We start from the raw sequence: 57671 nt of genomic DNA on the forward strand, positions 1-57671 counted from the left end.
TCCTTGCCTTTAAAATATAGGTATTGATGGTAGAAATCAACTACTTCTTTTCCTTTGGGATAAACTAAGAGAATCCTCCTTCCTCTGTAAAGAAAAAATGTTGACAAAATGACTGTTTCCTTATAAAATAACTTTTGTTGCCTTGAGGTGATTATATGAAATTTACATTGCAAAGATTAAAGGCTGCTTCGGATGCGGAGCCGCTGCAATTTGATGAACAGAATGTGGATATTTCAGAGTTAGAGCAAATGAATAACGATATTCGCAACATCCTTCCTGTACATGTGAAAGGCTATGCCGTCGGTAGAGGTGACGAAATAACGATAACGTTTACTGTCACTGGTACGATGACACTGCCTTGTGCCCGTACGCTGGTAGATGTTGAGTATCCATTTTCCTTTGAAGCGGCAGAAGTGTTCTCCTTATCTCCTTACCATCAGGAAGGGGAGGAAGAGATTCACGAAATTCCTGGAGAAATCCTTGACTTAACGCCTTATATCAAGGAAAATGTAATATTGGAAGTTCCTTTGCAAGTTTTCTCAGAAGATGAAAATGCTCTGGATCAAGCGCCTGCAGAAGGGCAAGGCTGGCAGCTAGTCACCGAAGAAAAACAGGATGAAAAAATAGACCCACGCCTTGCAAAGCTTCAACAATACTTTAAAGAAGAAAACTAGTAAGAGATCCATCACATAGAACTCTGGATCGTGTATGAAGGAGGTGTAAGACATGGCAGTACCAAAAAGAAGAACGTCTAAAAAGGTGAAGAATCAACGTCGTACGCATAAAAAGCTACACGTACCAGGCATGGTTGAGTGCCAGAACTGCGGTGAATACACTAAACCACACCATGTTTGCAAATCTTGCGGACAGTACAATGGAAAACAAGTGGTTGAACAATAAAGCCGAGAGAGAAGACGTCCTAATAAGGGCGTCTTCTTTTATATTACTCTGTTAGTTGGATACACCAGTGAAGCGCCTATTGGAGCAATGTTATCTAATCTTCTGATGGTGAAGAGTGAGGGATTGGGTTATTCAAGACCATATTTGTAAATATATTTTGATGCTTCCTTTCCAATTGTCCCCAAGTACCATGTTATACTATAGATAAAAGAAGTTACGATAATAAAGGAGAATGTGCAGTATGTTTGAGACGATAGAATATCATATTGCGGATGAGGGGTACGCCCTTATTTCATTAAACCGCGTAGAGGCTCGGAATGCCATATCTTTTCAGATGACAGAGGAATTGAAGGAAGCCTTACAACAGGCAAGAGAAGCAGACATTAAATGTTTGGTGCTGACAGGGAATGGTACAGAAGCGTTTTGCAGCGGGGGAGACTTAAACGACTTCCATTGGGATATGTCCGACAATGAAGCATTTAAAGCCTTATATAGCATGAAGGAAGTATTATATGATTTAGCTCGCTTCCCGGTACCCACTTTAGCAGTTCTTAATGGGAGTGCACTTGGCGGCGGATGTGAATTAGCTACAGCGTGTGATTTTCGTTATGGTAGCCCGGATGGCTCTTATGGGTTCATTCAGGGGCAATTAGGCATAACAGCGGGTTTTGGTGGCGGAAGCCTGCTCTATCGTCGTCTTCCGTCTCTTATCGCATATCAGATGCTAGTGGAGTCAGAAGCCTATTCTGCTACCAAATGTGTAAGTATTGGCTGGATGCAGGATGTTTTTGACCCTTCTGATATAAAGGAAGAAATGAAGCGCTTATTAGAGCCGTTTATTTCTAAATCAGTAGAACAACTTAAGGAATTTAAGCAGCAGTATATTCGATTTGAATTTCCCATCTCGTTATCTGCGGACATGGATGAAGAGGTTCGCCGTTGTTCTACTATTTGGGGGAACGCCTTGCACAAAGAAGTAGTGGATTCTTTTTTGTCAGAAAAAAATAGTTGACCTAGTCTATCTCTCCTAGCATGTGCATACATTTTTATTAAATGTGATAGGAGGGATAGAATGAACGCTACCAGACAAGATGCTTGGACCGATGATGAAGATGTCTTGCTAGCCGAAACGGTATTACGTTATATCCGAATGGGGAAGACGCAGTTAGAAGCGTTTGAGGAAGTGGCAAAACGCCTATCAAGAACCTCAGCTGCCTGTGGGTTCAGATGGAATGCTACAGTACGTAAACAATACCAGAAGGGGATCCAAATGGCGAAGCAGGAAAGGAAAGCGCAGGGGAAACAGAGCATTCCTGATTCAGGAATTGTACCTGATCCAACGGGTCGTGAAGGGGAGAGCTTCTCTATTGATGACGCTATTTCGTTCTTGGAAAATATGAAACAAACATACACCGTCAACCCTCCTAAGACGCAAGAGGAAAAACTGCAGCAGCTGCAGCACGAAAATGATACATTAAAAGAACAATTGAGGCGCTATACGCAAGCTTGGGAAGAAATTGGTAAAGTATGGGAGTGGGTTTATGCCACTCAAAAAAAAGAAGGCTGATCCATTAGATCAGCCTTCTTTTTTATTTTATATGTGTTGGTGGCGCTTACAAACTTTGTTACAGTGTCTGTGTATTACCAAACGCGCTAGTTTCCTTTTCAGTAACACCCTCAGGAGTCCAGATAAGCGGGTTAGAGCCAAGGTCTCTTTCCATATCATATTTAGCCTTATGAAAGCCCATCTTTTCCCAAAAGCCTTGAGAGTTAATAAGTGGACTAGTCTTAATTGGCAGCTCGTATTGCTTGGCGAAGTCTACCAATTTCTTTCCGAATCCTTTGTCCCGATAACCGGGTAACACCTCTAGCTTCCATAATTCTAAATAATCCTGTGGAGGATCAAAATATTGGTCGTATTTAGCATCCACCCGGTATAAACTCATCCGAGCGACTAAAGCGCTTCCATAATAAATTCCGAAAAATGGTGAAACGCTGTCATTTTCAATGATGTTCCCTTGTAAATCCTCTAGCATGGAAAGCTCCTGATTTCCATAGTTTTTAAACTGTTTGAATTCTTCCAGTGTTTTGAAGTTGATTACTAATCTTTCAACAGATACTGGTTCCAACATCATAGTCTTATCCCCCTTGAAACATTCTATTTCTATTCTTATTATAATATAAAAATTTTCAGAATGAAATGAATATTGCATTGTATTTTGGTTATCATAATTTTTTTCTTCTCCCAAAAAAAGTTTTTGATAAAATAAGCAGATAGAAGGATTTTTGCCATGAGAGGTGAAATTATGAAGATAGGAATTATTGGTGGAGGGGCAATAGGGTTATTTTGTGCTGCTTCTCTTTTAAAACAAGGTCATGAAGTTACTCTTTATGTGAGAAGAAAGAGCCAGCTAGATGAATTGAGGAAGGGGCTGCGTTTAAATGAAAGCTCCCCAGGAAATGAACCAAACGTATTGATGATTTCGAGCTTAAAAGAGGAGGAGCTCTTGATAATATGTACGAAACAAACGAGTATGAATGCACTAATTCCTATTCTGAAGCACCTGCCAGGAAAGCCTTCTCTTTTGTTTTTGCAAAATGGGATGGGACATGTGAAATATTTTGAACAATTGTCGTGTCCTATTATGGTCGGAGTTATGGAACATGGAGTCCTAAAGCATGGAGATAGAAGTGTAGTTCAAACTGGAAAAGGCGTGATGAAGCTTGCTGCAGTTACGGTAACAGACGATCAGCTGGAGCATATACAGCAGTGCCTGAATGATGATGCATTTCCTGTACATACTATGCCGGATTGGTATCGTATGCTAGCAGAAAAGCTTGTAATCAATGCGTGTATTAACCCACTTACTGCAATATTTGGTGTACGGAATGGGGCGCTTATGACAAACCCTTATTTACAGTCATTAGCTAAATCTATATGTGAAGAAACCACTAGAGTACTCGATCTCCCGTTTGAACAGATGTGGAGTAGAGTACAGGAAATAGCAGAAAAGACTGGAGCAAACCAGTCTTCCATGAGGAAGGATATAGAAGAGGGTCGAAAAACAGAGATAGACTCTATTTCAGGATTTGTAATGGAAACAAAGACAGAGAAAGAGACGATTCCCTTCACAACGTTTGTGTATAACGGAGTGTTAGCTATGGAATATCAAGAGGAGGATGCCCGTGGGTAATGTGCTGGCTTATATCGCAGCTGTTTTTATTACGCTGCCAATACCGATGACTGCTGTTTTATATCTCTTGGTACGAAAGACGACACGCAATAAGAAGCATTCCTTGCATTTTACGGTTAATGTCATGACGCTTATATATATTTTAGCTGTACATGTAACATTATTGGTCATCTTCAATCAATCGTTCTTATGGTATATTTTCATATTACTTATTCTTTTATTAAGTATGTTTGTTATTTTGCAATGGAAATATCAAGAGGAGGTTCATTTTCGCAAGGTGTGGAAAGGGTTCTGGAGATTCAATTTTTTATTATTTGGATTTAGTTACATTGGACTTACTATTTATGGTCTTATGGACCGAATACTCTCCTTATAAGCCTTAATGGATGAAATATTACATTCTTTTCGATACAATACACAAATGGATACATAGACAGATTAACGAATAAAGGAGAAGGTCGCCCATGCGGATCCAGCCTATAGATCTTACGAAGCAAAGTGAACTAATAACAAATTACCGAAATCAAACACGAGATGTATTAAATAAATTTGATTATAATCCCTTCCAAACTGGTGCTTATCGTGACCGGCTTCATGATATCTCTGAGAGGCCGTATCAGCGTGAAGCCCTTGTGCAGCATTTATTAACAGTGAACAAAAGTTGGGGTGCACATGACACTACATTAAAAAACATCGAACGTTTGAGGGAGCCGGAGAGTGCCGTCGTTGTCTCAGGCCAACAAGCCGGCCTTTTAACAGGCCCTTTATATACGATTCATAAGATCGTATCCACCCTCGTTCTTGCCAGGGAGCAAGAGGCTGAATTAGGAGTTTCCATCATCCCTGTTTTTTGGATGGCAGGAGAGGATCATGATTATGATGAAATTAATCATGTTTATATGCCTTATTCTCCAAGGATGAAAAAATTCAGGGTGCTGCAGAAGCAAATAAATAAAGTATCGGTGTCTCAAATGGAAATGGACCACGGAGCTGTCCGGACGTGGCTTGATCGTCTGTTCACTCAAATGGGAGAAACCGATCAAACAGTGGCTATTCATGACATGCTGACGAAGGAGCTGGAACAATCAACTACGTTTGTAGATTTCTTTGCTCGAATCCTTTCGACGTTCTTTGATGAGGAGGGGCTTGTATTGTTAGATGCACATCACCCCGAATTGCGGTCACTGGAGTCGGATTACTTTAAGCAAATGATTCATCAGCAGCCCATCATAAGTGAAGGTGTTGCCAAAGAACTGCAGCGTACATTTCAACAAGGTTATTCCGTTAATTTAGATGTAGATCTAAACGATGGGCATTTATTTTACACATATCACGATACTCGTGTCCTGCTTGTTCGCCAGGAGGATGGTTTATTTGTGGGGAAAAATGGGGAGTGTAGCTTAACGAAGGAAGAGTTACTCCAAATTGCAGAAGAATCACCACACCTTTTGAGTAACAATGTGGTGACTCGTCCCATAATGCAGGACTTACTTTTACCGACACTAGCCTTTATTGGGGGTCCCGGAGAAATAGGGTATTGGTCTGTTCTGCGCCCTGCTTTTGAAGCGATGGGGATTACTATGCCTCCAGTAGTGCCGAGATTATCTATTTCTCTCGTTGACCGGAAAAGTCAGAAGTGGCTGGAGCGCCATCTTATCGATCCTTCATCAGCAGTTAATAATGGAGTGACGGAAGAGAAAACGAAATGGATTTCCATGCAAAGCTATCCACCAATTGAACAATTATCAGACGAAGTGAAGCGTTCTATTGAGAGAGCCCATCGCCCTCTCAAGGCAAAGGCAGAAGAAATACGTGATGATCTAGGTCAAGTAGCGGAGAAGAACTTATTCCATTTATTCCGGGATGTAGAATTCCTGCAGGAAAAGATTGAAAAAGCGTTGGAGGAAAAAAACAGCCGGGAGTTAGACATATTTGATGATATTGATCTTATGCTCCGTCCTGAAGGTGGTCTGCAAGAGCGTATTTGGAATGTCTTACCATGGCTGAATTACTATGGGGTGGATTTACCAGCACAACTAACTCGTGTGCAGTATGATTGGAATTCATCCCACCACATTATTTACATTTAACAAAAAAGTTTCCCAATGAAGTTATAAAACTAAATAGTTGAAAAAGTTTAAAAATCCTGCTTAAGAAAGCAGGATTTTTTGTGTGGTGGAAGAATATTTAAGTTTAGGTGGAGGAAAGTGGAGGAATGTGGTACCCTAGAGTCAGAAAGTGGGGAGTCTATATGTTCATGGGGGAATACCAACATAATATAGACACAAAGGGACGTATTATAGTCCCTGCGAAGTTCCGTGAAGGGCTCGGGGAGACATTTGTTATTACCCGAGGTCTGGACAAGTGTATCTTCGCTTACCCTCTATCTGAATGGAAGCTGCTGGAGGAAAAGCTAAAGCAGCTGCCGTTAACGAAAAAGGATGCCCGTGCCTTCACCCGATTCTTCTTCTCTGGAGCAGTAGAATGTGAAGTGGATAAACAGGGTAGAATAAACCTCCCATCACCACTTAGAACGTATGCTGAATTAGATAAAGAATGTGTCGTCATCGGCGTCTCTAATCGCGTAGAATTCTGGGCTAAGGGACTTTGGGATACATACTTCGAGGAGTCCGAGGGTTCTTTCGCTGAGATTGCAGAGAACATGATGGATTTTGATATTTAGGGGAAGCTAATTGATTAGCTACACACAATCATAGCTAGACAGATAAAACAGGAATTATAGAAGTGACAGCAATGACTTAACAACACAAAAGGGTGAAATCATGTTTGAACATATTACAGTATTAAAGCAGGAAACCGTCACTGCACTAAATATAGACCCGAATGGTATTTATGTAGATTGTACTCTTGGTGGTGGAGGTCACTCTGAGGAAATCGTTAAACAACTTAATGAGAATGGAAGACTGATTGCCTTTGACCAGGATTTAACCGCACTGAACCACGCGAAAGAACGCTTAGCTTCGTATGCTGACAACATTACGTTTGTTCATACTAACTTTCGTGGCATGAAAGAAGAACTGCTTCGTTTGGGGATTCAGGAAGTAGATGGGATTGTATTCGACCTTGGCGTATCTTCTCCTCAATTGGACGAAGATGAAAGAGGGTTTAGTTATCATCAGGACGCGAGGCTTGATATGAGAATGGATCAATCACAGCCGCTAAGCGCTTATGAGGTTGTAAACGAATGGGATTTTAATGCTTTAGTACGAACTTTCTTTAAATACGGAGAAGAGAAATTCTCCAAGCAAATTGCTAGAACGATTGAAAAACAAAGAGAGAAAGCACCCATTGAAACAACAGGGCAGCTGGTAGATATTATAAAAGAAGCCATTCCTGCACCCGCAAGAAGGAAAGGCGGACACCCAGCTAAACGTATTTTTCAAGCTATTCGTATCGCGGTAAATGATGAATTAGGTGCATTTGAGGATGCATTACATCAAGCGGCAGAGGTAATTGCAATGGATGGACGGATTGCAGTGATTACCTTCCATTCCCTAGAGGATCGCTTGTGTAAACAAGCATTCAAAAAATGGAGCAGCAACCCACCTATACCAAAAGAGATCCCAATTATTCCAGATGAACAAAAACCACCATTCGAGCTTATCAACCGTAAACCCATTACACCAGCTGAAAACGAATTAGACGATAACCGTAGAGCTCGCTCTGCGAAATTAAGAGTTGTCCAAAAAATACGCCCGTGGAAAGATATGTTCCGAACGGATGAAAGGGGAAAATAGAGGATGAGTGCTGAAAATGCGAGAAAGTTGCACGAGCAACAACCGCAACATACGAAACAACAGGAAAAAGTAAAGGTCCAGGTACAAAAACAAAAATGGATCTCTACTGGGGAAAAATTTATGTATTCTATGGTATCTGCTGTTGCTGTTGCTGCGAGTATTTATGTCGTTTCTTTTGCCTCTACGACAGATGGCATGAACAGAGATGTGCAGCATCTTGAAAGCAAGATTGACAAGCAGCAAGTTCAAATCGAAAACTTAAAATTCGAAAAGAAAGAACTAAGCAAACCAGAGCGTATTCTGCAGATAGCGAAGGATAATGGCTTAGAAATTAGAAAGTCGAAGGTTAAATCTGCTGGCTCTGTCAGTGGCAGCTAACTGATAAGGAGTATTAAGGCGTATGAAGAAAAATCGTACGACCCACCGTATAGCTAAGTTGTATATGATGCTATTTACCATCCTGTTTGTCGTTTTGTTTGGCCGATTTTTTTACATTCAAGCAACAGGGCAAATAGAAGGGGTCAATCTAGAAAAATGGGCTGAAAAGAAGCGAACTAGCTCTTATCCGATTGACGCGGAAAGAGGGAAAATTGTGGACCGAAATGGAATGACATTAGCATATGATCGACCAACGTATAATATGTATGCCATTATCGATCCAGCCTATTCAAAGGATTCAGAAGAAACGCTGCATGTAAAAAATAAAGAAAAGACCGCAGAGCAGCTTGCGACCATTATTGATATGGATAAGCAAGCTATACTTAATAGACTGAATAAAGAAAAGAATGAAGAAGGCAATCCAATATTCCAAGTTGAGTTTGGAGATGCAGGTCAGCAGTTATCTCAGGATAAGAAGGAAGAAATAGAAGCACTCGAGCTTGCTGGTATTAAATTTGATCAAAAAGCGAAGCGTTATTACCCTAATGGGACGTTCGCCTCCCACGTGCTAGGGTTTGCGCAAAATAAAGAAAACTCAAATTCTATTACGGGTATAATGGGAATTGAGAAACAAATGGATAAGTATCTGCAAGAGAAGAATGGCAGCATTGCTTATCAACGAGACAAGTATGGTGAGAAGCTATTAGGTCCAGAATCGGTTATTAACGAGCCGAAAGATGGAGCGAATGTGCAATTAACGATAGACCAGAAGATTCAAACGTTACTAGAGGATGCCATGGCTCAGGTGGAGGAAGAGTATAACCCGGAACAGATGATGGCTGCAGTAATGGATCCAAAGACAGGTGAAGTATTAGCGCTTGGTAACCGTCCGAGCTTTAACCCGAATGAGCGTTCTAGCATTGAGAACTGGTATAACAATGTCGTCTCTAATCCGATTGAACCAGGCTCTACCATGAAAATATTTACCACTGCCGCAGCAATGGATGCTGGAGTGTACGATGGAGATAAATCATTCAAGTCTGGTAGTTACCAAGTAACAGAAGATTATAAAGCTATTAACGACCACAACAACGGTGAAGGCTGGGGGTCTATCTCGTTTGATGAAGGTATTATTCGGTCCTCCAACGTAGCTGCTATGAAACTATTGTGGGAAGAGTTAGGTCCTGATCGTTTCCTTGAATATTATCAGGATTTCCACTTGGATCAGGAAACCGGCATTGATTTACCTGGGGAAAATAGTGGGAAAATGGTATATGACAAACCAGTGGAGAAAGTAACCACCTCCTTTGGGCAAGGATCTACAGTTACAGCCATCCAAATGTTAAAGGCTGCTACTGCTGTAGCGAATGATGGCAAAATGATGCAGCCCTATGTCATTTCTCAAATTATGAACCAGGCTGATGGGAAGGTCCTTGAAGAGAAGGAACCAAACGTAGTAGGAGAACCGATTGACGCTTCTACAGCTAAACAAGTAAGAGAACTGCTCGGTAAAGTCATTACCGATGAGAATGGAACTGGGCATGATTATGAGCTGGAAGGTTACTCTGTAGCAGGGAAGACCGGTACTGCTCAAATTCCGAACCCTAACGGTGGGGGATACATGACCGGTAAGGATAATTATATCTTTTCTTTCCTTGGCATGGCTCCTAAAGAAGACCCAGAGCTTGTAATGTATGTGAGTGTTAAACAGCCGAACTTAAAGCCTACTGAGAAGGGTTCTGAGCCTGTTGCGAAAGTTTTTAATACTGTGATGGAGAACGGACTGCGATATATGAACATTCAACCTGACCAGGAAAAAGAACAGATTGAAGTGAATGCTGAGCAAATGGACAATCATGTAGGTGCTTCTGTTTCAAAAGCTAAGAAGGCATTAAAGGATAAAGGTGCAGAGCCTATTGTGCTTGGAGAAGGGGATAGTGTTCAGAATATGATTCCACAGGCAGGGACAGAGATTTTGCAAAACGAGAAAGTGTTCCTCCTTACAAGTGACACCGTTACAATGCCAGATATGCGAGGGTGGTCATTGCGGGATGCATTAAAGTTTAGCTCTGTGCTCGACTTGAATATGGAGCAGGTAGGCAATGGCTATGTGTATAAACAAAGCATTTCACCGGGTTCGAAGGTGAAAAAAGGCGGCTATGTGGTAGTGGAGTTAAAAACACCAAACGAAACACCAGCCGAGGCCACTGAGCAGGCAGAGCAAAATGAACGATCGATGCAGCAATCAGACACATCCGATAATAAGAATGAACAGGATACAGAATAAAGAGGCAGTGTTCTAATCGAATCTAACGAAACATAGGATGGATACAAGCATAGCATGGACAAAAAGGAGATGTACCATGAAACGAGTATCCAATGTAACGTTAAGAAAGCGATTAGTCACTGTTTTTCTTTTGGCTATTCTCGTTTTTGCCGTGATAGACATTCGATTAGGGTATGTGCAATTTGTCATTGGGGATCAGCTGATGGATAAGGCAAAGGATTCATGGAGCAGAGATATTCCGTTCGAGCCAGAGCGTGGAGACATATTGGATCGAAACGGAGAGGTGCTTGCCGAGAATGTTTCGGCCCCTACCGTTATGGTTGTACCAAGACAAATTGAGAATCCAGAAGAGACTGCAAAAAAGCTGTCTGATGTATTAAATATGGACTACGAGAAGGCTCTTCAGCATGTAACGAAGCAAATATCTATTGAACGAATACATCCCGAAGGTAGAAAAATTACCGAGGACATTGCGACTGAAGTGCGAAATCTTCAGTTAGAAGGAGTATATATTGCCGAGGACTCTAAACGGCATTATCCAAAAGGGGAATATTTATCCCATGTACTTGGGTTTAGTGGTATTGACAATCAAGGCTTAATGGGTCTCGAACTTTATTATGACGAACAGCTTAGTGGAGAGAAGGGACATTTATCATTCTTTTCTGATGCTAAAGGGAGACGTATGCCGAAGATAGCGGATGTGTACACACCCCCACAAGACGGATATGATTTGAAATTAACAGTAGATGATAAGGTTCAAACGATTATTGAGAGGGAATTAGATAATGCTGAAGCCAAATACAATCCTGATGGCGCGATAGCTATTGCTATGGACCCTGATACAGGAGAAATTGTAGCCATGTCAAGCCGCCCTACGTTTCATCCTGAAAACTACCAAACTGTTCCACAGGAAGTGTATAATCGAAATTTACCAGTTTGGAGTACTTATGAGCCAGGATCTACCTTCAAGATCATTACGCTGGCCAGTGCTCTAGAGGAAGATTTGGTTGATTTGGAGGATGATCACTTTCATGATAGCGGCTCTATCAAAGTTGATGGAGCAACATTACGGTGCTGGAAACGTGGCGGCCATGGCAGCCAATCCTATTTAGAGGTCGTACAGAATTCTTGTAACCCTGGGTTTGTAAATCTTGGCGAAAAGCTAGGAAAGGAAAAGCTATTTTCCTATATTAAAGACTTTGGGTTTGGACAAAAAACGGGAATAGATTTACAGGGAGAAGGGACGGGAATTCTGTTCAAGGAGGAGAATGTAGGACCTGTTGAATTGGCTACTACGGCCTTTGGACAGGGGGTTTCGGTTACTCCCATTCAACAGGTAGCAGCCGTTGCGGCGGCAGTAAATGGAGGCTACTTGTATGAGCCATACATCGCAAAAGAGTGGGTCGATCCTGCCACAGGTGAAGTGGTGGACCAAAATGAGCCTCAGCTAAAGGAAAGAGTCATTTCGGAGGAGACGAGTAAAGAGGTTCGTCATGCCCTGGAAAGTGTTGTTGCTCAAGGAACCGGAAGAGGCGCGTATGTGGAAGGCTACCGTGTTGGAGGAAAAACAGGTACTGCTCAAAAGGTAGGACCAGATGGACGTTACATGACCGATAACCATATTGTTTCCTTTATTGGATTTGCACCTGCAGATGACCCGGAATTGGTAGTGTATCTAGCCATCGATAACCCTAAGAATACAGTTCAGTTCGGCGGAGTTGTGGCTGCTCCCATTGTCGGAAACATTATGGAGGACAGTTTAAGAGCTCTTGATGTGAAGCCTCGTAAAGATGGAATAGAAAAGAAGGTACAGTGGCCGGACAATCCAATGGTGGAAGTACCTGATTTAATTGGATTGGAAAAGAAAGATCTGGAAGAATACATGGTTAACCTTTCTATTGAAACGAGTGGCTCTGGGGCTTATATTGTCGATCAGTCTCCTAAAGCGGGAGCGAAGGTAGAGCAAGGGGCGAAGATAAGGTTGTATCTAACAGAGCAAGAACCAAAAAATAAACAAAATGAAACAAAAGAATAATCGCAGTGAAAGCTTTACTTTGCTATAATAAACTGCGTATGACATTTAATCTTTAGATAAAGAAGGAGTCAAAGAAATGAAGCTCACTACTCTAATGGAGACTCTTCATATTTACCAATTAACAAACTCAATGGAAGATATAACAATAAATAAGCTGGAAATGGACTCCCGAAATATTGAACGTGGAGACTTGTTTATCTGTATCCCTGGATACACAGTGGATGGACACGATTTCGCGCATATGGCAGAAGAAAAAGGGGCAGCTGCTATCATAGCAGAGCGCCCTCTTCCTGTTTCTATCCCGGTAATCGTTGTAAACGACAGTCAACGCGCAATGGCTAAGCTAGCCAATCATTTCTATCATTATCCGACCCAGCACATGCACCTTGTCGGTGTTACCGGAACGAATGGAAAAACGACTACATCCTACTTGTTAGAGACCATTTTTCAGCAGGATAAGAAGAAGACGGGTTTAATCGGAACCATTCAAATGAAAATTAACAATGAAGCATTCGAAGTCAACAATACAACGCCTGATTCTCTTTTTCTTCAGAAGCACTTCGCTCAGATGGTCGATAGCCAGGTGGAAAATGCCGTAATGGAAGTGTCCTCCCACGCTTTGGATCTTGGAAGGGTACATGGCTGTGATTATGATGTAGCAGTATTTACTAATATTTCTCAGGATCATTTAGATTTCCATAAGGATATGGATGATTATGTGCGGGCCAAATCTCTCCTGTTTTCACAATTGGGGAATACGTACAAACAAACTCCGAAATATGCTGTGGTGAATAGAGATGATGCATATTACCAAACATTTATTAAAAGCACAGCACAAGAAGTAATTACATATGGAATTGAACATGAGTGTGATATCCGTGCAGAGCAGCTTCAGTTAGGAGCAAAAGGAACAACGTTCACTCTATCCACACCGGTTGGCAGCGTTGAGATTAACAGTCCGCTGATCGGTAAATTTAGTGTGTATAATATTCTTGCTGCTGCTAGTGCTGCCATTGTATCTAATGTATCCTTGGATACTATCAAGAAAGCAATGGAGCAGACAAGTGGAGTAAGTGGACGGTTTGAGCCTGTTCTAGCGGGTCAGGATTTCGGCGTCATTGTTGATTATGCTCATACACCTGACTCGTTAGAGAATGTACTTCAGACGATAAAGCAGTTCGCCAATAACAAGATTCATGTTGTAGTAGGCTGTGGCGGTGATCGTGATACTACCAAGCGCCCACTCATGGCAAAGGTTGCTGTCCAATATGCTGATAACGTCATTCTAACATCGGATAATCCGAGATCGGAGGACCCCGTATCTATCCTTCAAGATATGGAGGCAGGTATAGAAGGGCAAGCCTATCAGGTTGTCGTTAATCGTCGCGATGCCATTGAACTGGCAATCACACAAGCGAGTGAGGACGATGTTGTGTTAATTGCAGGGAAAGGTCATGAAACCTATCAAGAAGTACATGGAGAACGAAGTCATTTTGATGATCGAGAAGTGGCGCGAGAATGTATTGCTTCAAAAATGTAAAAGGGGAATTAGAGAATGAAATTCACAACTAAATGGATGACCGAGCATTTTCAATCGTACCAAGGTGCGGCAGGTGACCATATTGACATTGAACATGTCTATACAGATACAAGGAAGGAAACGAGCAAAGCTCTGTTTGTCCCAATTGAGGGGGATTCTTTTGATGGGCATCAATTTTTACAGAGTGCCATTGAAAACGGAGCTGTTGCAGCCTTTTGGAATAAGGAAAAACCTCTTCCTTCCTTTGTCCCAACAGATTTCCCGATATTCTTTGTAAACGATACTCTAATAGCGTTACAGCAATTGGCACATCTGTATAGAAGCTTAATTAACCCGCATGTAATTGGGATTACGGGGTCAAATGGAAAGACGACAACTAAGGATTTCGTTGCATCTGTTCTTTCAAAATCCTATGAAACTCACAAAACGAAAGGGAATTTTAACAACCATATTGGACTCCCTCTTACTATTTTAGACATGTCTCCAGCAACCCAGGTGCTTGTATTGGAAATGGGGATGAACCATTTTGGCGAAATAGAGCAATTGTCTTTTATAGCTGAACCGGATGTAGCTGTTATTACCAACATCGGAGAGTCCCATATTGAATACCTTGGCTCTAGAGAAGGGATAGCACAAGCTAAATCAGAAATAACGGCCGGTTTGAAGCAGAATGGTAAGGTTCTTGTGGACGGAGATGAGCCTTTACTAGCCCCTCTACATACAAGAGAGGGAGTTGTTTCGTGTGGCTTTGACAGTAAAAATCAATATGTTTTATCTAATATAGACATGAATGATCGCGGTTCTCAATTTACAATCAATGAAGCTCATGCGTTTGAGATAAACTTGCCTGGTAAGCATAATGTTAAAAATGCTAGCTTTGCTATTGTCATTGCTCAGCAGCTTGGCATGAGCCAGGAACAAATACAAGAAGGCTTACGAGCTATGGATTTAACAGGCATGCGATTAGAAAGAATAGAAGGGAAGAACGGAGTAACACTCATTAATGACGCATACAATGCATCTCCTACTTCCATGATGGCTTCCATTGAAGTTATGAAAGATCTTCCTCACTTTTCGAGAAAGATTTTAGTTTTAGGGGATATATTGGAATTAGGAGAACTTTCCGACTCCCTTCATCGTTCTATAGCTGCCGTCATTGCTGAACCGATTGATACTGTAATTACAATTGGAAATCGAGCTTCGGTCATTGTCGAAGAACTAGAGAAAGAAGACAGTTCGTTAGCACTGTACCCTTTCACTGAAAAAGAAGAGGCTATACCGGTATTGGAGCAATATCTAAATGAAGATACCGTTATTTTATTCAAAGCGTCGAGGAAACTCGCCTTAGAGACCATCGTTCAATCATTAACATAATTCATACCATCGTACGGACGGTTGGAGTGCTATAAAGGAGGATCACAATGAACGAAACATCACTATTAATAACCATGGCAATTGCCTTTTTAATTACCGTCCTCATCTCACCAGTATTTATACCATTTTTAAGAAGGTTAAAGTTTGGTCAATCCATTCGAGATGAAGGCCCGAAGTCCCATATGAAAAAATCAGGAACCCCGACAATGGGCGGACTAATGATTTTGGTGTCCGTTAGTATTACAACTCTCATTATGACGACAAAATTCAATCCTAATCCTATTAGCTTCGAGGTATTCCTCATGCTGTTTGTATTAATTGGATATGGGTTGATCGGCTTTTTAGATGATTTTATTAAAGTAGTTAAAAAGCGTAATCTTGGTTTAACTTCTAAACAGAAAATGCTCGGTCAAATTATTATCGCTGGCGTGTTTTACTTTATTATTGCTAGAAATAATTTCCCAACGTATGTCGATATTCCCTTTACTGACTTCCAGATAGACTTAGGATGGGGCTATGCCATCTTAATTTTAGTTATGCTAGTGGGAGCTTCTAATGCCGTTAACTTAACAGATGGGCTGGATGGGCTGCTCGCAGGAACTGCTGCCATTGCTTTTGGAGCATTTGCTATCCTAGCATGGCATGGTCAGCCTCAATTTGAAATTGGTATTTTTGCATTAGCTATAGTTGGTGCCTTGCTCGGCTTTCTAGTTTTTAATGCTCACCCAGCCAAAGTATTTATGGGAGATACCGGTTCTCTCGCTTTAGGGGGCGCTATTGCTGCTATTGCTATTTTAACCAAGCTTGAAATTATTCTAGTTATTATTGGTGGCGTATTTGTTATTGAAACATTATCTGTTATCATTCAAGTTATTTCCTTTAAAACGAGAGGCAAACGAGTATTCAAAATGAGCCCGTTACATCACCATTATGAGTTAATCGGTTGGTCCGAATGGCGAGTGGTGACAACATTTTGGTTAGTAGGATTACTTTTTGCAGCATTAGGTATCTTTGTTGAGGTGTGGATCAATTGAAAACATTAACTCATTTTCCGTATAAACATGTATTAGTTCTTGGACTGGCCAAATCAGGAGAAGCGGCAGCAAGACTGCTTCATCAAAGCGGGGTACAGGTAAGAATCAATGACCAGAAGCCCTTTACAGAAAACCCGAAAGCACAATCTCTACAAGAATTAGGGATGGAGGTAATTACTGGCGGCCATCCCCCTTCGGTTCTGGATGACATTGAATACGTTGTGAAAAATCCAGGTATTCCGTATTCTAATCCTATTGTTGACGAGGCGTTAAAGCGTCGGATTCCTGTTGTGACAGAGGTAGAATTAGCCTACATGCTCCATGAAGGAAATTTGGTGGGTATTACGGGATCTAATGGGAAAACGACAACCACCACGCTTGTTTATGAGATGTTAAAAGCAAGCCAATCACCAGCTGCTCTTGCTGGGAATATTGGTAATGTATCGTGTGAAGTAGCACAGGATACAACAAATGAGGAAACCATGGTCTTAGAGCTATCCTCTTTTCAATTACTTGGTACCGAAACGTTTCGACCGCATGTGGGTATCTTTCTTAATTTGTATGAGGCGCATCTAGATTATCATGGAACCATGGACGACTATGGACAGGCGAAGGCCAAGCTATTTGCAAATCAATCAGAGCAAGATTACCTAATATATAATCAAGATCAGGAGGATGTTGTAAACCTTATTCAGCATGCTTCCTCTGTACTAGTACCTTTCTCTAAGCAGGAAAGATTGATAGAAGAAGGAATATGGATTGATGACTCTCACCTATATTACAAGGATAGATCCATTATTCCCTTACAGAACATCAAATTAGCAGGCCAACACAATCTTGAGAATATAATGGCTTCTGTAGGTGCAGCTCTTCTTAGTGGCGGCACTATCTCCGGTATCCGACAAGTATTACAGACATTCACCGGCGTGAAGCATAGGATGCAGTTTGTAAAGGAAGTAAATAAAAGAAGATTTTATAATGATTCTAAAGCAACGAACATTCTAGCAACAAAAAATGCTTTAGAGGCATTCTCGAGTCCTACTATTCTCCTTGCAGGCGGTTTGGATAGAGGAAATGATTTAGAAGATCTTACCCCTTACTTGAAGCACGTTAAGGCAATGGTTCTTTTTGGAGAGACAGCCACTAAGTTTGAGCAATTGGCGAAAGATAATGGAATAGACACTCACATTATGGTCGATAATGTTAAACAAGCAGCTGAAGAAGCATACCATCTATCTGCCCCTGGCGATGTGATATTACTATCCCCTGCATGTGCGAGCTGGGATCAATATCGCACATTTGAAGAGAGAGGGGACATGTTTATGGATGCGGTGCATACATTAAAGTAGGGGGCTTGTTTCCTAATATCGACCAATAAATGCCCCCACGTTCCTATGGTTGGATCAAGGGGGTTTTTTCATGTTTCATACAAATGCCAATACTACAAACAAAGCACCAGATTTGCTGCTAATGATTATTATTTTTTCTTTGCTGCTCGTCGGAGTTGTCATGGTGTACAGTGCATCAGCCATTTGGGCAGATTATAAATTTGATGATTCCTTCTTCTTTGCAAAGAGACAACTGCTCTTTGCTACAGTCGGTATTGTTGCCATGTTTGGGATTATGAATGTTCCTTATCTTGCTTGGCGGAACATATCAAAAATCTTATTAATTGTGTGCTTCCTGCTGCTGCTTGCAGTACTGATTCCAGGAGTAGGGATGGTAAGAGGGGGCGCACAAAGCTGGATAGGGGTTGGCGCATTTAGTATTCAGCCATCTGAATTTATGAAGCTTGGCTTAATAATCTTTCTTGCAAAATATTTAGCAGACAATCAAAAGAAAATCACCTCATTTCGAAAAGGCTTTATACCATCCCTTTCTCTTGTTGTAGCAGCGTTTGGCCTGATTATGCTGCAGCCAGATTTAGGTACAGGAGTAGTGTTAGTCGGGACATGCATGTTAATGATATTTGTATCAGGTGCACGGATTGGGCATTTTATGGTTTTAGGATGTATCGGTTTGGCGGGATTTGTTGCGTTGATAGCTTCTGCGCCATACCGAATGCAGCGGATCACCGCCTTCTTAAACCCATGGGAGGATCCGTTAGGGGCTGGTTTTCAAATTATCCAATCGTTGTATGCTATCGGTCCCGGTGGATTGATGGGACTTGGACTGGGTCAAAGCTTGCAAAAGTTTTTTTATTTACCTGAGCCGCAAACGGATTTTATTTTCGCTATTCTTGCAGAGGAATTAGGTTTTATCGGCGGGACCTTTGTCCTTCTGTTGTTTTTCCTATTGCTCTGGAGAGGGATTCGCGTAGCACTAGGAGCTCCAGATATGTTTGGGAGTCTTCTCGCTCTTGGTATTGTGGGAATGATTAGTATCCAAGTGATGATAAATATTAGTGTTGTTACAGGACTGATGCCCGTAACAGGAATAACGTTACCATTTTTGAGTTATGGAGGTTCCTCCCTAACCTTAACGCTTTGTTCTGTGGGAATTTTATTAAATGTTAGCAGATATGCTCGATTATAGGACAAAAACCCTTCGTCTTTTGCGAAGGGTTTTTATGTAATTACTATACTACACTACATAGCTTTGTGAATTCAGTCAGGATTATAGTTGGATAAATCCTTTATTTTTTATAGAAAGACAGTCACAAGCATAGGTTTTTAATGATAAAATAAGTATTAATCCTGTGTTTATAGTAATTATATATGGGGAAAGTTTATTTGATAGGACTCATGTAGGAGTAGAGCAGGTGTGTTGTAAAGGAGGAACTATAAGTGGAAGAAGTAAAAACGCAGCTTGAGCATTTACAAGTAGGAAAAGTAGCACTAAATGAACCATTACAAAAACATACAACTATTAAAATCGGTGGTCCTGCTGATTTATTTATAGAACCGTCTTCTGTAGAAGGGTTACAAAAGACGTTGGAAATTATAAAGGAACAAAACCATTCATTCCGAGTAATAGGAAGAGGTTCTAATCTGCTTATACCTGATGAGGGGATGAGAGGCGTAGTCATTAAGTTAGGGTCTAATTTTGACGATTTAACTGAAGATGGCAACACCATTCGGGTAGCAGCTGGATATCCAATGATTAAATTAGCCACTGTAATGAGCCGTAAAGGAATGGCTGGGCTGGCATTTGCCGGTGGGATTCCTGGCAGTGTTGGTGGTGCAGTATATATGAATGCAGGCGCGCATGGATCAGATATTTCAAAAGTACTTACGAGAGCTAGAATTCTGTTTGAGGATGGCTCCTTAGAATGGCTTACTACAGAAGAAATGAAGTTCTCTTACCGTACCTCCATACTCCAGCAGGAACGACCGGGTATTTGTATTGAAGCAGAATTTGAATTAGTTTCTGGTGCAAAGGAAGATATCGTGAATGAAATGCAAGGGTATAAAGATTACCGGCGGGAAACACAGCCATGGACATACCCATGTGCAGGGAGTATCTTCCGAAACCCCCTTCCCAACCATGCTGGTCACTTGATTGAACAGTCTAATCTAAAAGGCTATCAAATTGGTGGGGCGCAAGTATCTGAACTGCACGGAAACTTTATTGTGAATGCAGGAGATGCAACTTATGAGGACGTAATGTCGCTTATTCGTTACATTCAAAATACGATTAAACAAAAGTATGACATTGATATGGAAACAGAAGTGGAAATTGTCACGAACTAGTCTTGGAAAACCACGAATTTTCCAATGATATATGATATAATTCAGATATGCATAAGAACGGCATCCGAGCATGCCGTTTCCTTATGTAATTATCAATGTGGGCAGGGGAACAATTCATGAAAGAAAAGAAAATTGTTTCGATAGAGGATCGTATTCCTAAGTTGAAAGAGGCTCGCAAGAAAAAGGCAAATCGCAGATTAATCCTATACTTATCCTTTTTCTTTATCCTGATTCTTCTCATCCTTTACCTACAGTCTTCTTTAAGTAATGTCCACAACATCACTGTAAACGGAAATGAACACGTAAACGATCAAGATGTTATACAAATGAGCGGCGTGTCCAGCAAAGACAACTTCTGGAAAGTAAACGGCGGTGAAGTCGCTAGTAAGATAGAGCAACATGAGGAGATTAAGTCTGTACAGGTGGACAAGCAGCTGCCAGCCTCTATTACTTTTGAGATAGAGGAATATGACAGAGTAGGCTACGTTCAAAATGACGGAAGCTATTATCCCATTCTTTCCACCGGGGACCCTCTAAGCTCTCTGGAATTGAAATCACCAGCTGGAGACGCACCATTACTTATTGGATGGGATAAGCCATCCTACTTAGAAGAAATGACACAGGAGCTGCAGCAGCTCCCTCAAAGTGTGACTCAATTAATTTCTGAAATCCATTGGACGCCTACGGACAAAAACCCATACAAAGTTCATCTTTACATGAATGATGGCTATGAAGTTGAAGGATCCATCCGGAGCTTTTCAGATAAGATGAAATCTTACCCATCTATCGTGTCGCAGCTTGATTCCTCTAAAAAAGGAATTATTCATATTGATGTAGGTGCATATTTTGAAGAGTATTCTTCAGATGAGGAAGAAGAAGGGGAGAAAGACGATGAGAAGGTCGGGTAGCAAAGTCATCTTCTCCTTTGTGCTCCTTATCTCTGGTTTTTTAGTTGCATACAGCTATCAACAAACGAAAAACAATGCAGAAGTAGTTCAATTATCCGATCAAGAATTGGAGAAAGATTTTTATTATCGACAACAATTGATTAATATTGAAAAAGAGAATAAAGAGCTCAGGGAAGAAGTAGAGCAAAAAAAAGCTGACATCCAGTCTATGGAAGGAAGCTTAGCCACACAGGAACAAAAAGTGGCAGATTACGTAGAAGAAAAGAAGCATCTTCAGAAATTAACCGGAGACCTTCCGGTTAAAGGGGATGGAGTTCAAGTCACGTTAAAAGACTCGGACTATGTACCCTCAGAAGAAAATGTTAACCAATATATTGTGCACGAAAGTCACATTCATAAAGTGATTAACGAACTACTATCATCAGGGGCTAATGCTATCGCTATAAATGGTCAGAGATTGTATCGTGACAGCTACATTGCTTGTACGGGCCCAGTTGTTACCGTTGATGGAGTTCAGCATCCTGCTCCATTCGTTATTACGGCTATTGGGGATCCGGATGTATTAATGCCTAGTTTAGAACTAACCCATGGCGTTGTGGATCAATTGGTCAATGATAATGTAGAAGTAGCATTGGAAAAAAAACAGACTATTTCCTTGAATGCTAGAATTTCAGAGGAAGGATGATGCGGATGAATCGAAATAAACTCATCCTTTCTCTAATCTTTGGTCTAGTAGGTTTCATGGTAGCAATACAGTTTCAAACAACCCAGGAGCCTAAGGAACGTGACACAAGAGACTTGTGGGAAGTAAGAACGCAAATTCAAGCAGAGCAAAAGGCTCAGCAAGAATTATTTAGTCAGTTATCTGAATTAGATGAAATGCTGGAGCAGTACGAAGGGAAAACGGATTCCGAAAAGATAGCAGCTTTAAAGCAATCCATTCAAGAATTGGAGAAAAGGGCTGGCTTAACAGATGTAGAAGGGAAGGGAGTCTTGATTACAATCAAGCCTATTTTCCAAAATGTAGATTCGGGTCAGGTGTATCCGACAATTTCGCCAGAGTTAATACAACGGCTGCTAAACGAATTAAACACGTATGGAGCTACGGATATAGCTGTTGGAAACGAGCGAATCACAAGCCTTTCTCCAGTAAGAGACGTAAATGGACATACATATGTGAACAATCATCCTATTCCGCCGTTGCCTGTTGAGATTAAGGTTCTGGCAAACAATCCACAACGATTGATGGACTATATGGAAGTCAGTCAGTCAATAGATGAATTTGCCATTGAAAATCTCGAATTAGCTATCTCTCTTGAAAAACAGATAACATTACCTAAATATGAACAGATTCCTCATCTAAAGAATCTAAAAGTAGATGAAAAAGCGGAAACAGGTGAGTCATAATGTGGTTACCAGTACTTTTTTTAATCGTCGGTATTGCGCTGGGGCTGCTTACGGATATACGGGTTCCTGAGGAATACATGAATTATTTTTCTATTGCCGTGCTTGCAGCATTTGATACCCTGCTTGGGGGTGTCAGAGCCCATTTAGAAGATAAATTTGATCAAAAAGTATTCGTAACAGGCTTTTTCTTTAATGTGGCACTGGCGGCCTTTTTAGCATTTCTCGGTGTACAGTTAGGAATTGATTTATACCTGGCTGCCGTATTTGCATTTGGAATAAGACTATTTCAAAATATAGCCATTATACGCAGGTATCTAATTGATCGAGGTAGAAATAAAGTAGGAAATGAAAAAAAACAATAAAATAAAGGAAATCGTATTTATTTTGTTGAATAACAAAATTATACGAAACGAATAGCCAAATGGCAGATAATATCGATATGATGGCAGTGAAGGAAGGGTAGGGGAGGAGTTAGAGGCCGCTATGGCTGCAGTTTTTCTATCATTTTCTTTTCCATCATAGTGATAGGTTGTCAAAGGGTTATGAGTCCTTATAGCTTAGGAGGTGCCTTGAATTTGAACAACAATGATATATTGGTCAGCCTGGATATAGGTACATCGAAAATTAAAGTTATTATCGGTGAAGTCATGAATGACTCTTTAAATATAATTGGAGTTGGGACGGCCAATTCTAATGGTATGAAAAAAGGAGCTATTGTCGATATCGATCAAACCGTAAATTCCATAAAGAGTGCTGTAGAACAGGCAGAACGTATGGTAGGGATGAGTGTCGATAAAGTAGTGGTAGGAGTCAATGGTAATCATGTACAGCTGCAGCCATGTCATGGAGTAGTGGCTGTTCAAAGTGAAAGCAGAGAAATAGGCGATGAAGATATTACAAGAGTAATTGATGCTGCTCAAGTAATGTCCATTCCACCAGAAAGGGAAATTATTGATGTCATACCAACTCAATTTATTGTAGATGGTCTCGATGAAATCACAGATCCTCGTGGTATGATTGGGGTGCGACTCGAAATGGAAGGCACCATCATAACTTGCTCTAAAACTGTGTTACATAACGCCTTGAAATGTGTAGAGAGAGCGGGGCTTGAAGTATTGGATGTTTGCTTGCAGCCGTTAGCATCAGGGTCCGTTGCGTTATCTAAAGATGAGAAAAACTTAGGTGTTGCTCTTATTGATATTGGAGGGGGCTGCTCTACTGTTTCTGTATTTGAGCATGGCTACCTGCAAGGTACGAGCGTTGTTCCCCTTGGTGGAGACAACATTACGAAGGACTTGTCTATCGGTTTAAGAACCTCCACAGAAGAGGCAGAAGAGATAAAGCATCAATATGGACATGCTTTCTTTGATGATGCCCAGGAAGAGGAGACATTTGATGTTTCAATCATTGGCAGTGATAGGAAACAATCATTTAACCAGCTTCAAATATCTGATATGATTGAAGCAAGATTAGAAGAGATATTTGCATATGCAGAGCAGGAAATCCGGCGAATGGGATACAAGGAAGTACCTGGTGGTTATGTGTTAACAGGAGGTACTCTTAGTATGCCAGGTTGTTTGGACCTTGCTATGGATGTGTATCAAGCGAATGTTCGCATGGCGATTCCTGATTATATTGGAGTAAGAGAACCTCAATATACAGCAGGGGTAGGTATATTGAAGTTTGCCTACCATAATGCCAAAATACAAGGTAAAGACATATTCCCGGCTGTCACAGTACAGGAATCCGAGCCGACTAGAGTCAAGAAACAGAAAAAGCCTGCAAACAAGTCCAATCAACAACAGGAACAGCCGAAGAAAGAAAAAGAATCAGGACTGGCAAACTTAATCAAATACTTTTTTGATTAATACGTCGGATCATCGTAAATAAAATCAAACTAAGAATCTTGTAATCTTGCAAAGTGGGAGGAACGTAAAATGTTAGAATTTGATACAAATATGGACCAATTAGCAACCATCAAAGTTATTGGCTGCGGTGGTGGAGGAAGTAACGCAGTAAACCGCATGATTGAGCATGGGGTTCAGGGTGTGGAATTTATTGCTGTGAATACCGACGCACAGGCATTAAATCTTTCCAAAGCTGAAGTGAAAATGCAAATTGGTGCCAAATTAACACGAGGACTTGGCGCTGGAGCCAATCCGGAAGTAGGTAGAAAAGCCGCAGAGGAAAGCAAAGAGCAGCTAGAAGAAGCACTGCAAGGTGCTGATATGGTGTTTGTTACTGCTGGAATGGGCGGAGGAACTGGTACAGGTGCAGCGCCTGTCATAGCGCAGGTTGCTAAAGAAATCGGTGCTCTTACTGTAGGTGTAGTAACAAGACCATTTACCTTCGAGGGCCGTAAACGCGCTAACCAGGCAACAACAGGAATTGATGCGTTAAAGAGTAATGTCGATACTCTTATCGTTATTCCGAATGACCGCCTACTAGAAATTGTAGACAAGAACACTCCAATGCTTGAAGCATTCCGTGAAGCAGATAATGTTCTTCGTCAGGGTGTACAAGGTATATCTGACCTGATTGCCGTACCAGGTCTCATTAACGTGGACTTTGCCGACGTCAAGACAATCATGGCTGATAAAGGTTCTGCTTTAATGGGAATTGGTATTGCAACCGGTGAAAGCCGTGCAGGTGAAGCTGCGAAGAAAGCAATCTCCTCCCCATTATTGGAAACCTCCATTGATGGTGCACACGGTGTCCTCATGAATATTACAGGAGGATCCAATTTAAGCTTATACGAAGTACAAGAAGCTGCGGATATCGTAACGTCAGCTGCAGATCAAGAAGTCAACGTAATCTTCGGTTCCGTTATTAACGAAAACTTAAAAGACGAAATTGTCGTAACTGTCATCGCCACAGGATTTGACGAATCTCAGCTGCAAGGGAAGCCGCAAGGTCAAGGTCGTCCACAAGCGAACCAGCAGCCACAACAGCCGAACCAAGAAAAACGTCGTCCAGAACAGCCTCAACAACAGCAGCAACAAAGAAGAGAAAGAGAAATGCCGTCTTCAAATAATACAAAACAACAGCAGCCACAACAGGACGAGGATACATTGGACATCCCAACCTTCCTACGCAATCGTAACCGTAGAAGGTAACCGTAACCTATTTCATACAAAAGCCGTACCTTTTTTCAAAGGTGCGGCTTTTTTTGAGTATTTAGAGAAGGCCTGCAATGTCATCACTCAAGGTGAAAAAGCTTCCGCTGATGCGGATTCCCTCCAGCCATAGCCGATACGCCCACTCCCACCCCCTTCATAAATTTTACTCATCGCATCTCTAGTTTCTCCCTGTACTACTCTCTTGTATAATCACACCGACAAAAGATGAGATAATCTATAAAAATAAGATTATTTAACCATACACAAACTGACAGACTTCTATTTCTAGCTTCGTTATACTAACTCCAAGCAGAGATAGTTTTTATCCAGTTCATAGAAAGGACTGAAACGTTGACTATATATTTGGATGCTGTTTGGTTATTGAATTTCTTTATTGACTGGATGATTCTCATGCTGACTCACAGCTTTGCGAAGGCAACGAATCACCGGTTCAGAGTGATGGTAGGTGCTATTGTTGCTTCGTTACTCGTTCCTTTGCATGTGTTGTTTCCTGATGCGTTGTGGTCTACACCGCCTGGGAAGTTAATATTCTCTGTTTTTATAGTGTTAGCAGCATTCGGGTATAAAAATATCCGTTTGTTTGCGAGACAATTGTTTTTATTCTACTTTATTTCTTTTGCTATTGGTGGAGGTTTGTTTGGTATTTACTATATGCTGAATGATGCTATCCATGTATCAACAGGGATGATTGTAACGTATCAATCCGGATTCGGGGATGGGGTAAGCTGGTTGTTTGTCTTCATTGGGTTTCCGCTTGTTTGGTTGTTTACAAAAAAACGCTTGGACAAGCTGGTTGTTCAGCAATTGAAATATGATGAAATGGTTCCTTTATCTATATGTTTTCATAATCGAGTTCATGACACGACAGCATTCATAGACAGTGGTAATCAGTTGACTGATCCCATTACGAAACAGCCGGTTGTGATTTGCGATGAGGTATTTATGAGGCAGTGGTTCACAGAAGAAGAATGGCAGCTGTTATATAAAGCCCAGGATGAGCTAAACTTTGACGTTCTTCCAGAGAAGTGGCAGGACCAGTGTCGTATTGTCCCTTATCAAGGAGTAAGTGGGGACAGAGCGTTTATGATGGTGTTGAAGCCAGATTGGCTGCAGGTAACTGTAAACGGAAACCATTTAACAATCTCCAGGGTGCTAGTCGGAATTCAATTTGGATCGCTCTCTCCAGATGAAAGCTATCATTGCTTGATGCATCCTCACTTGTTGAAGGATGTAGCTGTAGATTCAGCCTAGTGCTACATAAAAAGGAGGAATATAATGGCGAAATGGAAATTAAAGCTGCAATTATGGTGGTATAAGGTCTTACTGAAGTTCGGTTGGAAGTCAGATGAGATTTATTACATTGGGGGAAATGAGGCACTACCGCCGCCGTTATCCAAAGAGGAAGAGGAAGAACTGCTTCATTTGCTGCCAAAAGGCGATAAAGCAGCCCGCGCTATGCTGATTGAACGTAATTTACGCTTAGTGGTGTACATTGCTAGAAAGTTCGAAAATACTGGCATTAATATTGAAGACCTCATTTCTATTGGTACTATTGGCTTGATAAAAGCTGTAAATACATTTAATCCTGAGAAGAAAATCAAGCTCGCCACCTATGCCTCCCGTTGTATTGAAAATGAAATCCTTATGTACCTGCGGCGCAATAATAAGATAAAAAGTGAAGTATCCTTTGATGAACCATTAAATATAGACTGGGATGGAAATGAGTTGCTGCTGTCGGATGTGCTGGGTACAGAAGAGGACATTATTACGAAGGATCTGGAGTCGAGCGTTGATAAGAAGCTATTGAAAAAAGCGCTTGAGCAATTAAATGATCGAGAAAAGCAAATTATGGAGCTCCGATTTGGTCTCATTGGGGAAGAAGAGAGAACTCAAAAAGATGTGGCAGATATGCTTGGTATTTCTCAGTCCTACATTTCCAGATTAGAGAAAAAAATTATTAGAAGGCTGAAAAAAGAATTTAATAAAATGGTGTGAGAACTCAATTGGAAGAGTTCTCTTTTTTTTGCTGTTTTACACGTGGTGAAAAAAATTTTTTGCTGCTATAGCAAGATACGACAATATTTTACAGCCTGTTCTTCGACTCTTGCATGTTTCCTTCTGCATAAATTTCCCTCTCGCGGAGATACTGAACTTTGACAGCAGCTCCAATGAGGAGGGTATATAGTGACGCGACATAAAGTTGAAATATGCGGAGTCGATACATCCAAGCTACCAGTTCTAAAAAATGATAAAATGCGAGAGCTTTTTAAGGAAATGCAAGCTGGAGACCTAGAGGCTCGCGAGACATTGGTTAATGGTAATCTTCGGCTCGTGCTAAGTGTGATTCAGCGGTTTAACAATCGTGGAGAATACGTAGACGATCTGTTCCAGGTCGGATGTATTGGATTGATGAAATCAATTGATAATTTTGACTTAAGTCAAAACGTGAAATTCTCTACTTATGCAGTGCCTATGATCATTGGAGAAATAAGGCGTTATCTGCGCGATAACAATCCTATCCGAGTATCTCGTTCCCTTCGAGATATTGCTTATAAAGCTTTACAGGTGCGAGAGAAACTTATGAGTAAAACCTCAAAAGAACCAACACCAATGGAGATTGCTGAAGAAATGGGAGTACCGCATTCTGATGTTGTCTTTGCATTAGATGCGATTCAAGATCCTGTATCGCTGTTTGAGCCGATTTATAATGACGGCGGTGATCCTATTTTTGTAATGGATCAGCTGAGCGATGATAAGAATAAGGACACGATATGGATTGATGAAATTGCATTAAAAGAAGGTATGAGAAGATTAAATGAGCGAGAGAAAATGATCTTGAACAAGCGTTTTTTTCAAGGGAAAACACAAATGGAAGTTGCTGATGAAATAGGTATATCTCAAGCTCAAGTGTCACGTCTGGAAAAGGCGGCAATTAAAGAGATGAATAAGCAAATGTATGATTGATACTTATCTTCTTCCATGCTACATTAAGAGTACATGTCCTGTAGGCCTGCTACCGTCCTGGTAGCAGGTCTTTTCGTGCCCACTTCCCCTATCTGTTGTATAGAACCGTATTTTAGTAATTTCCTTATCAAATCGCCAAACGTTCTCGCATATATTGATAAAAAAAGAGGCGGTGGATATATGGTTACAATTTCAGAGTTGCAAGTGAAAGAGGTAGTTTCGGTGGAGAATGGGCAGAAATTAGGGCATTTGACGGATTTAGAGATTGATGTCAATAAAGGGACGATTACTGCTATTATATTAGGGAATCGTGGTAAAATGATGGGTATTTTCGGTAAAGAAGACGAATTGGTTGTCCCATGGAGTTCTATATTAACCATTGGAGAAGATGTCATTTTAGTCAAAAATGTAACCAAACCAGCTCTTTACCCTCCAGAAGAAGGAGAATAAGCTGTATTAGCACAAGAATTTTGTCGTAAAGTATGATAAAATAAAACAAACTTATCTATTGGAGGCAATCATGTCTGAAAGCTTTCACCATACTCATCCGTCTTATTTAGAATTAACCAAGTGGACGTATGCTAATCCAGAAGTAGTAGCTGGGATGACTACAAGACTTGGAGGGGAAGGAGTTGCTCCATTTGATTCCTTCAACCTTGGCTGGCACGTTCCTGATATACAACAAACCATCCGAAATAATAGAGAAACATTGGCACAATTACTACAGTTTCCGATACAGAGTTGGGCAGGGTCCAAACAAGTACATGGTACAGATGTGTACACAATTACGAAGAAAGATATCGGCAGGGGGGCGTTATCTAATGATGATGCGATTCCTGACTGTGATGGTTTAATTACGAATATGAAGGACGTCCTGCTGACAGCTTTTTATGCCGATTGTGTACCTCTATTTTTTTACAGCCCAGTAGAAGAATGGATTGGGATTGCTCACGCTGGCTGGAAGGGAACAGTGGCAGGCATGGGTCCTAAAATGATACATGCTTTCGAGGAGAAAGGGGTAGATCCTTCATCCATTAGAGTAGCTGTAGGCCCCTCTATAAGTGGAGAAGTGTACGAAGTGGATGAACATGTAATACAGCAAATTCCTTCGGATAAAAGAGTACCTCCTTATGTGTTTCCGAAGAAGAACAATAAATATTTATTATCATTGCAAGATATGCATAAACAATTGTTAGTCGAAGCCGGTGTACCAGAGAGGAATATTGAAGTCTCTCACTACTGTACATATCAAAACGAAGATTTATTCTTCTCTCATCGAAGAGATCAAGGAAATACCGGTCGAATGCTTGGTTTTATAGGAATGAAAAGCAATGTGGACTAGCTGAAAGGGGTTCCTTTGTTGGTGAACGTACAAGAGAATGTAACTACTATACAGCACAAAATAGCACAGGCCTGTCAGAAAAGCGGACGCAAGGACGCTGATATTACCATTATAGCAGTAACTAAATATGTGTCTGTAGAAAGAGCGGAGCAGGCAATAGATGCAGGCATTTCCAATCTTGGTGAAAATAGAATCGAAGGGTTTCAGGAGAAGTGGGAGGTGCTTAATGAAAGGGCTGACTTTCACTTTATTGGCACCTTGCAGTCTCGAAAAGTAAAAGATGTGATTGACGAGGTCAGCGCAATTCATTCCCTGGACCGTATATCACTAGCTAAGGAAATCGATAAGCGATCAGACAAGCCAGTGTCGTGTTTTGTCCAAGTTAATGTTAGTGAAGAAGAGAGTAAACATGGCTTAACGAAAGAAGACGTACCCTCTTTTATTAAGAAGCTTAGGGCATACCCAAATGTAAAGGTGGTTGGTCTAATGACAATGGCCCCCCACATTGATAATGAGGACGAGCTTCGTTCTGTGTTTTCTGCTCTTCGTCATCTCAAAGAGGAAATAGAACAGCAGGAATGGGAGCATGCGCCATGTCATTATCTGTCAATGGGGATGAGCAATGACTATGAAATTGCCATTGAAGAAGGGGCAACCCATATCCGTATCGGCTCTCAATTAGTGGGTCGTGAAAATGAATAACGAGGTGAAAAAATGAGTTTTAAAAATAAGCTGAAAAATTTCTTTGCTCTAGACGATGAAGAATACGAATATTATGAGGAAGATTTAGAAGGTCAAGAAGAGGAGCAGCCTCAAGCTCAGACAAAGGACCAAAAGAAACAAAATGTCGTCAGTCTCAAGAGCATGCAGCCCTCCTCGAAGGTCGTGTTGTGTGAGCCTAGAACTTATAACGAAGCTCAGGAAATAGCAGATAACCTAGTAAATCGAAAAGCAATTGTCATTAATCTGCAGCGTGTCGATCACCAGCAGGCGAAGCGAATAGTGGATTTTTTGAGCGGTACCGTATATGCTATAGGAGGAGACATTCAAAAATTGGGCTCCGAAACATTCCTATGCACGCCAGATAATGTTGATGTTTCAGGGAATATTTCTGAAGTAATGAACGAGCAAGAGCATGGTGATTTTCAGCAAAGGTGGTAAGAGAAATTGATAAACGTAATCTATTCTGTACTTGAATTTTTGCAATTTTTATTGAACGCGTATTTCTTCGCGCTTATCGGATATATACTTATGTCCTGGTTCCCTGGTGCAAGAGACTCTTCTATTGGTAGATTTCTTGGAACCATTTGTGAACCTTACTTAGAGCCTTTTAGAAGATTTATCCCTCCAATAGGCATGATTGATATATCCCCAATTGTGGCTATCTTTGCGTTAAACTTCGCAGCAGGCGCAGGGATATCGGCGTTATATTCGTTAGTGAATAATTTATTGTAGGTGATCATGTTTCATGGTCTCCTTTTTATTTTGTCAGGAGAAATCATTAGATAGTAATTAGGAATGAACAGTTCTGGAGGAAGAGGGACAGATGATGGAATTATATCAACATTTTCGAAAAGAGGAGCAGCCATTTATAGATCAAGTTCTCCAATGGCGAGATAATGTTCTTACTAAATTCACACCGCAGCTGACTGATTTTCTTAATCCTCGGGAGCAATTAATCTTTCAATCCTTAATTGGGAATCATGATGAATTACAATGGGGAGTATATGGCGGTGCTGAGCAGGCTGAGCGGAAACGAGTATATCTTGCCCCATTTTATGAGGAGATACATAACTCAGACTTTCATGTAACATTGTTGGAAGCAACGTACCCAAGTAAGTTCGTTACGCTCGAACATAGGGATGTATTGGGCGCTTTTATGTCTCTCGGGATAAAGAGGGGAAAACTGGGTGATTTGATTGTTACAAACAATCGAATACAAATCCTTGTTGCGAGTGAAATAGCATCCTATGTTATTATGAATTTAACGGGCATCAAGCAAGCTGGTATTCAGCTTGAGGAAAAGGATATGACAGCATTACTCTCTTCTGAGGAAGAGTGGGAAGAGTCGAGTGGTACAGTATCTTCCTTAAGACTTGATGCGATACTCAAAGAAATGTACCAGATATCTAGACAGAAAGCATCAGACTACATTCAAAAGGGTTATGTTAAAGTCAATTTCCGTATGGTGGAGGATCCAGCCTTTACGCTACAAGAGAAGGATATAATCTCTTTAAGAAGTAAGGGAAGAAGTCAGCTCCAAACCATTGAAGGAAAGACAAAGAAAGATAAATGGAGAATTATTACAGCTAAATTAAAATAATTATGAGACAAAAGAAGGAATTTGTGCAACTTTGTCGAATGAAATACTAACGAAGAGCGGCACCTAAGCGTGGATCGCTTTGATATAACCCCTTAAGGAGGTGGCCCCTGTGGCACTTACACCATTGGATATTCATAATAAGGAATTTACAAGAGGCTTTCGAGGTTACGATGAAGATGAGGTAAATGAATTTCTAGATCAGGTAATTAAAGATTATGAAATGGTTATTAGAGACAAGAAAAGCTTAGAAGAAAAGGTGGCTCAATTGGAGGAGAGGGTCGGTCATTTCAGTAACATTGAACAGACCTTGAATAAATCCATTGTTGTAGCCCAAGAAACCGCAGAGGAAGTTAAAGAGAATGCCAATAAAGAAGCGAAGCTCATTGTTAAAGAAGCTGAAAAAAATGCGGATCGAATTATTAACGAGTCCCTTGCGCAATCCCGCCGCATCGCTCTCGAAGTTGAGGAATTGAAGAAGCAAGCGAAAGTATTTAGGACGAGATTACGCATGATGGTAGAGGCGCAGCTTGATATGATAGAGAACGATGATTGGGAAGAGCTTTTCAATGTTGAAGTGGATGAAGAAACACAATATGAAAAAGAGCTAGCGGAAAATAATTCTTGACGTGTCAGCTATTTTTACATATAATTCATTAGCATAAATTATTTCATATATTAGTTGGAACGATGACAGGACAGTTCAAATTACCTATCTCCATTAGCGAATCAGGGACGGTGGAAGCCTGAAGGATGAAGTTGTTTTGAACAATCTTCCTCGAGTTACTTTCGGTGAAATGTACTACAGTAAGCGAAAGCGTCTCATTCACGTTACGAATGCTTAAGTGGATTAGCTATGATCAGTATGTGTCTGTTAATCTATAAGGGTGGTACCGCGAGGCCTTCTCGTCCCTTCATGGGATGAGAGGGCCTTTTTGTGTAGCATCATTACTAGGTCGCTCCAAAGAGATACAAGATACACTTTGCTTTACCCTATTCAGCGTATCTCTTCCATAGATCATGTCTATGATGAACATATAAAGGAGGAACGGTTCCATGAACTACAAAGATACTTTATTAATGCCAAAGACAGAATTTCCGATGCGCGGAAATCTGCCTAACAAAGAACCTAAAATGCAAGAAGAATGGGACAATCAAGCTCTCTACCAACAAGTGCAAAAGCGCACGGAAGGACGTCCATTATTTGTATTACACGATGGCCCTCCTTATGCAAACGGGGACCTTCATATGGGACACGCTCTCAATAAAATCCTAAAAGACTTTATTGTTCGCTATAAATCAATGGCCGGATTCCACGCTCCATACATTCCAGGTTGGGATACACACGGCCTTCCAATTGAACAAACGCTGACGAAGAAGAAGAAAGTGAACCGTAAGAAAATGACTGTGGCTGAGTTCCGTGAGCGCTGTGCGCAATATGCGATGCAGCAGGTGGATAATCAGCGCACCCAATTTAAGCAGCTTGGTGTTCGTGGCGATTGGGAGAATCCATATATTACGCTTAATAAAGAATACGAAGCGGCTCAAATCGAAGTATTTGGCGAAATGGCAAACAAAGGGTATATCTACAAAGGCAAGAAGCCTGTGTACTGGTCCCCTTCCTCTGAGTCTGCCTTGGCAGAAGCAGAGATTGAATACCATGACAAACGTTCTCCATCTATTTATGTTGGATTTAATGTGAAGGATGCTAAAGGTGTTGTAGATGGTGATGAAACATTTATCATTTGGACGACTACTCCTTGGACTATACCCGCTAATATGGCAATTGCTGTTCATCCTGAGCTTACTTATGTAACTGTTAAGGCGAACGAAGGTAAATATGTTATCGCAGAGAAATTAATCGATGATGTAGCGGAAGCGCTAGAATGGGAAAACCCTGAGATTGTTCAAACCTTTAAAGGATCGGAATTGGAATTCGTTGCGACCCAGCACCCTATTTATGATAGAGAATCAATGATTGTATTAGGAGACCACGTTACAACAGACGCTGGAACAGGCTGTGTTCATACTGCACCAGGACATGGAGAGGATGACTTCCTAGTAAGTCAGCGTTACGGATTAGAGGTTCTTTGCCCAGTTGATGAGAAAGGGTACTTTACCGACGAAGCACCGGGATTTGAAGGTCAGTTTTACGATGCTGCCAATAAAGAAATCACACAAAAGCTAGAAGAAACACATTCCCTATTGAAGCTTCAGTTTATTACACACTCCTACCCACATGATTGGCGTACCAAGAAGCCAACCATTTTCCGTGCTACGGCACAATGGTTTGCATCTATTAAAGATTTCCGTAATGAATTATTAAAGGAAATTGAAGAAGTAGAATGGACTCCAAAGTGGGGAGAGACTCGCCTTTACAACATGGTACGAGATAGAGAAGACTGGTGTATTTCTCGTCAGCGTGCATGGGGAGTACCAATTCCGGTTGTGTATGGGGAGGATGGTACACCAATCATTACAGAGGAAACGATTCAGCATATCTCAGCCTTATTCCGTGAACACGGGTCTAACGTATGGTTCGAACGAGAAGCGAAGGATTTATTACCTGAAGGGTTTACATCTGAGCATAGTCCTAACGGAACCTTCACAAAAGAAGAAGATATTATGGATGTATGGTTTGATAGCGGCTCCTCTCATCAGGCCGTACTCGAGCAGAGAGAAGAGCTAGACCGGCCAGCGGATTTATACTTGGAGGGCTCCGACCAATATCGTGGCTGGTTTAACTCATCCTTATCTACTTCAGTAGCTGTTTCTGGAAAAGCGCCATTTAAAGCAATCCTTAGTCATGGATTTACTCTGGATGGGGAAGGACGGAAGATGAGTAAATCTCAGGGTAATGTAGTTGTTCCAGATAAGATTATGAAGCAGTACGGAGCGGATATACTACGCTTATGGGTATCAAGTGTAGATTATCAAGCGGATGTTCGTATTTCTGATGATATTGTGAAGCAAGTTTCAGAAGTTTATAGGAAAATCCGTAATACATTCCGATTCCTTCTTGGGAATCTGCATGATTTTGATCCGAAAACAGATGCTGTTCAGGAGGAGAATCTTCAAGAAGTAGACCGGTATATGCTGCTTCGTTTACAGGAGTTGACCGAAAAAGTACGCGGAGCTTACGATCGTTATGAATTCGCAACAATATACCATGCCGTTCATAACTTCTGTACTATTGAGCTGAGTTCCTTCTATTTAGACTTTGCTAAGGATGTCTTATATATTGAGGCGAAGGATCATGCTCGTCGTCGCAGTATTCAAACGGTGTATCACGAAATCCTTACTTCTCTTGTTCAGCTATTAGCACCAATCCTCGCTCACACTACAGATGAAGTTTGGAAGCATATTCCAGGAGTGGAGGAAGCAAGCGTACAACTGACAGACCTTCCAAAGACCAAGGAAGTGAAAGACCATAAAGAAGTAAAAGCAAAGTGGGATCACTTTATGAACGTTCGAGATGACGTATTGAAGGCTTTAGAGCAAGCACGGTCCGAAAAAGTCATCGGTAAGTCTCTAGAAGCACATGTAACGATTGTTCCAAAAGATGGAGAAACAAAAGAGCTCCTTGAGCAGGTAGCCCATTTAGAGCAATTGCTTATCGTGTCCGGAGCCACTGTTTCTGACCAAGATAGTGGTGCAGCAGAATATGAGCATGTGCACGTGAGGGTAGAAGCTCATCCTGGTGAGAAATGTCAGCGTTGCTGGGTAGTAACGGAAGAACTCGGTACTAGTGACAAACATCCAGAGCTATGCCCGCGTTGTGCAGCCATCGTTGAAGAGCATTACGAAGCGTAACAAGCGAACGGTAAAGAAGGAATTAGGTCTATTGCAATACAGTTGCGATAGACCTTTTTTCATCCACCTCCTAACATTTTATTATTCGGATAACTCTTAAGAAATAGAGTGAGACCTAGCCCTTTCTCTTTTCTTTAAGCAAAAATGATCATTATATGGTAAAATGCTATAAGATAGCATTCGGCAAGATCGGAGGAACAAGTTGTGTGGTATTACGTATTAGCTTTGCTCATTGTAGCATTAGATCAAGGAACGAAATGGCTCGTAATTCAGCAAATGGAGCTTGGAGAACGGATTCCTGTGCTGGAGCCTTTTTTATACTTAACCTCTCATAGAAATACAGGAGCGGCTTGGGGAATATTAGAGGGGCAGATGATTTTCTTTTATATTATTACAGCCATCGTAATTGCAGGAGTTGTGTATTATATTCAAAGGTTCGCCTCTACCAGTAAGCTCCTTGGAGTATCCCTCGGTTTTATTTTAGGAGGAGCAGTAGGGAACTTTATTGATCGTATCGTTCGTAAAGAAGTAGTAGATTTCGTAGATACGTATATTGGCAGCTATAATTTTCCGATATTTAACGTAGCAGATTCAGCCCTGGTAGTAGGCGTTGGGCTTGTGTTTATTGTTACTATATTGGATGAACGGAAGAAGAAAGGAAGCATAGAAGCATGAAAGAGGTAAAGCACGTAGTAACAGCAGAAGAACAAGGTACTAGGCTTGATAAATGGTTAGTTGACCAAACCGAAGATGTATCCCGCTCTCAGATTCAAGCGTGGATTCGGGATGAATATGTAGAAGTTAATGGCAAGATTGAAAAGAGTAATTATAAATGTCTGGAAGGGGATGAAATTCATTGGTCTATACCAGAAGCTGAACCAATGGAAATCAGCCCTGAAAATATTCCTTTACACATTGTATATGAAGACGTTGATGTTATTGTTGTAAATAAACCGAGAGGAATGGTGGTGCACCCATCTGCCGGTCATGAAACAGGGACACTTGTGCACGCACTGCTATACCATTGTCATGATTTATCTGGCATAAACGGGGTTATGCGCCCGGGAATTGTTCATCGAATCGATAAAGATACCAGTGGTTTATTAATGGTTGCTAAGAATGATAAAGCTCATACATCATTAGCAGATCAATTAGCAGAGAAAACAATCGATCGTAAATATATGGCCATTGTACATGGAGAAATCAATCATGAATTTGGTACGATTGAGGCTCCTATCGCACGAGATCCAAAAGACCGACAGAAAATGGCGGTTGTTGAAGGTGGAAAAGATGCAACTACCCATTTTAAAGTATTAAAGGTTTATCGTGATTATACGTATGTGGAATGCGTGCTCGAAACAGGACGTACTCATCAAATTCGTGTACACATGAAATACATTAATCATCCGTTAGCCGGTGATCCTAAATATGGTCCTCGAAAGTCTTTGGAGATTGATGGACAAGCATTACATGCCGGGCATCTTGCTTTCACTCATCCTACAACAAAGGAACGAATGGCCTTTGATCAAGAGCCGCCTCAGGAATTTCTCACTTGCTTAGATGAAATCGAGAAAAGAACTTGACGTTCTTAGACCCTTATGGCATAATTTCTAATTAGAATAATAATCCTTTAAAGATAGTCCCGTGAGGCTATGAAGGTGTCGGATAAATTGGTGGATACAGCTGTCCTTAGTATATTAATGGGCACCTGTATGCTCAGACCATCCCTCCTGTCTCACGGCAGGAGGGATTTTTTTATGCAATCAACCTTAGTTATGGAGGAGGGACACCCTTTGGAACAAAAAGCAATCGTATTAGATGATGCAGCAATTCGAAGAGGAATGACAAGAATCGCCCATGAGATATTAGAAAAGAACAAAGGGGTGGACGGACTCATCCTAGTCGGAATTAAAACAAGAGGAGTTCCTCTTGCCAAGCGTCTGGCCGAGAAGATAGCTCACATAGAAGGTGTAGAAGTGCCGATTGGAGAAGTTGATATAACGTTATATCGAGATGATTTATCGAAGCATACCCATCAGGAAGAACCTCAATTAAAAGGAACTAGCATCGATGGAGATCTTAACAATAAAACTGTTGTACTAGTAGACGACGTGTTATATACAGGAAGAACTGTCCGAGCGGCGATGGATGCGCTGATGGATTACGGAAGGCCTTCCCAAATTCAATTAGCCGTTCTAGTAGATCGTGGACACCGAGAATTACCGATTCGAGCAGACTATGTCGGAAAAAATGTTCCAACCTCTCATGATGAAGTAATTGGAGTACATCTAAGTGAGATTGATTCATTAGATCAAGTTGGAATATATCATCAAACTTAATTAGAAAACCTTTAAATCAAGTCCAGAGAGGCTGAAAAGGTTGCATGAGGAAAGATGACGTATATCTTGTGGACAGGATACGTACACCTCTTTGCGAGCTTTTCGCAAAGAGGTTTTTTTATGAAGGAACACCATAAGGAGGAGATAAGATGAATAATCAGGAAACAGTAATGGGTGTAAGAGAAGTTCCTGCTTGGCATAAATGGATTACATTAAGCTTACAGCACTTATTCGCTATGTTTGGAGCTACCATTTTAGTTCCATTCTTAACAGGTTTATCACCTGCGGTCGCATTAGTATCCAGTGGCCTAGGTACATTAGCTTATCTTCTTATTACGAAGGGGAGAATACCAGCTTATCTTGGCTCTAGCTTTGCCTTTATTGCTCCAATTGGAGCCGCGATGAATGCAAGTGGCGTAGAGGGAGCAATGATTGGCAGTTTCTTTGCTGGGATAGTGTACGGCCTAGTAGCCATGCTCATCCGGCTAGCTGGGTTAAAGTGGATTATGAAGGTTCTGCCGCCAGTTGTAGTAGGTCCGGTCATTATGGTTATTGGATTAGGTTTAGCTTCAACTGCCATTGATATGGCAAGCAACGATACAGACGGAAACTACTCCTTAACACACGTTTCCGTCGCCTTAGTTACCTTAGCTGTAACCATTATTGCTACTATGTTCTTCAAGGGATTTATGAGCATCATTCCGATTCTGTTTGGAATTGTATCAGGATATGTCTTTGCCATTACACAAGGAATTGTCGATACAAGTGGAATAAAAGCAGAGTGGCAGGAGATTACATCAGCTAATAGCTTGGGAGATTTCTTCCAGGCTTTCTTCCAGGTACCTGATTTTGTACTGCCTTTTGTGGACTATTCTCCATTGACTGTTTTCAGTGCAAATATACTCCTCATTTTAGTTCCTGTCGCGTTTGTTACGATTGCCGAGCATATTGGTGATCAAATGGTCCTCTCGAAAGTTGTTGGGAATAACTTCCTCGAAAAGCCAGGATTGCATCGCTCTATAGCAGGAGATGGGGTTGCCACTGTCATTGCTTCCATGCTTGGCGGACCACCAAATACAACCTACGGTGAGAATATTGGAGTGTTAGCCATAACAAGAGTATTCAGTGTGTTTGTAGTAGGTGGAGCAGCGGTATTTGCTATCCTGTTTGGTTTCATTGGCATGGTGACCGAGGTCATCAGTGCAATCCCTTCAGCAGTTATGGGAGGGGTATCCATTCTCCTCTTTGGTATTATTGCTTCTAGCGGACTTAGAATGATGGTAGATAACCATATAGACTTAGGCGAGAAGAGAAACCTCATCATTACATCTGTAATACTGGTTATTGGAATAGGTGGAGCCTCCATTCCTGTGCCACCTTTAAATATTGATTTATCAGGTATGTCGTTGGCCGCACTTTCTGGAGTCTTGTTAAACCTTATTCTACCTGGCAAAGACAAGGGCCATGGCAACGGTAGTATGTTTCAAGTAAATAACAAGGCAGAATCGGATGATCCTGCCGCATAGCCAATCGAGATGACACGTTTTAACAAGGTCCAGAGAGACTTTGAAGGGTGTTAGGTCGATCGATGAAGCATGGCTGATCCTAGCCACGTGTATCCGATTAACCAGCATCCTTTCCATCAGGATGCTGGTTTTTTTTATGAAATGTATAAAGGAGGTTTATCATGAAGCATTTAGTTAACATGCAGGACCTTTCTAGAGAGGAAATCTACCATATTCTCCATGTCGCAAAGCAATTTAAAGGTAAAACTACCCTGCCTCATGTAAATGGAATGGTTGCTAATTTGTTTTTTGAGCCTAGTACACGAACGAGGGTTAGTTTTGAAGTAGCTGAGAAAAAGCTAGGTCTAGAAGTAGTAGAAGTTAATGCTGCAGCCTCTAGCGTTCAAAAAGGGGAATCCCTGTATGATACGATTCGTACTTTACAAGCAATAGGTGTGAACGCTGTGGTGATTAGACATCCAGAAGAAGAGTTTTATGCTTCTTTAATAGATACGATAGATATCCCTATTATTAATGGGGGAGATGGAAAAGGAGAGCATCCTTCACAATGTTTACTTGATTTATTTACCATCTATGAGGAGTTTGGTCATTTTGAAGGCTTACAAATCGTCATCGCAGGAGATATACTCCACAGCAGAGTAGCGCGCTCCAACGCGCTTACCTTATCGAGATTAGGTGCAGATGTACGCTTCTCTGGACCTCCCTCATGGCAAGATGAGCGTTTGCCGTTTCCTTACACAACTATGGATGAGGCTGTTGAGGATTGTGATGTATTAATGCTTTTAAGAGTGCAAAGGGAGCGACACGAGAAGGAGGAAAGTCATACAGATTACTTGGAACAATATGGATTAACAGCAGCAAGAGAAACGCGCATGCATCCAAAGAGCATTATTCTTCATCCAGCGCCAGTCAATAGAGGAGTAGAAATAGAGGGGAAATTGGTTGAGTGTGACCGTTCGCGCATATTTACCCAAATGGAAAACGGTGTCTACGTTCGTATGACTATTTTAAACCATTTATTAAACAAGGAGGGGTTAGATAATGAGTTTAGTATTAAAAAACGCTCGATTGCTGGAAGGTGAACAAGAAGTAACCCGTAACATTCATGTAGAGGCAGGAGTTATTCAAACCATTAGTCAGCAGCCTATAGAAGCAACAGAGGAAATTGATTGCAGTGGGCTATTACTAGCTCCAGGTTTTGTTGACATTCACGTTCATATGAGAGAGCCAGGTGCAACAGATAAGGAAACGATAGCAACAGGAACAATGGCAGCAGCAAGAGGAGGCTTCACAACGGTTTGCGCCATGCCAAATACGAGACCTGTGCCCGATACAGAAGGCAATTTAGCACTTGTCCAAGAGCTGATCCAAGACCATGCATATGTTTCTGTTTTGCCATACGCCTCTATCACTACCCGTCAATTAGGGGAAGAGCTGACTAACATGAAAGCTTTGCGCGCACTAGGTGCGGTAGCCTTTACAGATGACGGTGTTGGTGTACAGTCAGCAGACACTATGTTAAATGCAATGCAGCGGGCTAAGGAGATCGGCGCATCCATTGTTGCTCATTGCGAAGATAATAGTCTTATTCACAATGGAGTTATCCATCAAGGGGAAACGAGCCGAGCTCTTGGAGTAAATGGAATACCTAGCGTCTGTGAATCAGTACAAATTGCACGAGATGTTCTGTTAGCAGAAGCGACTGGATGTCACTATCATGTATGTCATGTTAGTACGAAAGAATCTGTTCGGGTTATAAGAGATGCCAAACGAGCAGGAATTCCAGTTACTGCAGAAGTAACTCCCCATCACTTGATACTCACGGAAGAAGATATTGTAGAGGATGATGCCATGTTTAAGATGAATCCTCCTCTTCGCTCTCGTGATGATCGGCGTGCTTTACTAAATGGTTTGATGGACGGAACGATTGATTGCATTGCCACAGACCACGCTCCACATACTGAAGAAGAAAAACAACAAGGCTTAAATAATGCACCTTTTGGGATAGTCGGCTTAGAAACAGCCTTTAGCTTACTACATACCTACCTCGTCAAAGAACAAAGATGTTCCTTAAAGGAGTTGATAGATTGGCTGACAATTAAGCCAGCATCAGTATTTGGATTAGCTAGTGGAAAGATAGCGGTCGGCCAGCGAGCAGATTTCGTATTATTAGACTTAACTAAAGAATCAACCATTAATCGGCACAGCCTGCTTTCGAAAGGAAAGAACACGCCGTTCCATGGCTACACCGTAGTTGGTTCACCGGTTTTAACCATGGTAAGTGGAGAGGTTGTCTGGAAGGAGGAATTGTCTTATGACAAAGCGTAAGCTCATATTAGAAGATGGAACAACATTTGTCGGCACAGCATTTGGAAGTGAACGGGAAAGCACGGGGGAAATAGTATTTAACACGGGCATGACTGGTTATCAGGAAATTCTGTCTGATCCTTCCTACTGTGATCAAATAGTTACTTTTACCTATCCGCTCATTGGCAATTACGGCATCAATAGAGAGGATTTTGAAACAATCCATCCATCTATTAATGGAATGATTGTGAAAGAGGTTTGCTCGTACCCTAGTAATTTCCGATCCGAAGAGTCCCTTGATTCATTTCTTAAAGCGAAGGATATCCCTGGCATAAGCGGGATTGATACTAGAAAGCTAACAAAACGAATTAGAGAGTACGGAACGATGAAAGGAACTTTTACAACCGCTGAAGCATCCTCAGAAGACGTCGCTTATACATTGAGCAATACACTCATGCCACGTAATCAAGTACAGAGAGTATCTACTATTAAGCCATATGTAGTTCCTGGTAGAGGAGAAAGAATTGTACTGGTTGATTTTGGTATGAAGCACGGCATACTAAGAGAATTTACAAAGCGTAACTGTCATGTCACCGTTGTACCTTATCACACTACTGCAGAAGAGATTCTTCAGTTAAAGCCAGATGGTGTAATGCTTTCCAATGGTCCTGGGAACCCAAAGGATGTTCCGGAGGCTGTAGAAATGATTCAAGGCATTCTTGGTCATATACCACTATTCGGGATTTGTTTGGGGCATCAGCTTTTTGCACTGGCATGCGGAGCAGAAACATCGAAAATGAAATTTGGGCATAGAGGGTCTAATCATCCGGTAAAAGATATAGCATCTGGAAAAGTATATATGACATCTCAAAATCATGGTTATACAGTAGAGCGGGATTCGATCCATAAGGAGAGACTTATGATAAGCCAGTATGCTTTAAACGATAACAGTGTAGAAGGATTATATCATCAGGAATTCCCTGCCTTTTCGGTGCAGTATCATCCAGAAAGTGCACCGGGACCACAAGATTCCAATCCTTTGTTTGAGGAGTTCTTAACGATGATTCAACAGCATACTAGAAGGGAGCGAGTAGCATGCCTAAACGTCAAGATATAAACAAAATTCTCGTAATAGGGTCAGGACCAATTGTGATTGGTCAGGCAGCTGAATTTGATTACTCTGGGACACAAGCGTGTCAGGCACTAAAAGAGGAAGGGTATGAGGTCATTTTGGCCAATTCCAATCCAGCAACCATTATGACCGATCAGACCATTGCAGATGAAGTATATATGGAGCCTCTAACGGTAGATTTCCTAGCCAAAATTATTCGTAAAGAAAAGCCTGATGCCTTATTACCAACCTTGGGGGGACAGACGGGCCTGAACATGGCTGTGCAGCTAGAAGAACATGGTATCTTAAACGAGTTTGGTGTGGAGCTGTTAGGCAGCTCGCTTGATGCTATCCAAAATGCAGAGGATCGTGAGAAATTTCGATCGTTAATGCATGAATTAAATGAGCCAGTGCCAGAAAGCACAGTAGTAAGTACAGTGGAAGAGGCGGTTGTATTTGCAAGGGAGATAGGCTATCCAGTAATTGTCCGTCCTGCATACACAATGGGTGGAGCTGGTGGTGGCATGTGCTATAGCGAAGCAGAGCTTCTTGAAATAGCTGGAAGTGGATTAGTCTTATCCCCGGTTGGGCAATGTCTTATTGAAAAAAATATCGCCGGCTTTAAAGAAATTGAGTACGAAGTCATGCGGGATAAAGAGGATCATGCCATCGTCGTTTGTAACATGGAAAACGTAGATCCTGTTGGCATACATACTGGCGATTCTATTGTTGTAGCTCCAAGCCAGACCTTAAGTGACCGAGAATATCAAATGCTTCGCGATGCATCACTCCGAATCATTCGTGCATTAGGAATTGAGGGGGGCTGTAATGTACAGTTAGCGTTAGACCCTGACAGCTTTCAATACTATGTTATTGAGGTTAATCCAAGAGTGAGTCGATCCTCCGCTTTAGCATCTAAGGCAACGGGGTACCCCATTGCCAAGATTGCAGCGAAGATAGCTGTGGGTATCAATCTGGATGAATTGAAGAACCCTGTAACCCAAACAACCTATGCCTGCTTTGAACCGGCACTGGACTATATTGTGACGAAAATTCCGCGCTGGCCTTTCGATAAATTCATTCAGGGGAATAGGGTGCTTGGTACCCAGATGAAGGCTACAGGAGAAGTAATGGCAATTGGAAGAACGTTCGAGGAGTCTTTATTAAAAGCTAGTCGCTCTCTCGAGATAGGAGCGGAGGAATTCTTTTTAGAGGGTGCGGATAAGCTAGAGGATTCTGTATTAGACCACCGTTTGCAAAAAGCAGATGACGAAAGACTCTTCCTTATTGCGGAAGCATTTAGAAGAGGATATACCATGGAGCAGGTGCAGCAATTAACTACCATGGACCCGTTTTTCGTATATAAATTCCAGCAGTTAATCTTGTTGGAGAAGCAGTTGACCACCCTGCCATGGGACCTTGATTTACTGACAGAAGCCAAGAGAAAAGGGTTTTCGGATGGTGCACTGTCCCGTATATGGAATACATCAGAAGCGGCAATCTATCAGTTTAGGCAACAGCAAGGCATTTTGCCGGTTTATAAGATGGTAGATACTTGCGCGGCCGAATTCGAATCGGCGACACCTTATTATTATAGTACCTATGAGGAAGAGAATGAATCAACCCAGTCTAATAGGGATAAGGTGCTTGTTCTAGGTTCGGGTCCTATTCGCATCGGGCAGGGGGTAGAGTTTGATTACGCTACCGTTCACTCCGTATTAGCGTTACGAGAAGCGGGCTATGAAGCCATTATTATGAACAATAATCCTGAGACTGTTTCAACTGACTTCAGCATCTCCGATAAGCTGTACTTTGAACCACTCACGATTGAAGATGTAATGCACGTTGTTTCATTAGAGAAGCCTATCGGAGTCATTGTCCAATTTGGAGGACAAACAGCTATTAATCTAGCAGAAGCATTAGATAAACGAGGGGTGAGAATTCTCGGAACCTCTATGGAGGCGATTGACCGTTCTGAGAATAGAGATAAATTTGAACACACCCTCACAAAACTGAACATTCCTCAGCCAAAAGGGGTTAGCGCCACTAGCACAGAAGAAGCATTAAAGGTATCAGAATCCCTTGGCTTTCCGGTCGTAGTCAGACCTTCCTACGTGTTAGGCGGCAGAGCTATGGAAATAGTGTATGATCGTAAGGATCTCAAGCGTTATATTGAAGAAGCGGTACGAATTCATAAAGAGCATCCAGTGCTGATTGATCGATACATGACAGGGATTGAGATTGAAGTAGACGCAATAAGTGATGGAGAAACGGTTGTCATACCTGGAATTATGGAGCACATTGAACGTGCTGGCATTCATTCTGGCGATTCCATAGCTGTGTACCCTACTCAGAGAATATCAAAAGAAATGAAGCAGGAGTGTGTGGACAGTACGATCCGAATTGCGAAAGAATTAGGTATTCAAGGGCTCATTAACATTCAATTTGTTCTCCACGATGACAAGATTTATGTGTTGGAAGTCAACCCAAGAGCAAGCAGAACGGTACCATTCTTAAGTAAAATTACAGGAATAACAATGGCCAATATCGCTACACAGGTTATGCTTGGGCATTCCTTAGTGGAACTAGGCTTTACGGACGGAGTTTTACCAGAACCAGAAGATGTTAATGTGAAAGTGCCGGTTTTCTCATTTGAGAAATTACGAAGTGTCGACGCCTTCCTCGGACCTGAGATGAAATCAACTGGAGAAGTCATTGGGCGTGACAAAACACTGGAAAAAGCCTTATATAAGGGCTTAACTGCATCTGGTATTCATATTCCAACAGCAGGTTCTGTCTTATTAACGGTTGCAGATAAAGATAAAGAGGAGATGGTGGAAATTGCCCAGCGCTTCCATCAGCTAGGATTTGATTTATACGCTACGAAAGGAACCGGTTCCTTACTCATCGAAACTGGTCTACCCGTTCAGATTGTGGACAAAATTGGGTCAGAGGAAAAGAACGTCCTTGATGTAGTAGAGAAAGAGCAGGCACAATTTGTCATTAACACATTAACGAAAGGGAAGCAGTCCAGATCTGATGGATTTCGAATCAGACGGGAGGCTGTAGAGCATGGCATACCTTGTTTAACCGCTCTAGATACTGCCAGAGCGATACTACGTGTTATTGAATCCATGACCTTCACTGCAGAATCCATGCCAAGACAAAAGGTGGGGAATCCATGCTAACAAAGGAAGATATGATTGTCGTTAAGCAAGTAAGGATAGCCAAGGACACCTACGAACTGATTCTGGAAGGAGAGCTCACACTCCAAATGAACGAGCCTGGACAGTTTATTCATCTGCAAATTGGAAATGGACGTGAACATGTTCTGCGAAGACCCATCTCCATGGCGGATGTAAACGGGAATCAGTTAACCATTGTGTATCGGATTATGGGAGCAGGGACAAAATGGCTTGCTGAGAGAGAAGCAGGCGATGCTATAAACGTTTTGGCACCGCTAGGGAACGGATTCCCAACCCACGCCATAAGCAATACCAACATTTTATTAGTAGGAGGAGGAGTAGGGGTCCCTCCTCTCTATTACCTCGGTAAAAAGCTTAAAGCTCAAGGCAATCGTCTTACTACTGTGTTAGGCTTTCAAACAAAAGATGCTGTTTTTTATGAGCAACGGTTTCGTGAGCTTGGAGATTGTATCGTAACGACTAATGATGGCAGTTATGGACAAACAGGATTTGTCACGGACGTTATCTCAGGGCTGACAGAGATAAACCGTTATTATGCATGTGGTCCAACCCCGATGTTAAAGGCTGTATCTCAACAAATTTCTGTGCCGGGCTATATCTCACTAGAGGAAAGGATGGGCTGCGGTGTAGGGGCCTGTTTCGCTTGTGTATGTTCAACCATAGATGGCAACGATAAGAAGGGGTATCGAAAAATATGTCAGGATGGACCGGTATTTCCTGCGAATGAGGTGGTATTAGTATGAATCTAGCAATCTCTTTACCAGGTCTTGATATGAAAAATCCAATCCTGCCAGCTTCAGGCTGCTTTGGATTCGGAAAAGAATATAGCCAATTTTATGACTTGAATCAGCTTGGAGCTATTACGATAAAGGCTGCGACAGGGAATGGGAGATACGGGAATCCAACTCCGCGTGTAGCAGAAACATCTGCTGGGATGTTAAACGCTATAGGACTGCAAAACCCAGGTGTGGAAGCTATTGTCGCAGAAGAGCTTCCATTCTTATCCACATTCCACACTCCAGTAATAGCTAATATTGCGGGTAGTACCGAAGAGGAATATACACATGTAGCGAAAGTACTTTCAGAATCAGGGCTAGTATCTGCTTTGGAGTTAAATATTTCGTGTCCCAATGTTAAAGAGGGCGGAATTCAGTTTGGAACAGATCCAGTACTTGCTGCCTCCTTAACGAGAAAAGTAAAAAGCGTAAGCAATGTTCCTGTCTATGTGAAGCTCTCTCCGAATACAGGTGACTTGAAAGGGATGGCAAAAGCAGTGGAGGCCGCCGGAGCAGATGGATTATCAATGATTAATACACTAATTGGAATGAAGCTTGATTTACAGACAGGGAAGCCGATTCTATCAAATAAAACAGGCGGCCTTTCTGGTCCTGCCATAAAGCCGGTTGCTATTCGGATGATATACGAGGTGAGTCAGGTAGTTCACATCCCTATTATTGGCATGGGAGGTGTGACGTGTGCAGAGGATGTATTAGAGTATCTGCTAGCAGGAGCAAGTGCAGTGGCAGTTGGAACGGCAAACTTTACAAACCCACTAGTGTGTCCTGAAATAATCGACGCTCTGCCAGAAACGCTATCTAATTATGGATACTCTTCCATTGAAGAATGTATAGAGAGGAGCCATAAAAATGATCCAGCATCATCCCTTATTTCTCGCTCTTGATTTCTCAACAGGGGAAAAAGCGCTACAGTTTCTCCAACAGCATAATCTTCATGAAATACCTGTGAAGGTTGGTATAGAACTGTTTTACAAAGAAGGACCATCGATTATATCAGCTTTGAAAGAACGAGGTCACCCTATTTTTCTTGATGTAAAAATGCATGACATACCTAATACAGTAAAGCAAGCTGCTAAAGGCATTGCATCCCTAGGGATAGATGTGGTGAATGTACACGCTGCAGGCGGGAGGAAAATGATGGAGGCTGCTCTTCAAGGAGTGACAGAGGGAGCTACAGGTACCAAACGTCCACTTATTCTCGCTGTTACACAGTTAACCTCGACCGATGAAAGGATGCTCCACCATGAACTGTGTATACAGGAGCGAATGGAGGACGTCGTAGCTTCCTATGCGCAGAATGCACAGACAGAAGGATTAGATGGGGTGGTATGCTCTGTTCAAGAAGTAGAACTTATCAGAAAAGCATGCGGAGATGATTTCTTTACTGTTACACCAGGCATCAGAAGAGCAGAACAAAATCATAATGACCAAGTTCGAATTGCGACACCAGCTCTGGCAAAACAAAAAGGGGCTACTTCCATTGTTGTTGGAAGAGGGATTACACAAGCTAGCAATCCAAAGCAAACGTATCAAGCTTATGAAGAGGAGTGGAAGAATGGATATACAACGACCTTTAGCTGAATCACTGTACCAATTAGGTGCCTTGCAAGTAAACGATCAACAGCCATTTCAATGGACATCTGGCATTTTGTCACCTGTTTATTGTGACAATCGATTGACTATGAGTGATGTAACGATACGAAAACAAATCGCAAATAGCATGGCTACCTATATTCAGACCCACTTTCCTCATACGGAAGTGATTGCAGGGTGTGCCACCGCAGGCATCCCTCATGCTGCCTGGGTAGCAGAGGCACTATCCCTTCCAATGGTGTATGTAAGAGATAAGCCGAAAGGACATGGAAAGCAAAACCAAATAGAAGGACGCATTACGAGCGGGCAGCGTGCGATTGTTGTTGAAGACTTAATATCTACAGGTAAGAGCTCGTTAAATTGTGTGAAGGCATTAGAGGATGAGGGTGTATATGTAGAAAAGGTAGTAGCTATTTTTACGTACGAATTACCTGAAGCGAACATCGCATTTGAGGAGGCATGTGTCGAGTATTACGCTTTAACGAACTTTACTGCACTGCTTTCATTTATGAGGGATAAAGCTACTATTACAGAGGCACAATATACACATCTCTTAACTTTCCGAGAGGATCCAAGAGCTTTTTCCTTAACCTACCAGCCCTAAGCCCGCTTGTAATGGGGGCTTGACTTTTGTACAATCATGTCAAGATAGCGACCACTAGAAAGTAGTGATGGAAATGACATTTAAAAAGCAAGCAGCCATTATGATTGGGAATGCGGCTTTAGGACTTATTACTTGTTATTTATATTTATTCTTTTGGGTAAGCTTCTCGTTCTCAAGCTCCATGCTAACGATGGAGGCACTTGCCAGCACCATTATACCGCTGACGATAGCCGGGGTGTACAATGCGCTTATTATACGAAAAGACGAGAAAATGGGCTGGATATACGCAGTAGCAACCTATGTAGGAACCATTGTATTGTTTATGATTATTTTCGTGTTATTTTAAGAGCTTAGAACAACATTGGTCTATATCCGGAATTAAAACCTCTTATTTTAAGGATAGATAAAGCCGACTGATTATCAGTCGGCTTTTGTTGTATTTAGTCGCAGGGAACGAATAATTGCTTCATCTGGTGTGACGAAGACGGTTTTTTGATTATCATACGTAACAAACCCTGGCTTTGCTCCATTTGGTTTTTTTACGTGTCGTACTAACGTATAATCAACAGGGACCGAAGAGGAGGAGCGAGATTTACTAAAGTAGGCGGCTAATTGTGCAGCCTCTATTAAAGTCTCCTCGCTCGGTTCACTTTCCCGGATTACCACATGGGAACCAGGAATATCTTTAGTGTGAAGCCATATATCATCCCTGTGGGCCATTTTACTAGTGACGTACTCATTCTGCTTATTGTTCTTCCCAACGAGGATAGTCACCCCGTCGGTGGAGACGAACGAGTCTGGCTTAGGTTTACTGGGTTGTTTCTTTTTCTTTTGTTGAGGCTTCGCTCGTAAATATCCTTCTTCGCGAAGCTCCTCGCGTATCTCTTCAATATCTTCCTCACGAGCAGCATCAATTTGCTGTAGCAGCTGGTCCAGGTAATCAATATTTTCTTTTGCTTTTTTTATCTCCTCCTGGACTACCTCTCCAGATTTCTTCATCTTATTATACGTTTGGAAGTAACTTTGTGCGTTCTCGCTAGGCGTCTTATTAGGATTCAGCTCAACGGTCAAATCAGGCTGTTCTTCTTTATAGTAATCATGAACGGTAACGGACGTATCTCCTTGCTTTACTAGGTGCATATGCGCAGTAAGCAGCTCTCCGTATTTCTGATATTCATCTGCTTTTTCTGCTTTCTTTAAGGTTTGCTCATGCTTTTTAATCTTCCGCTTGTTTTTTTCCAATTCATTTTTTAGAAAACGTGATAGATCCCCAGCCCGCTGTTTAACTCGGTCCCGTTCTGCTTTACCGGAGAAGTATGCATCCAGCATTTCATTTACCGAATCATAGCGTTCTTCCTCCATATCCTTAGAAGCTAGAGACAGAACGTAAAATTGTTCTTTATCTCCTGTTAATATGGCTGGCTCGTACGTATGGTGAAGAATCTGGTGCTGTAAGGACTCAAATTCCTCCTTCAGCCTTCCTTGTGATCCAAGACCTGCACGATATACTAATTCCGTTGCGATCAGAGGAGAGAAACCTTGTAATAGACCCATAATCTGCTTGTCCATTTTACCGCTGTTAAAATCCAGCTTACGAACGAACGTATCTCCATCTATGGACAGTGGATTGGTTTTCCCTTGATCGGGAGGTCCGATATAGCTATTGCCAGGTAATAGCGTTCGGTGTGTGTTCTGGGCGGGCGATACGTGTTTAATACAATCAAGAATCATTTCTCGTTCATCGTCCACAAGCAATAAATTACTATGCTTTCCCATAATTTCTACAATAAAGGACTTGGTCGTTTCATCTCCAATTTCGTCTTTACTTCGAACGTTTATGCGAATAACCCGCTCCATATCCACCTGCTCAATGGATTCTATAAATCCACCGATTAAATGCTTACGAAGCAGCATACAGAACATAGGTGGCTCCTTTGGGTTTTGATACTTCTCTTTGGTCAAATGAATTCTCGCGTAGGAAGGATGTGCCGATAGCAGCAAGCTATGGTTTACCCCCTGACTGCGAACAGTAAATACTAGTTCGGTTTGCGTTGGTTGATATATTTTCATAATTCGGCCGGGTGTAATTTTTTCGTGTAATTCGTGCGAAATAGCCCGGGTGACAACGCCATCAAATGACATAACAATCACCTCACATTATTCCGATTATAGCATGTTTTGGGACGAGTCTGAATAGATATAGAAAAGACTCGCTCACATGGAGGAATGGGATGTGAAATGGTATCAGTATAATTCAGATAATGTGGCACGAAAACTAGCTGTCAATATGAAAGAAGGGCTATCAGAGAAGCAGGCTAAGGAGCGCTTAAGGAAGTTCGGACCAAATGTGCTGAAAGAGAGCGCTGGTACGAATTTTGTTATGCTCTTTTTTCGGCAATTCCAGGATTTTATGGTGTTAGTGCTGCTTGCCGCTACCCTTATTTCAGGCTTGCTCGGAGAGTACGTTGATGCAATTGCCATTATGGCCATTGTTCTTATGAATGGAGTGCTTGGGTTTATTCAGGAGCAAAAAGCTGAAAAATCATTGGCCAAGCTGAAAGAATTATCTGCTCCACAAGCCCAGGTGCTTCGAGAAGGCGTATGGCGTAAAGTACCTTCTGCAGAATTAGTAATTGGTGATGTGGTTAAAATCTCTACAGGTGACCGGCTCAGTGCTGATATTCGACTAACCACTGTTAAGGGCCTGGAAATGGAAGAGAGTGCTCTAACGGGGGAATCGCTTCCGGTTAGTAAGCACGCAAATGAATTGTCCGGAACAGAAGTGGAGCTAGGCGATCAGCGTAATATGGTGTTTAGCGGAACACTTGCCACAAGAGGAAGTGCTGTAGGAGTTATCGTCGGGACTGGTATGGATACAGCAATGGGACAAATTGCCACTTTATTAGTCAGCACGGAGAGAATGCCAACCCCGCTTGAGCGTAAGCTTGCTGAGCTTGGAAAAATATTAATCATTACAGCGCTGGTTTTAACAGCTATTGTTGTCATGCTTGGAGTTTACCAGGGTCACCCTTTGTATAATATGTTCCTCGCCGGTGTTTCATTAGCAGTAGCGGCAATTCCAGAAGGGCTGCCTGCCATTGTGACGGTTGCGCTTTCCCTTGGGGTACAACGGATGATACGCAGGAAAGCAATTGTTCGCAAATTATCCGCTGTCGAGACGTTAGGGTGTGCTACAGTAATTTGCTCGGACAAGACTGGGACCATGACGGAAAATCAAATGACTGTCCAGAAGTTAGAAACGTTGGAGGAAGCATTTCTTGTTACCGGAGAAGGATATGGGACAGACGGGTCTTTTTTCGATGGAAATAACCAGGTTGAGCCTGATAATGTCCCGGTGATGTATCAGCTATTATTGTATGGCGCGCTGTGTAATAATGCAGAATTAAGTGTAAAGGAAGACAGATACACTGTTAACGGAGACCCCACCGAAGGGGCACTTCTGGTTGCTGCTAGAAAGGCTGGGATTACGAAGGAGCGTCTAGCTAGATTTCGAGTCCTTCACGAAGTCCCCTTTGATTCGGAACGAAAAAGAATGACGGTTGTAATAGAGGATGAAAACAAAAAGAGATTTGTCATTACAAAAGGCGCTCCTGATGTATTAATTCCAAGATGTCAATACGTCAGAGAGAAGGATGGCTATACGCCGTTTAAATCCAATCAAGAGAAGCAAATCTATCAAAGCGTGCACAAGATGGCAGATCAAGCCCTTAGGACAATAGCCATTTGCTATAAACCACTACAAAAAGGAGATTCCTTCACCGACTTCGATTTAGAGAAAGATTTAATATTTGTAGGACTATCCGGCATGATTGATCCTCCTCGTAAAGAGGTGAAACAGGCCATTAGAGAATGTAGAGAAGCAGGAATTAAAACCGTAATGATAACTGGGGACCATGCTGTTACAGCAAGAGCCATTGCTAAAAACCTACAGCTTTTACCTGAGGAAGGAAGAGTAGTAGAAGGGGCAGAGCTGAGCAGGATGACAGATCAGGAATTGACGAGCATTATAGACGATGTATATGTCTTTGCTAGGGTAACACCAGAGCATAAACTGAAAATCGTAAAAGCTTTCCAACAACAGGGACACGTGGTCGCGATGACAGGTGATGGAGTCAATGATGCCCCTGCCATAAAAGCAAGCGATATTGGTATATCAATGGGGAGAAGCGGAACAGACGTTGCCAAAGAAGCATCCTCTCTTGTATTGTTAGACGATAACTTTGCAACGATTAAGTCCGCTATCCATGAGGGTCGAAATATTTATGAAAATATACGTAAATTTATAAGGTATTTGCTGGCATCAAATGTGGGTGAAATATTAGTCATGCTGTTCGCCATGCTGCTAGCCATGCCATTGCCATTAGTTCCAGTGCAGATATTGTGGGTGAATCTAGTTACCGACGGCTTGCCCGCCATGGCGCTAGGCCTGGATAAATCAGAAGGTAATGTAATGAAGCAACCTCCGAGAAACGCGAGGGAGGGAGTCTTCTCTAGAGGGCTTGGCTTTAAGATTGTTTCAAGAGGGATCATGATTGGGATCGTTACGCTGATTGCATTTATTCTAGCCTATCAGGGAGAAGCAGAACGACTGTTATATGCCCAGACCATTGCATTTTCAACGCTTGTCATGGCTCAGCTCATCCATGTATTTGATTGCCGAAGTGATCGTTCGGTTTTTGCGAGAAATCCATTTGGCAACTGGTACCTTATTGGTGCTGTCGTTTCTTCTGTTCTATTATTACTCGTCGTTATCTACTATGAACCATTACAAGGACCATTCCATACAACCGATTTAGCACTAAGAGACTGGATTAGTATTATCGGCTTAAGCTCTATCCCGACATTGCTTTTTGGATTTTCCAAACGGTAGGAATTTTATAGATTCTATCCTAAAGAAGGCAATAACCATATACGGTATTGCCTTCTTTTGAATTTCTCCCTATTCTATAGAACGATCTAGTTAGTACATTTACATAGATCCAAATACTATGGAAGGTAATATTAAAGCATTATTATTAGTAATATATGACATCCTAAGGTAACAAAATATTTATTTACTGTAATTATTTTAACCATATCCATTGAAAATGCCTGTAAAAACGAATATTATGTAACGTGGTTATGATAATCATTCGTGAAAGTGGTGTAACAAATGGAGCAATTATTAAAACGATTTAATTTAAACGATAACGGTACGACTGTTCGAACGGAGGTAGTAGCTGGGTTTACGACCTTTTTATCTATGGTGTATATCGTGTTCGTAAATCCTGCTATCCTGTCTTCAGCAGGTGTGCCATTTGGTCAAGTATTTATGGCGACCATTATTTCTGCAGTAGTAGGAACATTGATTATGGCATTTGCAGCAAATTATCCTATCGCTATTGCCCCTGGTATGGGACTCAACGCTTATTTTGCCTCTGTCGTAGGTGGTCAAGGGCTCTCCTATCAAATAGTCTTTGGTGCTGTGTTTATTGCTGGTATTCTCTTCATTCTACTCAGTCTTACCAATTTCAGGGAGAAATTAATAGAAGCTATTCCTAATTCGTTAAAGTATGGCATAACGTCTGGAATTGGCTTATTCATCGCCTTTATCGGACTGGAAATGGCCGGTATCCTAGATAAAACGGCAGAGGAAGGACTTATTGGAGACTTGTCTTCTCCTACCACTGTGCTATCCATAGCTGGTCTTACTGTAACGCTTATTCTCTTGGCTAGAAATACGAAAGGCGCCTTATTTATTGGGATGCTAATTACAGCTATTATTGCCTATTTTACAGGCCAAATACCTTATGAAAGCGGCACGATGCCGATAGATCTTCCGCCTATGCCAGTCTTCTTTGATATAGATCTTGCTGGTGTGTTTGCGAACAGCTTATATATTGTCATTTTTGCTTTCTTACTCGTTACTATATTTGACACGACAGGGACGTTAGTAGGGGTGGCTGAACAGGCTGGATTTATGAAGAACGGCTCTCTTCCCAATGCTAAATCAGCACTGATGGCAGATGCAATGGCCACTACTACAGGGGCAATGTTTGGTACGAGCCCTTCTACAGCCTATATTGAATCTACTACCGGAGTTGCTGCTGGTGGTAGAACGGGATTAACCTCCATCGTAGTAGGAACATTATTTATCGCAGCCATGTTCTTTGCTCCTGTAGTGGAGGCAATTGCAAATACTCCTGCGATAACAGCACCTGTGCTTATTATTGTTGGATGTTTCATGATAGAAGGCCTCTCCCGTGTGGATTGGAAAACATTCGACGAAGCGTTCCCTGCCTATGCAACCTTACTTGCGATGCCGTTGACGTCAAGCATTGCTACTGGTATTGCTGTTGGCTTCATTTCCTATCCTTTAATGAAGCTTGTTAGCGGGAAAGGAAAACAGGTTCACTGGCTACTATACATTTTTGCAGTTATCTTCGTTATATATCTAGCATTTACTCCAATGGCTTAGTCAGAGAATGTGGTGTTATGGGTAAGTGTGGGAATCGATTGGCATTATGTATGGAATGAAATAGACAAAGAAAAATACCCTAACGAAGCTCCTTATCCTTCTATCGGAAAAGGAGCTTCTTTTATATGAAACGTTCTTATTAGTCTAAATACACATGTGATGTAAGCATGGATAGTTGCCTATACTATTCAATGTATGTATAATCGAAGCATTTAAAAGGTAAATGTTATGAACAATACAGGTAGGGAGTTCTATAAACGCGCTGTTTTTCATGGTAAGATAACATTAAAATTGATTTCGTAAAAAACATAGAAATACGGTTAGAGGATGTGACGGAATATGGTTCGTAGTATGACGGGATATGGTCGATCAGTGATAAACGAACAATCTACGGATATAATAGTTGAAGTTAGAACGGTCAATCATCGTTTTTTGGATGTTTCTGCTAAAATACCTCGTTCCCTATTGTATATAGAGGATCAAATAAAGAAAACGGTACAGCAATCCTTCTCTCGCGGTAGAGTGGATGTCTATGTTACGATAGATGGCGATGGATATACTGATAGGGAATTAGTAGTTGACTGGGATGTGCTAGGTCAACTAGTAGAGAAGATTCATGCAGCGAAAAGGAAATATAACCTCTCCGGAACGCTCGATGTTAATACGATTGCGTCTCAAAGTTCTATTTTTGAAATAATGGAGAAGGAGCAGGGGCTAGGAGAGTTAGATGAGCACATAATTTACGCTCTTCAAGAAGCATGTAATCAGGCTCTCACGATGCGTAATAGTGAAGGGGAAGCTTTGCGTAAGGATGTAGAAAATAGGCTTGAATTCATTTCTGACCTCCTGGAGCGTTTAGAGAACCATCGATATTTAGTGCTAGAGCAATCGAGAAAACGCATTTTAGAAAGAATACAGGAATATTTTCAGGAAGATACAAGGGAAGATTCCAGGATCTATCAGGAGGTTGCTCTCCTTGCTGAAAAAGGAGATATTTCGGAAGAGATTACCCGATTAGCCAGTCATGTGAAGCAGTTTCAGATAAGGCTTGAAGGGGAAGAAGCAATTGGCAGACAGCTTGACTTTATTGTTCAAGAAATGCATCGGGAAGCAAACACAATTGGGTCGAAATCAACTGATGGTAGTACAGGTGAATGGGTCGTTCAATTAAAAAGTGAACTCGAAAAAATTAAAGAACAAGTACAAAATGTTGAATAATCATTGAGTTTAGGCTATAGTTTCTCATATAATTATAGTATTGACTATCTCAAAGAGGTTGTTTTGGAAAGACGAAGGAGGAGCCATCGTGAGCTTACGACTAATCAACATCGGATTTGGGAATGTTGTTTCCGCAAATCGTATTATTTCAATTGTTTCACCAGAATCAGCACCAGTGAAACGTATTATAACTGTGGCAAGAGATAACAATAAATTAGTAGATGCTACATATGGCCGCCGCACAAGAGCGGTAATTATAACTGATAGTGATCATGTCGTATTATCTGCCGTACAGCCGGAAACAGTCGGCGGTCGTGTAATTAGTAATGATGATATGTCAGACGAAGGGTAGGACGCAATTGTGATTGAAGAAAAAGGTATTTTATTTATTCTATCTGGCCCCTCC

55 protein-coding genes (1 of these 55 running past the window's edge) are annotated in these 57671 nt (G+C 41.6%); 53 read left to right on the forward strand and 2 right to left on the reverse strand.

Features of this window, described 5'->3' with window-relative positions; genetic code table 11:
* Positions 1–155: 155 nt before the first annotated feature.
* From ACFFGV_RS10635 to ACFFGV_RS10650, 4 genes are all read left to right on the forward strand, one after another.
* Positions 156–674: a YceD family protein gene (locus ACFFGV_RS10635; RefSeq protein ID WP_377347580.1), complete on the forward strand. Its 519-nt coding sequence runs from the start codon at positions 156–158 to the stop codon at positions 672–674.
* Positions 675–726: 52 nt separating this feature from the next.
* The gene (gene rpmF, locus ACFFGV_RS10640) at positions 727–900 is read left to right on the forward strand and encodes a 50S ribosomal protein L32 (protein WP_027448180.1); all 174 of its coding nucleotides are present in this window, start codon (positions 727–729) and stop codon (positions 898–900) included.
* 241 nt (positions 901–1141) lie between these two features.
* Positions 1142–1912 (forward strand): enoyl-CoA hydratase/isomerase family protein, encoded by a 771-nt coding sequence (locus ACFFGV_RS10645; protein WP_377347583.1) that lies wholly within the window; start codon positions 1142–1144, stop codon positions 1910–1912.
* 60 nt (positions 1913–1972) lie between these two features.
* A complete protein-coding gene (locus ACFFGV_RS10650; RefSeq protein WP_377347585.1) occupies positions 1973–2467 on the forward strand; it encodes an RsfA family transcriptional regulator in 495 nt (164 codons plus the stop codon).
* Between the two features lie 58 nt (positions 2468–2525).
* Here the strand turns inward: ACFFGV_RS10650 and ACFFGV_RS10655 are convergent, their stop codons facing one another.
* Positions 2526–3032, reverse strand: a complete 507-nt coding sequence (locus ACFFGV_RS10655) for an N-acetyltransferase (protein WP_377347932.1) — start codon at positions 3030–3032, stop codon at positions 2526–2528.
* A gap of 174 nt (positions 3033–3206) precedes the next feature.
* On the opposite strand from ACFFGV_RS10655, the gene ACFFGV_RS10660 reads away from it, so the two are divergent.
* The 44 genes from ACFFGV_RS10660 to ACFFGV_RS10875 all read left to right on the forward strand — a co-directional run bounded on the left by ACFFGV_RS10660 (position 3207) and on the right by ACFFGV_RS10875 (position 49915).
* On the forward strand, positions 3207–4094 hold the full coding sequence (locus ACFFGV_RS10660; protein ID WP_377347587.1) for a 2-dehydropantoate 2-reductase: 888 nt from the start codon (positions 3207–3209) through the stop codon (positions 4092–4094).
* Positions 4087–4470, forward strand: coding sequence for a DUF3397 domain-containing protein (locus ACFFGV_RS10665; RefSeq protein ID WP_377347589.1), 384 nt, complete (start codon positions 4087–4089; stop codon positions 4468–4470). Before ACFFGV_RS10660 ends, ACFFGV_RS10665 begins: the two co-directional genes overlap by 8 nt.
* An 88-nt stretch (positions 4471–4558) precedes the next feature.
* A complete protein-coding gene (gene bshC / locus ACFFGV_RS10670) occupies positions 4559–6184 on the forward strand; it encodes a bacillithiol biosynthesis cysteine-adding enzyme BshC (protein WP_377347591.1) in 1626 nt (541 codons plus the stop codon).
* A 161-nt stretch (positions 6185–6345) separates the two neighbouring features.
* Positions 6346–6777 carry a division/cell wall cluster transcriptional repressor MraZ gene (mraZ, locus tag ACFFGV_RS10675; protein WP_377347934.1) on the forward strand — a complete coding sequence of 144 codons (432 nt, stop codon included), beginning with the start codon at positions 6346–6348 and terminating at the stop codon, positions 6775–6777.
* 100 nt (positions 6778–6877) lie between these two features.
* Positions 6878–7852: a 16S rRNA (cytosine(1402)-N(4))-methyltransferase RsmH gene (rsmH, locus tag ACFFGV_RS10680; RefSeq protein ID WP_377347593.1), complete on the forward strand. Its 975-nt coding sequence runs from the start codon at positions 6878–6880 to the stop codon at positions 7850–7852.
* A 3-nt stretch (positions 7853–7855) separates the two neighbouring features.
* The gene (gene ftsL / locus ACFFGV_RS10685) at positions 7856–8230 is read left to right on the forward strand and encodes a cell division protein FtsL (RefSeq protein WP_377347595.1); all 375 of its coding nucleotides are present in this window, start codon (positions 7856–7858) and stop codon (positions 8228–8230) included.
* Between the two features lie 22 nt (positions 8231–8252).
* On the forward strand, positions 8253–10517 hold the full coding sequence (locus ACFFGV_RS10690; RefSeq protein ID WP_377347597.1) for a penicillin-binding protein: 2265 nt from the start codon (positions 8253–8255) through the stop codon (positions 10515–10517).
* A 76-nt stretch (positions 10518–10593) separates the two neighbouring features.
* Positions 10594–12552, forward strand: coding sequence for a stage V sporulation protein D (locus ACFFGV_RS10695; RefSeq protein ID WP_377347599.1), 1959 nt, complete (start codon positions 10594–10596; stop codon positions 12550–12552).
* 76 nt (positions 12553–12628) lie between these two features.
* Positions 12629–14092, forward strand: coding sequence for a UDP-N-acetylmuramoyl-L-alanyl-D-glutamate--2,6-diaminopimelate ligase (locus tag ACFFGV_RS10700; protein WP_377347601.1), 1464 nt, complete (start codon positions 12629–12631; stop codon positions 14090–14092).
* Between the two features lie 15 nt (positions 14093–14107).
* On the forward strand, positions 14108–15466 hold the full coding sequence (locus ACFFGV_RS10705; RefSeq protein WP_377347603.1) for a UDP-N-acetylmuramoyl-tripeptide--D-alanyl-D-alanine ligase: 1359 nt from the start codon (positions 14108–14110) through the stop codon (positions 15464–15466).
* 47 nt (positions 15467–15513) lie between these two features.
* Positions 15514–16500, forward strand: coding sequence for a phospho-N-acetylmuramoyl-pentapeptide-transferase (gene mraY / locus ACFFGV_RS10710; protein WP_377347605.1), 987 nt, complete (start codon positions 15514–15516; stop codon positions 16498–16500).
* The gene (gene murD / locus ACFFGV_RS10715; protein WP_377347607.1) at positions 16497–17849 is read left to right on the forward strand and encodes a UDP-N-acetylmuramoyl-L-alanine--D-glutamate ligase; all 1353 of its coding nucleotides are present in this window, start codon (positions 16497–16499) and stop codon (positions 17847–17849) included. The genes mraY and murD overlap by 4 nt, the downstream gene beginning before the upstream one ends.
* A gap of 70 nt (positions 17850–17919) precedes the next feature.
* A complete protein-coding gene (gene spoVE, locus ACFFGV_RS10720; RefSeq protein ID WP_377347609.1) occupies positions 17920–19035 on the forward strand; it encodes a stage V sporulation protein E in 1116 nt (371 codons plus the stop codon).
* A 251-nt stretch (positions 19036–19286) separates the two neighbouring features.
* Positions 19287–20192: a UDP-N-acetylmuramate dehydrogenase gene (murB, locus tag ACFFGV_RS10725; RefSeq protein WP_377347611.1), complete on the forward strand. Its 906-nt coding sequence runs from the start codon at positions 19287–19289 to the stop codon at positions 20190–20192.
* 116 nt (positions 20193–20308) lie between these two features.
* Positions 20309–21100, forward strand: a complete 792-nt coding sequence (locus ACFFGV_RS10730) for a cell division protein FtsQ/DivIB (RefSeq protein WP_377347613.1) — start codon at positions 20309–20311, stop codon at positions 21098–21100.
* Positions 21084–21785: a DUF881 domain-containing protein gene (locus tag ACFFGV_RS10735; protein ID WP_377347615.1), complete on the forward strand. Its 702-nt coding sequence runs from the start codon at positions 21084–21086 to the stop codon at positions 21783–21785. The genes ACFFGV_RS10730 and ACFFGV_RS10735 overlap by 17 nt, the downstream gene beginning before the upstream one ends.
* Before the next feature lie 5 nt (positions 21786–21790).
* Positions 21791–22507 (forward strand): DUF881 domain-containing protein, encoded by a 717-nt coding sequence (locus ACFFGV_RS10740; protein WP_377347617.1) that lies wholly within the window; start codon positions 21791–21793, stop codon positions 22505–22507.
* The gene (locus tag ACFFGV_RS10745; RefSeq protein WP_377347619.1) at positions 22507–22869 is read left to right on the forward strand and encodes a small basic family protein; all 363 of its coding nucleotides are present in this window, start codon (positions 22507–22509) and stop codon (positions 22867–22869) included. The genes ACFFGV_RS10740 and ACFFGV_RS10745 overlap by 1 nt, the downstream gene beginning before the upstream one ends.
* 213 nt (positions 22870–23082) lie before the next feature.
* Complete coding sequence (ftsA, locus tag ACFFGV_RS10750) at positions 23083–24375, forward strand: cell division protein FtsA (RefSeq protein WP_377347621.1); 1293 nt, start codon at positions 23083–23085, stop codon at positions 24373–24375.
* 69 nt (positions 24376–24444) lie between these two features.
* Positions 24445–25623 (forward strand): cell division protein FtsZ, encoded by a 1179-nt coding sequence (ftsZ, locus tag ACFFGV_RS10755; RefSeq protein ID WP_377347623.1) that lies wholly within the window; start codon positions 24445–24447, stop codon positions 25621–25623.
* 354 nt (positions 25624–25977) lie between these two features.
* The gene (spoIIGA, locus tag ACFFGV_RS10760) at positions 25978–26898 is read left to right on the forward strand and encodes a sigma-E processing peptidase SpoIIGA (protein WP_377347625.1); all 921 of its coding nucleotides are present in this window, start codon (positions 25978–25980) and stop codon (positions 26896–26898) included.
* Positions 26899–26922: 24 nt separating this feature from the next.
* On the forward strand, positions 26923–27642 hold the full coding sequence (gene sigE, locus ACFFGV_RS10765; RefSeq protein ID WP_377347628.1) for an RNA polymerase sporulation sigma factor SigE: 720 nt from the start codon (positions 26923–26925) through the stop codon (positions 27640–27642).
* 189 nt (positions 27643–27831) lie between these two features.
* Complete coding sequence (gene sigG, locus ACFFGV_RS10770; protein WP_377347630.1) at positions 27832–28611, forward strand: RNA polymerase sporulation sigma factor SigG; 780 nt, start codon at positions 27832–27834, stop codon at positions 28609–28611.
* Between the two features lie 180 nt (positions 28612–28791).
* A complete protein-coding gene (locus ACFFGV_RS10775; RefSeq protein WP_377347632.1) occupies positions 28792–29061 on the forward strand; it encodes a YlmC/YmxH family sporulation protein in 270 nt (89 codons plus the stop codon).
* Positions 29062–29131: 70 nt separating this feature from the next.
* Positions 29132–29953 carry a peptidoglycan editing factor PgeF gene (pgeF, locus tag ACFFGV_RS10780; RefSeq protein WP_377347634.1) on the forward strand — a complete coding sequence of 274 codons (822 nt, stop codon included), beginning with the start codon at positions 29132–29134 and terminating at the stop codon, positions 29951–29953.
* 21 nt (positions 29954–29974) lie between these two features.
* Complete coding sequence (locus ACFFGV_RS10785; RefSeq protein WP_377347937.1) at positions 29975–30655, forward strand: YggS family pyridoxal phosphate-dependent enzyme; 681 nt, start codon at positions 29975–29977, stop codon at positions 30653–30655.
* A 12-nt stretch (positions 30656–30667) separates the two neighbouring features.
* The gene (locus ACFFGV_RS10790) at positions 30668–31114 is read left to right on the forward strand and encodes a cell division protein SepF (protein ID WP_377347636.1); all 447 of its coding nucleotides are present in this window, start codon (positions 30668–30670) and stop codon (positions 31112–31114) included.
* A gap of 18 nt (positions 31115–31132) precedes the next feature.
* Entirely contained in the window at positions 31133–31408 is a 276-nt protein-coding gene (locus ACFFGV_RS10795; protein WP_377347939.1) for a YggT family protein, read from the forward strand.
* A gap of 91 nt (positions 31409–31499) precedes the next feature.
* A complete protein-coding gene (locus ACFFGV_RS10800) occupies positions 31500–32276 on the forward strand; it encodes a YlmH family RNA-binding protein (RefSeq protein ID WP_377347638.1) in 777 nt (258 codons plus the stop codon).
* A 109-nt stretch (positions 32277–32385) separates the two neighbouring features.
* Positions 32386–32901, forward strand: a complete 516-nt coding sequence (locus ACFFGV_RS10805; protein ID WP_377347640.1) for a DivIVA domain-containing protein — start codon at positions 32386–32388, stop codon at positions 32899–32901.
* A 428-nt stretch (positions 32902–33329) separates the two neighbouring features.
* Complete coding sequence (gene ileS, locus ACFFGV_RS10810; RefSeq protein ID WP_377347642.1) at positions 33330–36086, forward strand: isoleucine--tRNA ligase; 2757 nt, start codon at positions 33330–33332, stop codon at positions 36084–36086.
* Between the two features lie 204 nt (positions 36087–36290).
* Positions 36291–36761 carry a signal peptidase II gene (gene lspA, locus ACFFGV_RS10815; RefSeq protein ID WP_377347644.1) on the forward strand — a complete coding sequence of 157 codons (471 nt, stop codon included), beginning with the start codon at positions 36291–36293 and terminating at the stop codon, positions 36759–36761.
* Positions 36758–37669 carry an RluA family pseudouridine synthase gene (locus ACFFGV_RS10820; RefSeq protein WP_377347646.1) on the forward strand — a complete coding sequence of 304 codons (912 nt, stop codon included), beginning with the start codon at positions 36758–36760 and terminating at the stop codon, positions 37667–37669. The genes lspA and ACFFGV_RS10820 overlap by 4 nt, the downstream gene beginning before the upstream one ends.
* A 192-nt stretch (positions 37670–37861) precedes the next feature.
* On the forward strand, positions 37862–38425 hold the full coding sequence (gene pyrR, locus ACFFGV_RS10825) for a bifunctional pyr operon transcriptional regulator/uracil phosphoribosyltransferase PyrR (protein ID WP_377347941.1): 564 nt from the start codon (positions 37862–37864) through the stop codon (positions 38423–38425).
* Between the two features lie 149 nt (positions 38426–38574).
* Positions 38575–39951 carry a solute carrier family 23 protein gene (locus ACFFGV_RS10830; RefSeq protein ID WP_377347648.1) on the forward strand — a complete coding sequence of 459 codons (1377 nt, stop codon included), beginning with the start codon at positions 38575–38577 and terminating at the stop codon, positions 39949–39951.
* Positions 39952–40112: 161 nt separating this feature from the next.
* Positions 40113–41033, forward strand: coding sequence for an aspartate carbamoyltransferase catalytic subunit (locus ACFFGV_RS10835; RefSeq protein WP_377347650.1), 921 nt, complete (start codon positions 40113–40115; stop codon positions 41031–41033).
* Positions 40993–42279 carry a dihydroorotase gene (gene pyrC, locus ACFFGV_RS10840; RefSeq protein ID WP_377347652.1) on the forward strand — a complete coding sequence of 429 codons (1287 nt, stop codon included), beginning with the start codon at positions 40993–40995 and terminating at the stop codon, positions 42277–42279. Before ACFFGV_RS10835 ends, pyrC begins: the two co-directional genes overlap by 41 nt.
* Complete coding sequence (locus ACFFGV_RS10845) at positions 42266–43375, forward strand: carbamoyl phosphate synthase small subunit (RefSeq protein WP_377347654.1); 1110 nt, start codon at positions 42266–42268, stop codon at positions 43373–43375. The genes pyrC and ACFFGV_RS10845 overlap by 14 nt, the downstream gene beginning before the upstream one ends.
* Positions 43354–46557: a carbamoyl-phosphate synthase large subunit gene (gene carB / locus ACFFGV_RS10850; RefSeq protein WP_377347656.1), complete on the forward strand. Its 3204-nt coding sequence runs from the start codon at positions 43354–43356 to the stop codon at positions 46555–46557. Before ACFFGV_RS10845 ends, carB begins: the two co-directional genes overlap by 22 nt.
* On the forward strand, positions 46551–47318 hold the full coding sequence (locus ACFFGV_RS10855; RefSeq protein ID WP_377347657.1) for a dihydroorotate dehydrogenase electron transfer subunit: 768 nt from the start codon (positions 46551–46553) through the stop codon (positions 47316–47318). Before carB ends, ACFFGV_RS10855 begins: the two co-directional genes overlap by 7 nt.
* A complete protein-coding gene (locus ACFFGV_RS10860) occupies positions 47315–48256 on the forward strand; it encodes a dihydroorotate dehydrogenase (protein ID WP_377347660.1) in 942 nt (313 codons plus the stop codon). Before ACFFGV_RS10855 ends, ACFFGV_RS10860 begins: the two co-directional genes overlap by 4 nt.
* A complete protein-coding gene (gene pyrF / locus ACFFGV_RS10865) occupies positions 48222–48953 on the forward strand; it encodes an orotidine-5'-phosphate decarboxylase (RefSeq protein ID WP_377347662.1) in 732 nt (243 codons plus the stop codon). The genes ACFFGV_RS10860 and pyrF overlap by 35 nt, the downstream gene beginning before the upstream one ends.
* The gene (gene pyrE / locus ACFFGV_RS10870) at positions 48928–49569 is read left to right on the forward strand and encodes an orotate phosphoribosyltransferase (RefSeq protein ID WP_377347664.1); all 642 of its coding nucleotides are present in this window, start codon (positions 48928–48930) and stop codon (positions 49567–49569) included. The genes pyrF and pyrE overlap by 26 nt, the downstream gene beginning before the upstream one ends.
* Positions 49570–49642: 73 nt before the next feature.
* Entirely contained in the window at positions 49643–49915 is a 273-nt protein-coding gene (locus tag ACFFGV_RS10875; protein WP_377347666.1) for a hypothetical protein, read from the forward strand.
* 74 nt (positions 49916–49989) lie between these two features.
* Here ACFFGV_RS10875 and ACFFGV_RS10880 read toward each other — a convergent pair whose 3' ends face one another.
* The gene (locus tag ACFFGV_RS10880; protein WP_377347668.1) at positions 49990–51711 is read right to left on the reverse strand and encodes an Rqc2 family fibronectin-binding protein; all 1722 of its coding nucleotides are present in this window, start codon (positions 51709–51711) and stop codon (positions 49990–49992) included.
* Positions 51712–51802: 91 nt separating this feature from the next.
* On the opposite strand from ACFFGV_RS10880, the gene ACFFGV_RS10885 reads away from it, so the two are divergent.
* From ACFFGV_RS10885 to gmk, 5 genes are all read left to right on the forward strand, one after another.
* Positions 51803–54460 (forward strand): calcium-translocating P-type ATPase, SERCA-type, encoded by a 2658-nt coding sequence (locus tag ACFFGV_RS10885; protein ID WP_377347670.1) that lies wholly within the window; start codon positions 51803–51805, stop codon positions 54458–54460.
* A gap of 282 nt (positions 54461–54742) precedes the next feature.
* On the forward strand, positions 54743–56047 hold the full coding sequence (locus ACFFGV_RS10890) for an NCS2 family permease (RefSeq protein WP_377347672.1): 1305 nt from the start codon (positions 54743–54745) through the stop codon (positions 56045–56047).
* A gap of 339 nt (positions 56048–56386) precedes the next feature.
* A complete protein-coding gene (locus tag ACFFGV_RS10895) occupies positions 56387–57265 on the forward strand; it encodes a YicC/YloC family endoribonuclease (RefSeq protein ID WP_377347674.1) in 879 nt (292 codons plus the stop codon).
* Between the two features lie 88 nt (positions 57266–57353).
* Positions 57354–57617, forward strand: coding sequence for an extracellular matrix/biofilm regulator RemA (gene remA / locus ACFFGV_RS10900; protein ID WP_036832099.1), 264 nt, complete (start codon positions 57354–57356; stop codon positions 57615–57617).
* A 9-nt stretch (positions 57618–57626) separates the two neighbouring features.
* Positions 57627–57671, forward strand: partial view of a guanylate kinase gene (gene gmk / locus ACFFGV_RS10905; RefSeq protein ID WP_377347677.1) — the beginning only. It continues 576 nt past the right edge of the window; the window shows 45 of its 621 coding nt (coding positions 1–45); it begins with the start codon at positions 57627–57629; the stop codon falls past the right edge of the window.

The organism is Pontibacillus salicampi (genome assembly GCF_042434395.1).
Classification (GTDB): Bacteria; Bacillota; Bacilli; order Bacillales; family BH030062; genus Pontibacillus; species Pontibacillus salicampi.

Excerpts from the sequence above, each read along its gene's own strand:
- ACFFGV_RS10635 (WP_377347580.1), top strand. The coding sequence starts at position 156 with ATGAAATTTACATTGCAAAGATTAAAGGCTGCTTCGGATGCGGAGCCG.
- rpmF (WP_027448180.1), top strand. The coding sequence starts at position 727 with ATGGCAGTACCAAAAAGAAGAACGTCTAAAAAGGTGAAGAATCAACGT.
- ACFFGV_RS10645 (WP_377347583.1), top strand. The coding sequence starts at position 1,142 with ATGTTTGAGACGATAGAATATCATATTGCGGATGAGGGGTACGCCCTT.
- ACFFGV_RS10650 (WP_377347585.1), top strand. The coding sequence starts at position 1,973 with ATGAACGCTACCAGACAAGATGCTTGGACCGATGATGAAGATGTCTTG.
- ACFFGV_RS10655 (WP_377347932.1), bottom strand. The coding sequence starts at position 3,032 with ATGTTGGAACCAGTATCTGTTGAAAGATTAGTAATCAACTTCAAAACA.
- ACFFGV_RS10660 (WP_377347587.1), top strand. The coding sequence starts at position 3,207 with ATGAAGATAGGAATTATTGGTGGAGGGGCAATAGGGTTATTTTGTGCT.
- bshC (WP_377347591.1), top strand. The coding sequence starts at position 4,559 with ATGCGGATCCAGCCTATAGATCTTACGAAGCAAAGTGAACTAATAACA.
- mraZ (WP_377347934.1), top strand. The coding sequence starts at position 6,346 with ATGTTCATGGGGGAATACCAACATAATATAGACACAAAGGGACGTATT.
- rsmH (WP_377347593.1), top strand. The coding sequence starts at position 6,878 with ATGTTTGAACATATTACAGTATTAAAGCAGGAAACCGTCACTGCACTA.
- ftsL (WP_377347595.1), top strand. The coding sequence starts at position 7,856 with ATGAGTGCTGAAAATGCGAGAAAGTTGCACGAGCAACAACCGCAACAT.
- ACFFGV_RS10690 (WP_377347597.1), top strand. The coding sequence starts at position 8,253 with ATGAAGAAAAATCGTACGACCCACCGTATAGCTAAGTTGTATATGATG.
- ACFFGV_RS10695 (WP_377347599.1), top strand. The coding sequence starts at position 10,594 with ATGAAACGAGTATCCAATGTAACGTTAAGAAAGCGATTAGTCACTGTT.
- ACFFGV_RS10700 (WP_377347601.1), top strand. The coding sequence starts at position 12,629 with ATGAAGCTCACTACTCTAATGGAGACTCTTCATATTTACCAATTAACA.
- ACFFGV_RS10705 (WP_377347603.1), top strand. The coding sequence starts at position 14,108 with ATGAAATTCACAACTAAATGGATGACCGAGCATTTTCAATCGTACCAA.
- mraY (WP_377347605.1), top strand. The coding sequence starts at position 15,514 with ATGAACGAAACATCACTATTAATAACCATGGCAATTGCCTTTTTAATT.
- spoVE (WP_377347609.1), top strand. The coding sequence starts at position 17,920 with ATGTTTCATACAAATGCCAATACTACAAACAAAGCACCAGATTTGCTG.
- ACFFGV_RS10730 (WP_377347613.1), top strand. The coding sequence starts at position 20,309 with ATGAAAGAAAAGAAAATTGTTTCGATAGAGGATCGTATTCCTAAGTTG.
- ACFFGV_RS10735 (WP_377347615.1), top strand. The coding sequence starts at position 21,084 with ATGAGAAGGTCGGGTAGCAAAGTCATCTTCTCCTTTGTGCTCCTTATC.
- ACFFGV_RS10740 (WP_377347617.1), top strand. The coding sequence starts at position 21,791 with ATGAATCGAAATAAACTCATCCTTTCTCTAATCTTTGGTCTAGTAGGT.
- ACFFGV_RS10745 (WP_377347619.1), top strand. The coding sequence starts at position 22,507 with ATGTGGTTACCAGTACTTTTTTTAATCGTCGGTATTGCGCTGGGGCTG.
- ftsZ (WP_377347623.1), top strand. The coding sequence starts at position 24,445 with ATGTTAGAATTTGATACAAATATGGACCAATTAGCAACCATCAAAGTT.
- sigE (WP_377347628.1), top strand. The coding sequence starts at position 26,923 with ATGGCGAAATGGAAATTAAAGCTGCAATTATGGTGGTATAAGGTCTTA.
- ACFFGV_RS10775 (WP_377347632.1), top strand. The coding sequence starts at position 28,792 with ATGGTTACAATTTCAGAGTTGCAAGTGAAAGAGGTAGTTTCGGTGGAG.
- pgeF (WP_377347634.1), top strand. The coding sequence starts at position 29,132 with ATGTCTGAAAGCTTTCACCATACTCATCCGTCTTATTTAGAATTAACC.
- ACFFGV_RS10790 (WP_377347636.1), top strand. The coding sequence starts at position 30,668 with ATGAGTTTTAAAAATAAGCTGAAAAATTTCTTTGCTCTAGACGATGAA.
- ACFFGV_RS10800 (WP_377347638.1), top strand. The coding sequence starts at position 31,500 with ATGATGGAATTATATCAACATTTTCGAAAAGAGGAGCAGCCATTTATA.
- ileS (WP_377347642.1), top strand. The coding sequence starts at position 33,330 with ATGAACTACAAAGATACTTTATTAATGCCAAAGACAGAATTTCCGATG.
- ACFFGV_RS10820 (WP_377347646.1), top strand. The coding sequence starts at position 36,758 with ATGAAAGAGGTAAAGCACGTAGTAACAGCAGAAGAACAAGGTACTAGG.
- pyrR (WP_377347941.1), top strand. The coding sequence starts at position 37,862 with ATGGAGGAGGGACACCCTTTGGAACAAAAAGCAATCGTATTAGATGAT.
- ACFFGV_RS10830 (WP_377347648.1), top strand. The coding sequence starts at position 38,575 with ATGAATAATCAGGAAACAGTAATGGGTGTAAGAGAAGTTCCTGCTTGG.
- ACFFGV_RS10835 (WP_377347650.1), top strand. The coding sequence starts at position 40,113 with ATGAAGCATTTAGTTAACATGCAGGACCTTTCTAGAGAGGAAATCTAC.
- pyrC (WP_377347652.1), top strand. The coding sequence starts at position 40,993 with ATGAGTTTAGTATTAAAAAACGCTCGATTGCTGGAAGGTGAACAAGAA.
- ACFFGV_RS10845 (WP_377347654.1), top strand. The coding sequence starts at position 42,266 with ATGACAAAGCGTAAGCTCATATTAGAAGATGGAACAACATTTGTCGGC.
- carB (WP_377347656.1), top strand. The coding sequence starts at position 43,354 with ATGCCTAAACGTCAAGATATAAACAAAATTCTCGTAATAGGGTCAGGA.
- ACFFGV_RS10855 (WP_377347657.1), top strand. The coding sequence starts at position 46,551 with ATGCTAACAAAGGAAGATATGATTGTCGTTAAGCAAGTAAGGATAGCC.
- ACFFGV_RS10860 (WP_377347660.1), top strand. The coding sequence starts at position 47,315 with ATGAATCTAGCAATCTCTTTACCAGGTCTTGATATGAAAAATCCAATC.
- pyrF (WP_377347662.1), top strand. The coding sequence starts at position 48,222 with ATGATCCAGCATCATCCCTTATTTCTCGCTCTTGATTTCTCAACAGGG.
- pyrE (WP_377347664.1), top strand. The coding sequence starts at position 48,928 with ATGGATATACAACGACCTTTAGCTGAATCACTGTACCAATTAGGTGCC.
- ACFFGV_RS10875 (WP_377347666.1), top strand. The coding sequence starts at position 49,643 with ATGACATTTAAAAAGCAAGCAGCCATTATGATTGGGAATGCGGCTTTA.
- ACFFGV_RS10880 (WP_377347668.1), bottom strand. The coding sequence starts at position 51,711 with ATGTCATTTGATGGCGTTGTCACCCGGGCTATTTCGCACGAATTACAC.
- ACFFGV_RS10890 (WP_377347672.1), top strand. The coding sequence starts at position 54,743 with ATGGAGCAATTATTAAAACGATTTAATTTAAACGATAACGGTACGACT.
- ACFFGV_RS10895 (WP_377347674.1), top strand. The coding sequence starts at position 56,387 with ATGGTTCGTAGTATGACGGGATATGGTCGATCAGTGATAAACGAACAA.